This window comes from Vibrio sp. 10N.247.311.12, assembly GCF_041467515.1.
Lineage (GTDB): Bacteria > Pseudomonadota > Gammaproteobacteria > Enterobacterales > Vibrionaceae > Vibrio > Vibrio crassostreae_C.
On sequence record NZ_JBFSUV010000041.1, the window covers coordinates 1 to 50,856 of the forward strand.

Genomic DNA, 50,856 nt, shown 5'->3' on the forward strand with positions numbered 1-50,856 from the left:
AAATGGGTGATCGGATAATCCCGAAATGACTGATCGGAATGCTCCGAAATATGCAATGATCGCTGTACAGCTGATTGCAATTAAAGTTTTTTTCATCTTTGCCTCTGATAAATATAGGAATCAATTAGTTATGCCATTTTATATGAATTCAGTTGCTTTCGCACCATAAACCAATTCTTCCCATTAGCGCTCAACAATTACTTTGTTATACCTGTAGTTATTCATTAAATACTAATTTAGAAAAGTCACTGACACGGAATTGTCCAGAAACGTTTTTAAAATTGATCAAACTCTATTGTCCTCCGACAACAATGGCTAGATATAGAGCGAGCATAGGGTCAGATAGAGTTTAAAAGTAGGTAGTGGTTAGGGGGGAGTTGGTGATCTTAATTACACATCCCTGTGTAACGTATTTTGAATGTCAGCTGGCTTTAAAGAGCTTCATAAATTGACTAAAGCGTGGAATCAGGTTTTGCACAGTCGGCGCATCTGGAATCTCATTTACAAAAATCATAAAGCGCTGTGCTTTACTTTTATCACCTTGAGCAGTCCCTGCTAGTATTGCTTGAGCTAAAATTACATGCTCAGCGGTAACGTCCTTATTCGAAAATTCGTGAATCAACATAGAAAATCCTAATAAGTATAAATACGGATATAATAATACAATATATTGATGTTTATATCGATAGCTTATGGCATTCATCAATGTCAGATTTGTGTAAAAACAATACTGGACAGTGAGCTTAGTGACTTTCCATACTTATGCTAATTCGTGATTTGCTAATACTTGGTTCTTCGAAACTCATTTATGTCCAGAAGCTTCGTAGGATGAATTTTTACCTTTGGCACTTCCTATCTCGAAAGTTCCTTAAACGTTTCATTAGGTATGGCACGAGTAATACAACTAGCTAATGTGAAAAACAGGCACATTACTCACCAAACAGCGATAAAAAAAATTCGTTTCCAACTTTTGAAATAGACCCAGTAAAGCGCAGTGTTATTTTTTGTTATTGTGGATCTACATGCCCAGAACAAGTATAGGACTGACCATCAACACCACGAATTGCGATCTGGTAGTTCAGCGCCAATCCATTACCAACGATGTCTGACAGGCCCTCAGTTTCTGGATTGTTCATACGATCGTGGTACATCTGACAAACGTGTTCTTCACCATGCCATTTTGATTGCACCTCTTCGATTCCATCAGCCTCGATGTCTACGCGAGCAACTCCATTTGTGCGCTTTGCTGCTTTGCTGCTTTGGTCGTGATGATCGTCGTCGTCATTGATGTATAACGGATACCATCGATTTTCGAACTGGCTTCGGTAAGTTGGTCGTGGTCTGCGTGTGTGATAATTGGGTCAGACACGAAGGCGTTCGCAGCCTTTACCTTTAAGCTGGTACAGCCAGTAATTGTCATCAGTGCAAGTGTGATAGCTGTTACACCAATGGTTTTGATTGAGGTCATTTCATTGTCCTGTTAGTCATTCTGTCTGGGATTTACTATAAACAATAAAACACTGTATTATTATTTCAAACTATGAATGGTAACTTACCGATAATGGAAAGCCGCGACTAGGATTGGTTACTTGTTTAAGACTGCTCTAAGTCTAACTTTTCACGTGGTTGGTCGTGAATGTCCTTGGGGGTTCGTGCCATAAAGAGCTATGTTAGATCTGGCTTATCCATAAGCTTTGTTAATTTAGAAAAAGCGCAACTCAATTTTATCCAAATCCAGTTCAACACGACCCAAAAACAAAAAGGGATTGGTATCTCTACCAATCCCTTCACTACTCATTTATAAAGTAACGGCTCTTATTCTCTACAAACTCTCAATGGCTTTCTGTACCGCAGGGCCAATCTGACGCTTGCGAGAAGTTACACCTTCTAGCGTCAACATGTCGCTTGTTGGTTCAGCGTTGAAAGCCGATTTAATCACTTGATAGTCGCTTTCATCCACCCACAATAAGTTAGCTTCTTTGTTCTTAGTGTCTGTGATAGAGAAGAAAAGATGATCTAAGCCGTTCTCTTCTTTGTAAGTCTTCATTGCTGCTAGAAGCTCATCTTTACGGTCAATCAGTTGTTGAGCCGTTAGCGTTTCAGCAACGCCGATACCTACCTGTTTGCCACCGTATTTAAAGTTTTTGTAATCCAGCGTCAAAATGGTTTCAGAAGAAAGATGACTGAGATCCGACTTAGCAATCAGCATCTGTTGGCCGAAATCTTCGATATCTGAAATACCTGCAACTTTTGCAAGTTTCTCTGCGTACTCACGATCATGCTCAGTTGTGGTTGATGATTGAAATACCACAGTATCAGAAAGGATTGCGCCTAAACCGACACAAGCAAGGTGCTTAGGTAGGGTCACATCCAACTTTTCAGCGTTGTCAGCAAGAATAGTGGCAGCCGATCCCCAGCCTCGAATATCCATCTCGACAATTTGTGGTGTATTAATCGGTGAGCCACCAATTGCATGATGATCAACCACAGCAACAATAGATGCTTGGTCGATAGTTGGCGCTAGCTGAGTGACTTGGTTGAAATCCACCAGCCCTACTCGGTATGAAGAGTAATCTGTCTCTACGCGTGGTGATTCAGCATTGCAGTAATTCAAGATGAAGGTGGATTCTGGATTAATCGGCTCTGGTACTGTCGCTGTACCGCCATAGATATGAGCCGCGAGCATCGCAGACATTACCGTGTCGCTGTCTGGGCTTAGGTGCCCTGTCCATACGAGATCTTCACTGTTTTCATTGGCAGATTGTTGAAGACTGAAAGCATAGCTTGCTGAGCTAAAAGACATAATTAGGGCTGCAACGACAGGGGTTAGCTTCACGGGTATTTCCTTATTTGAATTCGATATAGAAGCCCATAAGCTAAACACCAAAAATTTCAGAACCGTGTCACCAATATTTCAGTTTTACTTCAGTAAGTAACTAAATGTAATTGCCCTTAGGCTTTCACTGTTAATCACACCAAAGCTCAACTTGGATTAGGTTAGCTTTTCATTATTTCACAATGAATTTCAATGAACCCTAATGATAAGAAAGCTAAGACACTGATTTATTGACCACATAACATCATCAACCCACATACTGAAAATAAGATAATCTTATTAAAAATGGATTATCGAAAGGCACAAAAAAGGCTGCAAAAGCAGCCTTATCGAGTAAGCATAAATATGCTATTCAATCATCGAGATCGAGGTTTTTTTCCTCCCCTTCCCGTTGCTGGTAAGGGATCGTAGATGTCAACCAAGGGAAGGTTATGAGGGGATTCTAGTGCTTGTATCGAAAGGTGTCACTGTCATCAATGATCTCAATTTTGACTTTTACTACGCCTTTCTTAACGTCACCAATTTGAGAAAATGCTTTGTGGGAAAGGTCAATCACTCGGCCTTTTACATAAGGGCCTCGATCATTAATTTTCACATCAACAGACTTGTTATTAGTTGTATTGGTCACCCTCACGATAGTGCCGAATGGCAAGGTTTTATGAGCCGCAGTATTCGCATTCATATTATACGTCTCACCGCTTGCTGTGAGCCTTCCATGGAACTTATCGCCATACCAAGAAGCCACTCCCACAAGCGCATGTGAATTGGCATAGCCCTTTGTTTTTGAAGTATCGACGGCCGCATGTGACGAGCATCCGGCAAGCAAAGTAATAAGAAAAGCGGCAAAGATAAGGTTTAGTTTTTTCATGCTATTTCAGTAGATCTTCTTCATGTAATGTTTATCTATTTTCATTGTAGTGCGGTTCAGCAGTATTGAACTGAGTATTGTGAGTTCTCAGCGAGGGCTATCACCAGTGTGATTGCGCAATGTTTTCATGAAGCACGCTCGCTTCAGTCATATTCATGAAAGGTTTTATCTTCAAAACGTCAACTTTAACAACGTCTTAAATCTGTATGTTTCTTAATCACTTCATGTAGATAAGTCACTCAGCCAAACATCCAAATACAAAAAAGGATTGGTATCTCTACCAATCCTCTCTATGGGATGTTTCGTTTTTCTGACTATGGTAGGTAGATAACGCAATTGTCCGTAATCAGTCACCTACGCTTCTTCTCGGCTGTATAAGTTACGCTTTACTGGTTTGTACCGAACTTGCCACAGGCTTAGCTTTAGTTTCAGGCACCAAAGACATCAACCCGGTAATCACAAGCGCGGCAATACCAGACATGGTTACAGGTGAGCCAAATATGCTTTGCACTAGCTTGGGCGCTTCTTTCAATAAATCCGGCACTAGCATCACCCCAAGCCCTAAGCCTAGTGAGATGGCAATCGTCATAATTCTGCGGCGATCCAGTTTTTCATTGGCGATGATTTTGATGCCCGCCGCAGCAACCGTACCGAACATCACTAATGTCGCCCCGCCCAATACTGGCTTTGGAATCGTCATTAAAACCGCACCTAAGATGGGAAATAACCCTAACAGAAAAAGAATCGCGGCAATGAAGTAGCCGATGTAGCGACTCGCGATCCCCGTAAAATGGATCACACCGTTGTTCTGGCTGAAAGTCGTGTTCGGAAAAGTATTGAATACCGCTGCGATGAGCGAGTTCACACCGTCACCCAGCACGCCAGCCTTGAGTCGATTGATGTATTTTGGCCCCTTAAACTGGCTGCCCTGAGAACATACTGTTGGCGGTAAGGTCACCCGTGGTTTCAATAACGGTAATCAAGTAAATAAAAGCGATAGGCAGGAAGGCTTGCCAATCAAAAGCGAAGCCATATTTAAATGGAACTGGAATGCTCAATAACGGTTGAGATGCAAAAGAAACCATGGGTGCTTTGCCCATCAGAATAGCAACGCCCCACCCTACAACCAATCCGACTAAAATCGACGACAGCCTTACCATGGTGTTGTTGCTTAGGTTAAGTGCCACTATGGTTCCGAGCACAATCGCACCCAACATCAGGTTGCTTCCAGAACCAAAATCTTCTGCACCAACACCACCAGCGATATCAGTGACGCCAACTTTAATCAAAGAGACACCAATCGTCGTGATAACGATGCCGGTCACAACGGGCGTGATCACTACTTTGAGTTTTTCGATAAAGCGCGATAGGACGATTTCGACAAATGCACCAAAGAAGCAGACACCAAAAATGGTGGCGAGCATTTCATCCGGCCCACCGCCATTTGCTTTAACAAGAAAACCCGCACCTAACACAGAACCTAAGAACGCAAAGCTGGTCCCTTGGACACAGATCATCCCTGCGCCAACTGGCCCTATTTTTCTAGCTTGTATAAAAGTGCCAACCCCAGACACCATCAGTGCCATGCTGATCAAATAAGGGATGTGTTCACCCAACCCTAAAACACCGCCAATAATGAGCGTGGGTGTGATAATTCCAACAAAGCTGGCTAATACATGCTGCAGCGCCGCGTAACTGGCTGCTTTGACTGATGGTCGATCGTCTAATCCGTAGATCAATTCACTGTTCTGTTCCATGTGACTTCCTTTATGTATTTTTTATTGTATACAATTTACATAAAGGCAATAGAGCAACATATATGCCAATGGTTTAACATCATATTTATCAATCAGTTAAGTTTTTGCTCAAGTTAATGCTGCACTAAAGAGCAACATTGTCGGTTTGTTTTAGTGCAACGAAGAGCACAAAGCACTCATTTGACTTGGTTTATCCGTAACCTTCCACTCAATATCGCAGGCACAAAAAAAAGATTGGTATCTCTACCAATCCTCTTTAGGGGGTGTTTCGGTTTTCTACCTTATGACAGGTAGATAACACTATTACTCGTAGTCAGTCGCGTAAGTGTCTTCGTATGTGTGCGAGTAGAATTCGAACAGGTTGCCAAACGGGTCTTCTAGGTAAACCATTTGTGCTTGTTTTAGTTCGTCTTCTGGGTGGTAACGCATGATGTCCATACGGACCTTACCGCCAAACTCTTCAACACGTTTAATCGCTGAATGAAACTGCTCTTTTGGAAGCTGTAGACAGAAGTGGAAGATACCTAGACGTGAGAAATCAACTTCGTGACGCTCTTGGCGCTCTTTCATTTCGAACAGCTCAACACCGATACCATCAGATGTTACTAGGTGTGCAATGTTGAAGCCTTTAAAGCCTTCACCGAACACAGCGATACACATACGGCCGATTGCTGATTCGCGCTCTTCCATTACTTTGGTGTTGTTCATTACGATTCTTAGACCCAGCGCTTTCGTGTAAAACTCAACTGCTTTGTCCATATCGCCAACCATGATGCCTACGTGATTCATTTTCATAACTTGCTCCAAATTCGTTTTAAATTCTGTGCTTTTCGAAGTCTAGCTTCGGTGTTTCGTTTCGATGGAGAGAGTATAGGTACATGCGTTAATTAACTGAAATTATCATAATTTATATTAATGATAATTTTTTGTTATTTACAGTTTGATATAACAACTCAACTCACGCAAAGAAACCATACCGAACCCTACCTACATAGACACATAGATACACACACCAATAGAGATAAGCCCAATGTAGAGAACAACCTAAAGAGCATAGCTACTTAAATTGGGAGTTGTTGATGTTTGATGGCTTTTGTTAATCGTTTTTGTTGATAGCTTTTACCGATAGTCTTTTCCTTTCGAAGATAGGATTCGCCTATTGAATCTATAGAAATGTCCGATTTCACTAATTTTCGGTGGCAATGCAATATATCTACATCGACGCGGGATAGCGTTAAACACTACAAATTAGAAAGAGAGTCAAATCATGATCAACACAGAAATCAAACCATTCAACGCAACAGCATTTAAAAACGGCGAATTCGTAGAAATCACTGAGCAAGACGTTAAAGGCAAGTGGGCTGTATTCTTCTTCTACCCAGCAGACTTCACATTTGTATGTCCAACTGAGCTAGTTGACCTACAAGACAAATACGCAGAGCTTCAATCTCGCGGCGTAGAAGTTTACTCAGTATCAACTGACACTCACTTCTCTCACAAAGCATGGCACGATACTTCTGACAAAATCGGCACTATCGAATACTTCATGGTAGGCGACCAAACAGGCAACATCACAAATAACTTCAACGTTATGCGTGAAGGTCAAGGCCTTGCAGACCGTGCAACGTTCCTAATCGACCCTGAAGGCGTTATCCAAGCAATGGAAATCACAGCTGAAGGCATCGGCCGTGACGCAGAAGACCTACTACGCAAGGTTAAAGCAGCACAATACGTAGCCGCTAACCCAGGTGAAGTTTGCCCAGCTAAATGGAAAGAAGGCGAAGAGACTCTAGCTCCATCTCTAGACCTAGTAGGCAAGATTTAATCTAAGCCTAGCTAACAAGAATAGCTAAACGGTTCTACAGGCGCGCTTCGGCCCCCCTCCTAAAGGGCAGTCGCGCGCCACCCTTTCAAACCATCAACACCACAATATTTGCCGACTTGCGCCCCTTTTTATTTTCCTTTTTCAGCAAGAAGGTATTGGTCAATACCAAGACACAGAATTTAAGAGCAGGCACGATTATGTTAGATCAAGCAATGAAGCAGCAGCTAAAAGCATACCTAGAAAACCTAAAAACCAATGTTCAGTTAGTGCTTAGCCTGGATGGCAGCGACACCGCGAACAAACTTCAAGATCTGGCGAATGACATCTCGTCTTTAACCGATAAAATTGAAGTGACTCGCGATGACAGCGCAAGCACTCGCAGCCCTATCATGCAGGTCGTGAACCAAGAGAAATGCACCGCGATCGGTTTTGCCGGTTTGCCAATGGGTCACGAATTTACGTCACTGGTTCTAGCACTGCTTCATAGTGGTGGTCACCCTATCAAGCTTGAAGCGGACGTAATCGAGCAAATTAAAGAACTCGGTCAAGAGCTTAATGTAGAGATTTTTATCTCGCTCTCATGCCAAAACTGTCCAGAAGTGGTTCAAGCCTTCAATATGATGTCGGCGATTAATCCTATGGTTAAGACAACGATGATCGACGGCGCAGCATTCCAAGATGAAGTGAAGTCTCGCGACATCATGGCAGTACCAAGTGTATTCGTTAATGGTGAGCTATTTGGTCAAGGCCGTATGTCACTGGCTGAAATCCTTAACAAGGTTGATTCAGGCGCAGCGGAAAAGAAAGCAGCAAACCTAAACCAACAAGCACCGTTTGATGTATTGGTTGTCGGCGGCGGCCCTGCAGGTTCTTCAGCGGCAATTTATGCTGCACGTAAAGGCATTCGTACTGGTGTGGTTGCTGACCGATTCGGCGGCCAAGTGATGGACACCATGGCGATTGAGAACTTTATCTCAGTAAAAGCGACAACTGGCCCTAAATTAGTGGCAAGCCTTGAAGAGCACGTAAAAGAGTACGGTGTTGAAGTGATGACTGAGCAGCGCGCTGCAAACATCATTGCAGCAGAAGACACTGAAGACGGCTACATCCACGTTGAGCTAGAGAGCGGCGCAACACTACGAGCTCGCACGGTTATCACAAGTACCGGTGCTCGCTGGCGTGAAATGAACGTTCCGGGTGAGCAAGAGTACCGCAATAAAGGCGTCGCTTACTGCCCACACTGTGACGGTCCTTTATTCAAAGGTAAGAAAACAGCGGTTATTGGTGGCGGTAACTCAGGTATTGAAGCGGCTATCGACCTAGCAGGTATCGTGGAACACGTAACTGTGCTTGAGTTTGCGAACACACTGCGCGCTGACCAAGTACTTATCGACAAAGCGAACGCAACGCCAAACATCGAAATCATCAAGATGGCACAAACAACGCAAGTGATTGGTGATGGCAACCGTGTAACCGGTCTGGAATACAAAGACCGCAACACCGATGAACTTAAACAGATTGAACTCGCAGGTATCTTTGTTCAAATCGGCCTGATGCCAAACAGCGAATGGTTGAAGGGTTCGAAAGTTGAGCTCTCACCACGCGGTGAAATTGAAATTAACGCTCATGGCGCAACATCTATGAAAGGTGTGTTCGCAGCGGGTGACGTGACAACCGTACCTTACAAACAGATCATCATTGCGATGGGTGAAGGTGCGAAAGCAAGCTTAGGTGCATTTGACCACCTAATTCGTAACTCAGCTCCAGTTAAAGAGGCAGAAACCGCTTAATCTTTACACTGAAAAGCTTAAAGCTTTTAACTCAAGTTCCTTAAATATTTGTTAACTTAATTCTTTACTGTTAACGACTTAGTCGACATTTAGACGCCACTCCTATGGATTTAGGAGTGGTTTTTTTCTTTGTGATTTACGCCGGTTGATAAAGCATAAAGGCAACCACCATCGCTAAGCTTCCGCCCAAGCAACGGTTCACAAACATCATCTGTTTTGGTGATTGCAGTAGCTTTTTAAGCATGGTGCCGCAATACGCCCACACCAACATGCACGGTACACCGGTAATCACCATACCCGCGATAATGGTCACGACTTGAATCAAGTAATCTGCATTCGGAGTGATGAACTGCGAAAACACGGTTAATGACGCTATCCAACCTTTAGGATTTAACACCTGCACCAACACACCCGACACAAAGCCTGAACGATTGTCGGTGGTGCTTTCTTCGATTTGCATATTCGCAATCGACCACGCCATGAACAGCAAATAAGCCGCACCCGCGTATTTCAAAATGCTGTATAGCTCTGGGTAAAGGGTAAATAGGCTCACCAAACCGACACTAGAACCCGCCAGTACGATGATGATGCCAACAGCGTTCCCAGAGATAAAAGGTAAAGTCGCAGCAAATCCATAACGACTTGAAATCCCAAGTAATGCGATATTGCCTGCCCCAGGGGTAATTGCAATTGATGTTGAAAATAGCAAGAACGCCAGCATTAATTGAGAGCTCATTTCCTCTCACTCCTAATAAGTAAAGTATTTATAGGGAGAGAGTTTACAGATTCGACTAGGAATTAAATTGCTATATAGGCTAATATTAATCCAAATTTGAGCAAGAATTTTCCAAAATAGCCATGAAACAGAAAGAATCCACCAAAGAAGTATTGGATGACACAGATATCGCCATCTTAGAGCATATCCAGCAAGACGGACGCATGAGCAACAGCAAGCTCGCAGAGAAAGTCAACCTCAGCGAAACCCCATGCTGGCGTCGTTGGAAACGCATGGAGGAAACTGGCTATATCGATGGTTACGCCGCTAAGCTGAATCGTAAGAAATTAGGCTTTCATGTGGCTGGTTTTACTCTTGTGACCTTGGGTAACCATGAAGTTGAAAACACAGAACCATTCGAAGAATTTGTCGCGGTAACCGATTGGATTCCTATGTGTCACTGCATTGCAGGCGGCGCCGATTACATGGTGCAAGTGTTGGCCAAAGATTTGGAAGAGTACTTTGAGCGTATTAGCTCGATCAGACGAGTCAAAGGCGTGAGTGCGATTCAGTCGAACATCTCAGTAAAAGAGTTGAAAAACAGCTATCGATTACCGCTTTCAGATTAGCTCCCTAAAACACATAAAACACATAAAACAAAAAGCCCAGCCGCGATAGATTTCTAAAGTCTAAGGCTCTGGGCTTAACGTTATTATTTACTGGGTTAACTGGCTTAGCTATTCACAAGGATGAGCTAGATGGATCAAGGCTAAACCACCGAGTGATGTTTCACGATATTTCTTGTTCATGTCTTTACCGGTTTGGTACATGGTTGCGATGACCTTATCGAGTGAGATCAAAGACTTGCTGTTTCGCTTCAATGCCATGCGAGATGCATTAATTGCCTTCATCGCACCCATCGCATTTCGCTCGATACACGGCACTTGAACCAAGCCGCCAATTGGGTCACAAGTCATACCCAATGAGTGTTCCATCGCGATTTCCGCCGCAATACAGATCTGCTCATTGCTGCCACCGCGTAGTGCCGTTAATCCCGCAGCCGCCATAGAGGATGATACGCCTACCTCACCTTGGCATCCTACTTCCGCACCAGAGATCGAAGCGTTAGTTTTGTACAGAATACCAATCGCGCCCGATACCGCTAAGAAATCTTTTAACTGCTTAGTATCCAACTCTTTAATGAAGCGATGGTAGTACATCAACACAGCAGGAATAACGCCCGCCGCACCATTGGTTGGTGATGTTACCACTTGGCCACCAGCCGCATTTTCTTCGCTAACCGCAAACGCAAACAAGTTAATCCAATCCATGATTTCCATTGGGTCGTTTTCAACCGCCGCATTCGCTTCTAACTTTTTCAGTAGGTTAGGCGCACGACGAGTTACGTTCAAACCACCATCAAGAATGCCTTCGGTTTCAAAGCCACGCTCCATACAACGACTCATCACTCGCCAGATTTGATCCGCTTTCTCTGAAATAATGTCAGCGCCTTCGAACTCCGCTTCATTTTTTAGAATCATACCACCGAGGCTCATCCCACTATTGTCAGCTTGTTGAAGCATTTCATCGGCGTTTTTGAACGGGAAAGGAACTTCTACCGCTTGGGTTTGAGTACCATTTTGCAGTTCATCAGCAGTTGCGATAAAACCGCCGCCAATCGAATAATAAGTTTCATCGACAATCACGTTGCCACTCTGGTCAAACGCAGTAATCATCATGCCATTTTCATGCAGAGGCAGATTGTCTTTGTGGAACAACATGTCGGTTTCGTAGTTGAAGGCAATGTGCTTGGTGCCCGCTAAATCCATCTCACCACTGTCTACGGCATGACGCATTGCTTGGTTTGCGCTGGTGATTTTGATGGTGTCTGGTTTATTGCCGAGTAGCCCCAATATTGTAGCTCTGTCGGTGTGGTGACCTATGCCAGTCAATGACAAAGAACCGTATAAATCCACCTGAATACGCGTCACTTCTGCGATTTTATCAGCGATTAATTGTGTGAAATGGAAACCCGCAATCATTGGGCCGTTGGTGTGAGAGCTCGATGGCCCAACACCAATTTTGTAGATATCAAAGATCGATAACATAGATATACCAGTAAAAAATCGGTCAATTAAGAAAGAGCGGCATAAAGCCAATCAGGGATAACAGTACAAGCAGCAATCGTCACAACAGCGAACACCAACAAGCCATAATGACTCGCGGTAGGCTTTGCAAACAAATGCTTTTGCTTTTCTATAAATTCATTTTGTTGCTCGGTTACCTCTCCCCAGAAGCGGCTCACAACAACACCTAACACTAAGAAAACCACAGTGCCAATCAAGGCAAACCAAGGCCAAGCTATTCCGCTGTATTTGGCGATGAATACGACGGCCACACTGCCAATACTGCCCGCAATTACGCCTTTCTCGTTTGCTTGTTTGAAGAACAAACCCAAGATGAAAGAGCCAAGGCGAATACCAACAAAAATAGAGGTTAAGCTCGCAATCGTTTTAAGCACTGATTCATTAGAAACAGCCAGTAACGCAGGCACAACAACCGACGCTGCAGCAACCAGGCTCATTTTTCTAGCCACTGATTCATAGTGCGCGTCAGAGGCTTGCTTACGGAAGAAGCGCTTATAAAAATCGAACGTTGCGACCGTCGCCATAGAGTTATAAGTGGAATCCAATGTCGACATTGCCGCTGCCGAAAGTGCTGAGATCACCAAACCAACAATGATTGGGTTGGTATGGTTAAACACAAAATCGAGAATCACTTCGTTGCTGTTTTCAAAACTGCTGTCTTGATAAAAGACACTTAACAGCACCCCCATCACAGCAAAGAACAGATAAACAAAAAATGCGCCGTAGCCACAAAGCAACATCGATTTTTGCGCTGTTTTAACACACTTAGTCGCCAATGTTCTTTGAATAATCAGTTGGTTAGTGCCATACACACTCAGGTGCAAGAAGCTCACAGCCACTACGCCGGCCCACAATGTGGTATCGACGCCTAAGTCAAAATCGAGATTGATGATATTCAAATGTTCAGGAGACAACATCTCGCCCGCATCGATTTTCATCAGCAATAAAACAAAGATCGCAATGCTGCCGATAATCAACACTGCTGACTGAAGCATGTCAGTCCAGATTACAGTCGAGATACCACCCGCATAGGTATACAACGCAGTAAATACGCTGATGTAGATGATCGCCTCAGAGATACTCACTGGCAGCACTTGCACTAAGATCAGGGCTACCGCATACAGAATAACCCCTGCCGAAATACACTGAACCACAATGAACACGATGGAATTGATCGTGCGAGCAACAACGCCAAAGCGGTACTCTAGGTATTCGTAAATCGAGGTTAGGCCGAGCTTGTAAAACACCGGAACAAAGAAAAGCACAGTGAAAAAGATCACTATTGGATAGTTCAAATGTACGCTCATCGCTTCCATGCCTGAGCTATAAACCCAGCCCGGCATGCCAACGAACGTCATTGCGCTGATGTAGGTTGCAAGAATCGACACACCTGCCGTAAACCAACCAAACTGTTTTCCACCAGTCGAAAAGTCGCCACCGACGCTATAGCGCCTATTAACTAAGTAGCTGATAAACAAAGTAGTTAGCACATAAAGAGCAATAACCACAAAACTTGAGTACGTAACCATTTTTAGATTCCGTTTATTGTATGTCGCAATTAATTCGCTGCCAATAGTACTCAAAAATGGATGTTTTCCCTCAAAAACCCACAATAAGTGTGACTATTATCACTAAGATAGACGATTAAACACTCAAACCACCCCACAAAGCACAAAAACCCAGTTAAATGAGATCAAGATCACTAAAATGCACAAAATGGGTACGCACTCATTTTAAAATTGACTTTGATCACGGATCTAATAACCACAAAAATTCTATTATCTCTCCCGAAATGAAGACGGTGTGATGAAGCTAAATAATCAACACACAATAATTAAAACCAAAACCACCCTATATAAAATAAAGGTTTATCGGTCATGACCATTAAAAAACACATGAGCGAAGTTCCTATGATTCAAAGGGTAGCCGCATATCTAGCAATTCTAGTAGGTTACTTTTTTTATTGTTATAACTTTGTAATTATTGACTACGTACGCCCATACATTGTGGAAGAATATGCTGGTATTAGCCTTTCTGATACCGCTCAGTTCTACACTTGGCAGTCGGTTGGTGCTCTGATTGGTGCTCTGAGCTGTGCATGGTTCGCAACCAAGTTCGGCAAGAAGTCCACACTAATAGCAATTACGGCATTAAACGGTGGTGCAACCATCATCAACATGATGTTTACCGACTACGCCACTTGGGCTGCAATGCGTTTCATCATTGGACTATCTTTAGGTGGTTACTTCACTGTAGCTGTATCTTTGATGATTGGCCTATTTACACCAACGGTTCGCGGTAAGTTGACTGCTTTTGCTTCTTCAATGTTCTCTGTTGCTTTAGTGGCAATGGGCGCTTACGCAGCCTTCATTACAAGTGTTGATGCACCTTGGCAGAGCCTAATGTGGGTAGGTGGTATTCCACCGCTTGTAGCAGCAGCGTTAATGATCTTTGTATTACCAAGCGACAAAACTGTGATCGCCTACGGTGAAGAAGATCAACAAACAACAACCAATACAGCTGGGGAAGTAACCGAAGCTAAAAAAGGTTCTTGGGGTGAGATGTTAAGCAAGCCTTACCGCAAAATTACGATTACTTGTTTACTTCTTTCTGGTCTTAACTTCTACGGATTCCAATTCTTCGGTGGCTTTGTAACTACCTACCTGAAAGATGTTCGTATGTTTGATGGTGCAACCATCGGTTTGATCTTCTCTATCTCAGCATTTGGTTCACTCTTCGGTGCTTGGTTCTGGGGATGGGCAGCCGATAAGTACGGTCGTAAGATCAACGCGTTCGGCTTCATCCTCGCAGGTATCATGGTTTCTATCTTCTTTGTCGCACCTGGCGACATGATGATTGGCGGCCTAAACATGCTGGCTCTTCTGGGTCTTATCTACAACTTCGGCCTGTCTGCTTCTGCAGTATGGGGCGGTTACTTCTCTGAATTGTTCCCAGCACGCTTGCGTAGCTATGGTGCAGCTTTATTCCATGGCGGTCGTATTATCGGCATGTGGGCACCAATGGTTCTTATCTTCATCCAAGAGCGTACCGACCTACAAACAGCAATGTGGGGCTCACCAATCGTATGGATTATCGCCGGCCTACTATGGCTAACACTGCCTGAAACTCTAAAAGGTGGCGTCTTCGATAAGAGCAAAAAAGCTGAAGCAGCAAAAGCTTAATTCGACACTCATACGCTGAAGTTCAAATACGAAAAGTTTAAAGCCGGCTGATAAATCAGCCGGTAACAAAATCCAAATCGAGTCCTGTTCCGAATGTTGACTCGACAACACAAAGAGAAATTATTATGTCTAAATATCAAGAAGCGAAACGCATTGTTCGTGAATACTTCGATGCAATGGAAAACGCAACTCACGAGAACGTTGCTGAAGTTTTAAAAGCACACACTTCTGAAGATTACTTGTGGCGCGGTGTTTACCCATTCCGTGAGCAAGAAGGCGCACAAGCAGCAGCTGACGTATTCTGGGCACCAATGATGAAGTCAATGACTCGCATGCAGCGTCGTCAAGACATCTTCATCGGTGGTAACAACGAAGTTAACCCAGATGAGATTTGGGTAATGAGCATGGGTCACTTCATGGGTCTATTCGACGCTGAATACCTAGGTATGCGCCCAACTGGCAAGATCATGAACGTTCGCTACGCAGAATTTAACTGTGTTGTTGATGGCAAAATCACTAAGACAGGCCTGTTTCTAGACCTACTAGGCATGATGGATCAAGCGGGTTGCTACCCACTTCCACCATCAACTGGTAAGCACTTCGTATACCCTGGCCCACGTAACCACGACGGTCTGCTATTCGAAGACGCAGCTCCAGAAGAAGGTGTTGCGACACTGGCTCTAGTAAACAAAATGGTTGATGACCTGTCTGCTCTTAACGACAGCGGCGCAATGGGTTGCCCACCAGAAGTACTCGCGAAGAGCTGGTCAAAAGACATGATTTGGTACGGCCCATGTGGTATCGGCGCGTCTTACACTATTCCTCGTTACCAACAACAGCACCAACTTCCTTTCCGTAATAACCTGAAAGACAAGAAGTTCAACGGCCACGTTTGTCGTTTCGCTGAAGGTAACTTCTCTTGTTTCTTCGGTTGGCCAAACCTATCAAACACACCAACAGGTGGCTTCCTAGGTATGACTGGCGGCGAAGTGCGTGCAAACATGCAAGTGGTTGACGTTTACTACCGCGACGGTGACAAACTGTCTGAGAACTGGGTTCTTATCGACCTTCCTTACTGGCTACAACAGCAAGGTCTAGATGTGTTCGAACGCACTTCAAGCATCATGAACCCAACGCTGTAATCGATACGCTTTAATCCAAAAGATTGAAACGAAATAGTGGCAACCTAAATAGACATCTGATTTAGGTTGCCACGCTTACTGGGGGACCCTTCTCGCTCCTAGTAAGTGCTCCAACCAATTCATTATTGCTCCACTAATAACTGAATCTACTAGTGCCTCATGGATGGGGTACACCCTGCCAAACCATTACCAATATAACGGGCTTGAAAGCACGGTGGCTTTCTACGGCCTGAATAAAGAGAATTACAATGAAAAAGTCGATTCTTTCAGCAGTGATCCTGACAGCACTTACCTCAGGTTCTGCTTTTGCTGCACACACTTTTACCAATGACGCGGGCGATAGCCTTACTTTAGACGGTCGTTTCGACGTTCGTTACCAAGATAAGGGCGGCGACCACAACGGTGAGTGGAACAGCGGTAGCTCTCGTTTCGGCCTTAAAGGTCAAATGGGGCTCGATAACGGCTGGACTGGCTTTGGCCATGCTGAATGGGGTTACAACTCAGGTGCTAACGGCGACAATATTTACGACCGACTTCTATACGCAGGCGTAGAGCACGACAAATACGGCAAGATCGCAGCAGGTACTAAGCAGTGGTCTACTTTTTATGACGTCGCATGGTACACCGACTTAGGTCGTGTCTTCGGTACTCGCGGCTCAGGTGTTTACAACCTTTCTGACTGGGGTATTGCATCTGGTACAGGTCGAGCAGAAAACTCCATTACTTACCGTAACTCAATCAACGACCAAGTAAGCTACGGCTTCACTTACCAAACGACACGTGAAGAAGTGGCACTAGCGAGTAATGCGACAGCTTCATTGAAAAACGGAATGGGTGCGTCAATCACTTACAAACCGGTTGATGGCGTAACACTAGGTGCAGCTTACCACCAAAATGAAATTGCAGACCTAGACTCAGGTGTGGTTGGCGTAGAAAATGGCGACAACATGCGCATCATGCTATTGGGTGCGAACTACAGCAACGGCGGCTTCTACGCAGGTGCCACTTTCCATGTTGGCGAAAACTGGGAAGCTGTAAGCCAAGGCGGTACGGATGTAATGTTCGATACCCTAGGTGGTGAAATCTACACGTACTACCACTTCGACAATGGCCTACGCCCTACGTTGAACTACAACTACATGGAAGATCGTGATGACCAAACAGATGGCTATGAGCGTAACCTGCTTATCCCTGGTGTTGAATACCACTTCCAGAAGAACAAATTCCTAGTTTGGACTGAATACCAATTCGACCTAGGTAAAGATCAGCTCGTTGGCAATAAATTCGAAAACAGAGATGACCAATTCGCTGCAGGTATTCGTTACTACTTCTAACGCCCAGTTAGTCGATTCATAAATTCTTTAAACAAAGCTCTGCTCTTACGCAGAGCTTTTTTGGGTCATACCCAGAATAATATTCAACACTCTCTATTAACCCTTATTTTTCATCCAATCATGGCATATTGTATTTTTGAGTACGTACCTAATTATGTTACTCTATGCACAATCAATTTGGTTCAAAAGTATGGTCTATGAGCTCTCCAAAACACTCCACGGCGTCAAAGCCAACCGTCACCTCTAAAGATGTCGCTAAACTTGCTGGCGTTTCTCAATCAACTGTATCTCGTGTATTTGTCCCGGGCAGTTCAGTGTCTGAAAAGACCAAGCAAAAAGTGTTCGATGCAGCAAAATCGTTGAACTATCGTCCCAATGCCTTTGCCCGCAGTCTGACGACAAATGAGTCCAAATTGATTGGCTTAGTTTTCCCAGATGCCGACTACCCTATCCACATGAAAACTCTGCAGCTTATCTCTACTGAGCTACAAAAGCAGGGTTACTCTGCGGTATTGATTCCTTGGCAAGTGGATGGAAACGACAACCACTCGATTCCTAATATCTTCCAATACCGAGTTGATGGCGTAATTGCTGCTTCGGCGACCTTTAATAAGTCGCTTTATGAAGAGTGTGAAGAGTTCAACATCCCCATTGTTCAGTATGCTCGTGTAGTTGAGGGGACTAAGAGTAGCCATGTAATAAGTGACAACTACGCCGCAGGCCAAGTCGCCGCTCAACATTTACATAGCGTAGGAACAAAGTCAGCGGTTTACCTGACAGGTAACGTGCCAACCTACACCAACGGCGAGCGTGAATCGGGCTTTTGCTCAGAATTCGAAGATCTAACAGGCAAGCAAGCTCGTGTTATTGAAGCTGACTATGACTACCTTGATGCTCTAGATACCATTCGGACTCTGTTTTCAGAACCCACACATCCTCAAGCGATTTTCTGTGCGACAGATAACCTCGCGATGGCAGTAATGGATGTGGCGCGCTTAGAATTTAACCTGCGTATTCCAGAAGATCTTCAAGTGATTGGTTTTGACGATATCCCACAGACTCAATGGTTGAACTACCAACTCACTACCTTCAAGCAAGATTTCAGACGCCTTGCACGTGAATCAGTGAAAATTGTCGTTAGCCAGATTCAAGAGCAAGACACAAGCTTAGTTAAGCTGATGGTGCCAGTGAAGTTCATTGAACGAAACACGACGCTAAAACAGAACCAACGTTAAGACGCTTTCAAACAAAAATCCCGCTCAGTGTGAGCGGGATTTTTTATGATATTTAACTAGTTACCTACACCACCGGTCTTCTCTGCCGGAGAGTCAGGCGTCACTGGAGGCCACTCTTGGAAGGTTGCTAGATGTTGTTGGACAGCCGCTTGTGCCGGGCCAAATGCCCACATTTTTTGTCCCATCCATTTTAGGTACATGCCCGACTCTTCCGCCGCTCGCTCGTATGGGTCACGACGTAAGTTAAACAGCAATGGTGCGTTTAGCTCTTCTTTAGGGCCACTCCAACCGTGGTTTTGCACGATGAAATGCGCCTTCCAATCACCAACACGAACCGCTTGCAGCTTGTCTCGTTCGTAGTAGTAGATCTCTTTACGGTTTGACTCGCCTTTCTCGGTCAGCATATCCACTTGGTTGTAACCATCAAGGTGCGCTTTAAAGCCATCGTGACCTTTCAGCAGTTTTTCTTTTAGATCCGTTGGACCACCAGCCGCAGCGACAAGAGTGGGTAACCAATCCATACCATCAAAGATGCCATTGCCTACAGTACCCGCTGGGATTTTACCCGGCCAGCTAACCAATGCAGGGGCTCTTACGCCACCTTCCCAAGTTGTGCCTTTCTCACCGTGATAAGGTGTCATACCGCCATCTGGCCAAGTCATGATCTCTGGGCCGTTATCGGCGGTGAAAATGATGATGGTGTTGTCAGCAATACCGAGTTCTTCCATCTTCGCCATCATCTCACCGACGTGATCATCAAGATCTTTCATGACCACTTCTTGGAGTCCCCAACCGTTTTGACCGAGCATCGCTTCGTATTCAGGTGACAGGTGCGTCCAAACGTGACCGCGTGATGGACAGTACCAAGTGAAAAATGGCTTATCCGCTTCAACCGCCCTTTCGATGAAGTTGATCGCGTGCTTATTTACTTCATCATCTAGTGTGCGCATACGCTCGATAGTTAGCGCGCCATCGTCTTCAATGGTTTGTCCGCCTTTGCCATCGGATTTCGCGTAAATCACATTGCGAGGCGCAAAAGCATCCAACGAACCGTCTTTTGGCCAGTCTGGATCTTCGGTGTATTCCATCGCATTCAGGTGATACAACCAGCCCCAATACTCATCGAAGCCGTGCATTGTCGGCAAGAATTCATCTCGATCACCAAGGTGGTTTTTACCAAACTGCCCCGTGACATAACCCATGGTTTTAAGAACCTCAGGAAGCGTTGGCGTGTCGGCACTTAAACCAACTGGGCCACCCGGTAACCCAACTGAGTGCATGCCTGTTCGAACAGGAAGTTGACCCGTTAAGAATGCGGAACGCCCCGCCGTACAAGAGGGTTGAGCGTAATAATCAGTCAGTAACATGCCCTTTTCAGCAATACTATCGATGTTTGGTGTTTCACTACTCATCACACCATTGTGATAAGCACTCAGGTTTGAGATCCCAATATCATCCGTGAAGATAACAAAAATATTCGGTTGCTCTTGTGCTGACCATGCCGATAGCGAAAAGCTACTCAACACACTCATCACAACAAGGTGGAAAATCCTTTTCATAGAATGTCCTTATACTGTTTCAGATTGCTCGTTATGAATCATTTTTAAACCGACTAAGCCAAAGCCCAGTTCCAAGATCAGATAGACGAAAAGTAGCCAATGCGGCATGCCATCCACCACCAAACTGATGACTCGTCCGGCAGCCAAACCCAACATGAATACCACCAAACTATAGAGCGCTGGCAGTCGATACTTTTTGAACAGTGCGCCAAACACCCAAAACAACGCCAGAGCCAAATAAAGCCCCATCACTGCACGAAAGATATGAGTCACATTAATGGGGCTAGCATCGATCCCAAAAAGGTAATCAAGAGAGACAACTGGCGCATAGCCATAAGACAGCGCAATAGGTGTTAGTCCCACAACAGCGACTAACAAGAAAATACTTTGTGGCTTCATACCCTTACTCTCAAAATTTGGCTCTTTAAAAAAAACATAGTCTACAATCAGGGATATACAAGTTGCATATAAGCAAAGTAAATCAAAGATCCACTCATTCACTAAGACGCAGTTTCACATCGAATATAGGGATATCAATATGGCTAAATGGCGTTACCTACTCGCATCAGCATTGGCTGCCAGTTCAACCGTAAATGCTCAGGAAGCAAACGAACAAGCGGATACAAAAAAGTGGCAACATAGCTTCGAAATTTACGCGCTCGCACTCAATATCCGCGGAGACAGTACCATTGGTGATTTGTCTGCTGATGTCGATGTGGATCCTGCATTCATCATGGATCATCTTGATATGACCGCAATGGTGCGTTTAGAGGGTATCTATGACAATCAGTGGGGCTATTACATTGACTACAGCTTCATGAAGTTAAGCGGAAAAACGAACTCAGTTTTAGGTAGCAACCTAGAGGTATTGAAAGGCAATCTTGATATCCGACAAGGTGTTTTAGATGTGAAGGGGTTTAAGCGCTACCAATACGACTTTGGCTCGATTGATTATCTGTTTGGGCTTCGTTGGTGGGATAACGACATTGATGCCAAGCTTTACGGTTCAGGTGGTAAGCTAAGTACAGACCGATCACTCGATGAAGATTGGGTTGACTACCAAATAGGTGTGAGATGGATAACGCAGATCAATAAGGATTGGAAATTTCACGCAGCTATTGATGCGGGGCTTGGCAGTGACACCAACTTTACTTCATCTCTGCTAACTGGCGTGCGATACCACATAAACAGTTGGTCTGACTTAAATGTTGCCTACAAATCGACCTGGGTTGATTACGAAAACAAGGGCACCTTTGAATACGATACCGCATCGCAAGGGTTCCTGATTGGTTGGGCTGCTCATTTCTAGTCAAACAATAAGAGGTAAGCCTGATATCGTTAGGCTTACCTGACAATGTCAATCTTTCAAGAGTTAATGCCGGTTTTAACTAACGAACAAGCAAAACTACCCATCAACGACCTAGTTATTCACAGTGTTTGGAACTACGCACTCTTTCTTCATGATAGTTAAGCCGGCCTCGAGAGTTTCTGTCCAAGCTTGTTCGACGCTTTCATCGTAGTGAGGGTCATATTTTTTAACTGTATTGAGTAACGAATTGAACCACTCGTTGAGCTCAATCTCGGAAATATCCAGCCCTAGGTCTTTATGCCTTTTACCCAATTTCTTTACTGAGTTACGCACGCTTGGTAGACCAGCAGAGTTATAGATAAGAATGATCGAGGCTTTAAGCATCTTGGTTTGTTGCTCTAACCCTATATTTTCAAAACGTTCTGAAAACCTTGGGTTATGCTCGCAAAAATCAGCCAAAAACGTTTCGAGAAATTCTTGGTCAATCCGGCAGCGCTCAAAACTTTCATAAAACAGTTCGTTCGGTTTCATCTAGCCAGTCCTTTGCAAAATTTTGAGTTATCGGGAAGCTAACAAGTCCAGAGCCGCAACTTAGCCAACTCCGAACCATCAATATGATCTAAGTATACGCCACTGTGGCATAAAATGAACGATGGCATAACGTAAACTACGGCATAAAGTGCGTTGCACAAATCTTGTTTCCATCAGGATCTCGCAAATAAGCCATGTACAAGCGACGCTCGTCAGAACCTCTCGCTCCGGGGCCATTTTCAATGCTGGTACCGCCATTTTCGACGCCAACTCGATGCCACTCATCTACAACTTCAGGAGAAGACGCAAGAAAACCCACCGTCATACCGTTGCCGTGAGTCGCAGGCTGACCATCAATCGGCTTCGTTAAGCCCAACACACCCGTTTGGCTAACGTAAACACAGCGCCCTTTGGGATCAACAGAGCCTTCGCTATAACCAAGCACTTTCATGATTGGGTCATAAAAAGCCTTCGCGCGTTCAATATCATCGGTACCGAGAAAAACATGGCTGAACATAACTAACCTCTTCTTTTATTGAAAGAACCATCTAAACTAGACCTATAATTCGTGTTTGTCTAGGCACGCTATTCGGTCACAACTGTTGCTTAACCCATTGAGCAAACACCTGAAACTTAGTTCGCTGTTCCATGCCTTTCGGGAACTCAGTTAGTCTGTTCAACAATTCGTTGTGCGCCCTGCCCTTGGTCATGCAAGATATCATCAGGATTTAGCAAGTTGCACTTTTGCATACTCAAGCATCCGCAACCGATACAGCCGGTTAAGTTCTCTTGTAGCGATTTAATCTGCGCCATTTTACTGTCGAGTTGCCCCTGCCACTTCTTAGCAACGCGCTCCCAATCTCGCTTAGTCGCGGTATGGTTCATCGGCAGTGTCGATAATTCTTTGGTGATCTCTTCCAGCGTGAAGCCTATCGACTGCGCGACTTGGATCAACGCAATTCGTCTCAACATCGCCGACTGATAACGGCGCTGATTTCCGTTAGTACGAATCGAAGCAATCAACCCCTTGGTTTCGTAAAAACGTAACGCCGAAGGAGCCACGCCACTGCGCTCAGCCAACTGGCCTATGGTGAGGTATACGATGTTTCTCATTACGACACTATCCTTGAGATCATAAATATTTAAAGCTTACTTTAACTTTATAGTAGCGACCTATTGTTACCTTAACCAATTAATGTCCTTAAACTTTGACAACGGGCGCAATGAAAAGCAATCGTGAACATGGCTGCTTTGTTTTATTGTGGTGTTCTCGCTCTCTAAATCTGACTCATGATCGATTTCAGGCTCTCGGCCATTTCGGCATTGATGATCTCACCCGTTTCTACATTAAAGTTGTCGTAGAAACTTGGCACCGACATCGACCCCTTCACATCTGCATCAAAGTAAGGTGCCGAATTTACCGCAGACGACAACACAGAGTTTGCGCCGCCTGGGCCTGGTGATGTGGAGAGCATCACAACAGGTTTGCCTTGGTACACTTTCATGTCGATTCGTGATGTCCAATCAAACACATTCTTAAAGGCTGCGGTGTATGAGCCGTTATACTCTGCAAAAGAGATGACCACAGCATCTGCTTCGCCAATCTTGCTAAAAAAGCGTTGAGCGTGTTGATGAACACCTGAATCTTGCTCTCTTTTCTCGCTGTAAATTGGCATCTCGAAATCATTAAGGTCGAGCACCTCGACTTGCGCGCCTTCGACTAAACCTGCGGTGTACGCTGCAAGTTGTTGATTAATTGATGTTGTACTGTTGGTCGCGCCAATCGCTAATACTTTCATTGTTGATCCTTGTTCATTTTTCTCACCTTTTTGCACTCATGACTTCAATTACGGAGCTCAAAATTCATAACTGAAGATTCGTAACGTCTGTTTGATAACATCAAAACCTGCACTAGGCGACAAGGTGATAGATTGTGTTTTTAGATTGGGGATGATGATAAAACCTCAAGTTAACTTGAGGTAAAGCGATATTTTCAAAATATAGGAAATAGTTTAAAAACACTTATAAAGCAGTTGATTATGAAAAGTTTAACATAGGTTGGCATTACACAGGAAAAAGTCAGCACACCCAAAATATATTGAGTGTGCTTTATCGAAGTATTATTTACTTAAAGTGATTTAATGGACAGACACCAGAGTAAGCGACACCGGATAGCTCGGCCATTTCGCGATTCCATGTTGCCAAATCATGAGGGTTAAATTGATTCAAATGATCATGCCCACATGCCCTCGCCATCACTTGCATTAATTCTGTCGAGGCTTCAAAGAAGTTCTTAAGCTGGTTCGATGCTTTCTCGACATTCAAACGCTGACGTAAATCGGCTTTTTGAGTTGCAATACCAGCAGGGCAATTATTGGTGTTACACATTCTCGCCGCCACACAACCTATCGACTGCATGGCACTGTTTGAGATAGCGACACCATCAGCACCAAGCGCCATCGCTTTTACGAAATCCATCGGCACGCGCAAGCCGCCCGTGATGATCAATGTGACTCTGTCACTGACCCCTTGTTTATCGAGATACGCTCTAGCGCGAGCGAGTGCTGGAATAGTGGGAACACTGATATGGTCACGGAACATTTCTGGCGCCGCCCCTGTACCGCCACCACGCCCATCTAAGATGATGTAATCGGCACTGGCATCAAGCGCGAACTGAATGTCTTCTTCGATGTGATTGGCACTTAACTTAAAGCCAATCGGGATACCGCCTGTCACCTCTCGAACACGGTCGGCGAACTTTTTAAAATCCTCGACCGTGTTAAGGTCGACAAAGGTGGGTGGAGAAATCGCTGCCGTGCCCGCTTCAATGCCACGCACCTCCGCGATCTTGCCTATGTTCTTCGCGCCCGGTAAGTGCCCGCCCGTTCCGGTTTTGGCACCCTGCCCGCCTTTAAAGTGGAAGGCTTGAACGTTTTTGAGCTTAGCTTCATCGTAACCAAACTGAGCACTGGCTAATTCATAAAAGTAGCGAGAGTTCGCCGCTTGCTCTTCGGGTAACATACCGCCCTCACCGGAGCAGATACCCGTCCCTGCGAGTTCGGCACCTTTCGCCAATGAGACTTTTGCTTCTTCAGATAGCGAGCCAAAACTCATATCAGACACAAACAAAGAGATGTCCAATTTGAGTGGCTTCTTCGCTTTGGGGCCAATAATCAGTTCAGTTCCAACGGGCACATTCTCCAGCAAAGGCTTGGTGGCCATTTGCGCGACCATCACTTGAATATCGTCCCAGTGAGGCAATAGATGTCTTGGAACGCCCATGGAGGTCATTGGCCCATGATGTCCAACCTTGGATAAACCATCACGCGCCAGTTGATGAATAAACTCGACGGTAGGTTCTTCTTTGGTTGCGCTCGCAGCTGGCGACAAATCTGGCGCAGCCGCTTGAATGTGAACCTCCGGGCCTTCTTGCCCAACTTGTTCCGCTGTGAACTGTTTATGAGTGCCATCGCAGAAAGGAAGGTTGTTGGAATACTTACAGCGACAAAGGTAGGCGTCTCCGCTCTCTTCGGCGACAAAGCTTTTCGGTTTGAACCCCGTACCAGCATGAGAACCGTCACAAAACGGTTGGTTTTTCGACTTCCCACAGGTACAGAAGTAATACTTCTCTCCCTTCGTCAGCTCTACTTTAACGGGTTTGTTATCCGCAATTACTGGACTCTTCATAGTTCGCTCACCTTTTCTTTCTTATGATTTGATGACTGAAGCGATGACTTGCTCACAAGAGTAAAGTAAAGGTGAGATACCCAGCGAATTCAATAAATGAGACTGATAGACAAGGTGAGTAAACCGACTAAAAACAGTCATGACCGACTGAGCTCAAACAAAAATGGCTACCTAGTAGGCAGCCATTATGGGTGAGAGCTTAGTCAAAACTAATGCACTGAGGGTTAATCAAACAATTCGATAACCAATTTATTGTCTTTAATCACTAGATTGGGTTCCGATGACTTAATCAACGACTCTTGAACCTTGTTGCTGTCGAGTTTGTAAACCGGAGACTGGGACAAAGCAAAACCTATCATCGATACAGCTGGTTTGAGTAGTGTCTCTATTTCAGGCGAAAGCTGTTTGCCTTTTTCTTCAAAGCGCTCTAGTCGCAGCGACTTTAGATACACCTCGCCACTCTCCTTGTCGTATTCGGGAATCGCGCTGAACTCTAAGTCTAAATCCAACCCCATATTAGGCATATTGAACACTTGAACTTTTGCATTGGTATTCGCCAACACGGACACGCGTTGTGCATCGGCTCGACCAATTTGCACTTCTAGATCATCCACAGCCACTTGTGCGTACATCACACTTTGTACACCAACCTCTTGTTCTAGCATCACTGAGTCTTCAAGGTACTTCGTCATTTCTTGCTCGGTAATGCTGTAGCTAACACAACCACTGAGCATCAGGGCTGTCACAGCTATAATCAAACGGTTCATTAACTTTGTTGTCATTGGAGATAGGCTCTTATTTTTTAAATGCATGGAACGGATGTTACCTCGAGATGATACTGTAAATTGGTTGTCACAATAACAGTGTCGGATAACTGGGCAGAATGATCCACCTAAATGGTGATGTCGTATCAATGAGAATTGACGAAAATAGTAAGGAAAACAATGACTGCATTAACGATATTTTACGATGGAACCTGTCCACTTTGTGCAAAAGAGATGGCAGCACTGACTAAGTCTGATTCCAAAGATCAGATCCAGACCGTCGATATCTACAGTGAAGCGTTTTCAAACTACCCGCAAATAGATGCCGAGGCAGCCAATACAATCTTGCATGCACTGGACGAAAACGGAAAGCTGCTGCTCGGTTTAGACGTGACTTACCAAGCGTGGAAGCTAGTAGGAAAGGGTTGGCTGTATGCCCCGTTACGTTGGGCGATTTTTAAGCCAATGGCAGATTGGTGTTATCTACGGTTTGCCAAAAATCGATATAAGATTTCGTTTTGGCTAACCGGAAAATCACGTTGCAACGGTAACAGCTGCACAAAATAGTGTTGAGTTAAGACATGCCGCTGGCGACTTTGTAGTAAACGATGCCAAATAGGGCTGCGAACACCAATACCGTAACGGCCACTTTCAACCAAATAAATTTCATGCTTTGTCCTTTTAATTCTGTTTACTGTTCCACGCGACAAGTTAGCACAACAAAACATACGGTTGTGTAATGATTGATAGAACTTTGTAGTCATACCAATCACAGTAGGTAAGTGTCAAGAAATAGCGCAGGAAAAAAGCTTGAGAACAAGGCGGCTCTTTTCGACAAGAAGTTTAGATAAGTAGTTATTCTACAATCAAAAAATCTAACGACTTTATCGAGATTTTTAACAAGCTAGGGTGAACAGTTATTTACTACGATTGGTATCAACCCTGATTCCCAGAGAGAACCTTTATGTCGGCAAAAGAGAGAAACCTTCCCACACATCGAATTTCTAGATTCAGTAAGTTCGCTTCGTTGGCGACAAGAGTCGCGGGTAACGTGCTAACGGAAGGCACCAAACAAATTGCACAAGGCAACAGGCCCAAAGCAAAAGACTTACTGTTAACGCCACAAAACATTGCTCGCCTGACCGATCAACTCGCACACCTGCGCGGTGCGGCTATGAAGTTAGGACAGATGCTATCAATGGATGCGGGTGATATCTTAGAACCAGAGTTAGCCGACATTCTCTCTCGCCTGCGCTCCGATGCCGATCCACTGCCAACAAAACAGCTCAATCAAGTGTTAGAAAGCTCGCTCGGGAACCATTGGAAAACCGAATTCCTGTCCTTCAATTTTAAACCGATCGCCAGTGCATCTATCGGACAAGTTCACCAAGCCTATAGTGATGCTGGGGACAAACTCGCCGTCAAAGTCCAATACCCAGGCATTCGAAAAAGCATCGACAGTGATGTGGACAACGTCGGCACACTGCTCAACATTGTTGGCTTGATACCAAAGTCGGTCGACTACAAAGGCTTGTTAGAAGAGGCAAAAAAACAGCTCCATGATGAAGCGGACTACGCTCGAGAGGCTGGCTATGCAACTCGTTATCACAATGCATTAAAAGAGCACTCTCACTTCGTCGTACCTAAGATTCATCCGCAAGTCTCTTCAGAATCCGTGCTCGCCATGGACTTCATCGAAGGCGTCTCTATAGAACAGATAGAAAGTTACGACCAAGACACCCGTGACTTTGTGATGCACAGCTTGCTTGAGCTTCTATTCAGAGAGTTGTTCGACTTTAAGATGGTGCAAACCGATCCCAATTTCGCCAACTACCTTTACGTTGAAAACACCCGACAAATTGGCTTGTTAGATTTCGGAGCAACACGTGAATACAGTGACCGCTTCAGCGAGGGTTATCGCTTGGCCTTTTCCTCTGTCATTAACAACGATGAGCAAGTGCTCAACCGAGCTTTAGAGCAAATAGGATTCTTTAGCGAGACAATTCTTCCCGAACAACGCCAAGCGATTCTAAATCTAGTGAAGATGGCCTGTGAGCCGATGTTAGTTGACGAAGAGTACGACTTCAAAGCCAGTGGATTGGCACAAAGGCTTCGTGAAGCAGGCACCATTTTGAGCATGGAACAAGAGTATTGGCATACGCCGCCCGCCGATGCGCTGTTCCTGCACCGAAAAATTGGTGGCATGTATCTATTGGCGGCTCGCCTTGGTGCAAAAGTGAATATCAGTCGCTTGGTCGCTCCATATCTTATCTCAGAGAGCAAAAGCACAACTAAAAGCGCGAGTTAATGAGACAGTAAATAATACGCAAAGTGATCATTTCATCGTGCTCAAGAGTAATAACCATTACGCCAACTAAAATGAGCCAACCCTATGAAATGTTCACTACTTTGCTCAACCGCACTGATTACAAGCCTCACGAGTTCCATCGCCTTTGCAGCGAGATGTCCCGAAATACTTAATGGCAAACAGCGCTTGTTAAACTCAACCGAAGAAATCGCCTTGTGCGATGAGTTTCAAGGCAAAACTCTATTGGTGGTAAATACAGCGAGCCAATGTGGCTTCACTCCGCAGTTTGAGCAACTCGAGCAACTTCATCAAACCTACAAAGACCAAGGCTTCACGGTTATCGGTTTCCCAAGTAATGATTTTCGCCAAGACAAGGGAAGCGAAGAGAAGACGGCAAAGGTTTGTTACCTAGACTATGGCGTGACCTTCCCAATGATGGCGCGAGCTTCACTGTCTGGTAGCAACGCCAACCCCGTGTTTACAGAGATACAACAGCAAGCGGGCGTAACGCCTAAATGGAACTTTTACAAATTCTTGATCAGTAAAGAAGGTAAAGTCGTCGCCACCTTCCCTAGCTCCACATCTCCAGTGAGTGCCACGCTCAAAAACGCGATTGAGCAGCAGTTATGAAGGCGGATTACATGGCAACAACTCAAACCCGTAACACCATGGCCAAACTGGGGTACATGGGGTTAATTCCGTTTTTATTCGGTCTTCTCCTTTCGCTCACCGACAGCCAATTTATGGGGATAAGCGGTGAAACGCTGTTCATCACCTACAGCGTGGCAATTTTGAGTTTTCTTTCAGGGATCTTGTGGGCAAATGGCATCGAAAACTTTGAAAGCCAATCAAGTAACAAAGCACTGCTAATAAGCAACGCGATTGTGCTCATCGCTTGGCTGGCAGTATTGCTTGGCGAACAAAAAGAGCTAGTGACAACTCTGATTCTCATCTTTGGTTATATTGCGGTTTGGCGAGCTGAAAGGACGATGAGAGAAGAGAACCAGAGCCAAGGTCCTGATGGCTACTTTGATATGAGGACTCGGCTGACCTCTAGTGTCGTGTTAATGCACGGTATCGTGATGCTAACCTAGAGCTACGAGATTGTCTTTGAAGTGTGAGCCTTTGATTTAGTTAAGCGCCTTTGTTAAAAACCGTTAGCAACAATCTAGATGATGAGCTTCATCACTAACCTCGGCTCATCATCACCAAAGTAGTTGTCTTCTTGCTTGATGGTAACGAACCCCATCGATGCATAAAGCGCACGAGCCGATGTGTTATTTGGGTCTACAGTGAGCAAAAGCCTAGCATCTCGAGGCAACTGCTCAACCGCCTGTTGCATCAGTTTCCGGCCAACTCCCATGCCACGATAATTCTGGTCTACAGCCAATGATAGGACCCAAAACTCATTCTGCTTGTCTGTGGTTGTCGTTAAGGCATAGCCAGCAATCTTTGAGTCTTGCTTAGCAACCAATAAACCTTTTCCCCAGCAATCAAAGGCCTGACGAAAGAAAAACAGCGGATAGGCGTGAGCGCCAAACAAAGCATGTTCAAGCTGGTAGATATCAGCCAGTTCTTGTTTTTCCGCACAAACAACATTCATAGATAGACCTCATTTAAACCGAACCTCAAGTTTAAACATGCAAACTCAAAGGTGCTATTAACAATATATCAACAGCCTAAAGGCTTACGAACTACCTTAACGAAGATGCCACTTAACTAACGCCTGAGGAGTAGATTAGGTTACTTATGTTTTACTGTCGAATAACCAACAAATTTGCGCCAGATAACGCAAGAAAAACCGAGCACGCTTTGTTGAAACGTTTTGCCATTTGTGGCTTAGAGAACCAGTTTCTGAGGTATAAGCCAAATGCCGCGTAGATCGATATCGCGAGCATTTCTAACACTAGAAAGGTGCTACCTAAAACAAAGAATTGAGTATTTACGTTCGCTGAAACATCGACAAATTGAGGAAGGAATGCAGTGAAAATGAGTATCGCTTTTGGATTGCTAGCAGCGAGTGCAAATTCTTGTTTAAACAGACCAAACCAATTCTTATTTCGTTCGATATCCACGACCGGACTGGCGTGTGAGCGCCATAGGTTGAACGCGATCCACAACAGATACATCGCGCCAAATAGTTTGATCAGGAAAAACAGCGTTTCAGAAGTATAAAGCACAACCGCTAAGCCAGATGCAGCCAAAGCAATCATGCCAGAAAAAGCGAGGATTCTTCCTAGGCCTGCGACAAAGGCGGCCTGAAATCCGTAACAACGGGCGTTGTTCATTGATAACAAATTGTTTGGGCCCGGAGTCATGTTGAGCGCAAAACAAGCGGGGATAAACAGCAGTAACTTCCAGATTTCCATTGGTGCTTCCTAATTGCCAAATGCCGTGATTATAAAATCCTTAAACAAGGTCTTATCGTTTATAACAGCATTTCATATCTTTTGTAACTGCATAAAAAATAAGCACCAAATCTATACAGTAAATTTTCAATCAGTTCTCAAAAAACTGTTCGTACTCGGGTGTCGCTAGATTTTCGGCGACACCAATCTCACCGACGAAATAGATAGCGCTCGCAATTGTATCTATCGTTGGGTTTGATTCTCGCTCTGGGAAGTCGCCAACAGCAGGAACAGATTTTGGCGCAGACACCGAACTACAAACAAGGCTATTACATACCCTGTTTTAATTTTCTAAGGAGATAGCTTCAGGAACGTCAAAGTGCTGAGTGAGTACGTCGTGGTTAGACAATTCAGACGAAGCGTACGATAAGGTTGAGAATAGAGCTGAGAGCACAATCCACTTGTTCATGTATCTTTCCATTGATGGCATTCATTGAATTTATAAATACTATCGAATCTCACACATTATGAACAGTGTTTTATTTTAATTTGCGTGAGACTGCTTACCCAGCATCAACTTGTCGAGCAGAGCTTGCGGGACAACGATCACTGAGTATTTAACAAAGGCCACCAGCGCGATTACACCAACAGCCGATCCAAGAATAAAGTCATGGACATCAACCAACACCAATCCCAGAAGTTGATCACTCGCTATCGCTACTAATGCGATGCTAACTGCGGTTACCCACTTGCTGTGTTCATAAGGTAATTGTTCCATCGCTTGGCTTACAACATACAGAAGCATGAGCCGCACAACATAAGTTGCACAAAGAACCGCGACAACACCCCACACGCCATAAATAGGCGTCACTGTGAAATAACCAATGGCCGCCAAGACCGCACATCCACCTTGAATCCACATTTGAGATTGACTCGAATCGCCACTGAAACAACCAAGGTTAAGATAATCACCTGCATTTTTGATAACGCTAATCGCAAGCAGCGCAACAACAATGGCCCCCGCGTAATGATAACTGCTCGGTAAAATGAGAGAAATAAATCCGGGTACCGTTAGAATCATCAACGAACCTAAAACAATGGCGAGGTTCACTCCGACTAACGCCCTATCGGCACACATCTTACTGCCACCCGGCTGTTGAAGCATCGCCACACGGTTTGGAAACCACCAAAGCGCGTAAGGCTGCAACAACAGACCAAGAATCAACGCGAACTTTCCGCTAACCGCATAAATCGCGAGTTCTTCGACACCGACGAAGCTTGCCATTACCCAGCGGTCGAGCCCCATGATCATATACATTGATGCACCGCCAACCAGAACGGGCAGTCCGAATTTTAAGATCTTCGCCGAGTATTTGAAGCAACCAAAAGATCCCATCTCTTGCCATTGATAACGCACTAAACAAACCATTAGCAACACACTGGATACCGCAGCTGAAATCAACACGCCATCTATACCGTATCCAGCCTCAAGCAAAACAAAAGTCATGATGGCTTGAACACCGGCTTTCAACACATTGAGCATGCAAAAACGTTTCGCCATCGCGTTCATACGCATCAGCGTTAGCGGGATAGAAATCGCCCCATCGAGCATGGTAGGAATAAGCAGAAGCAGTATCTGGTAAGGCTGGAATTCAACTGGCAACATTAAGATTAACAACGGCATACTGAGGGCAATCAAGGCGCCCCCAAGCACGCACACCAGCACGCTCAATGTGAAGCAGTTCGAGACGAGCTTTTGCTTTTCATCACCTTCGGCGACACCCACATAACGATACATGGCATCGACAATACCGAAGCTGAACAATATCGTCCCAATGTCTGCCAGCAAGACAATGGCTTCTAAGGAACCATACTCTGCCAACGTCATATTGTGCGTAATGTACGGGATCATCACCAATGAAATCCCTTTCATCATTAATATACCGATGGCGTAGTAAGCCGACTGCTTTAAAGAACCCATAGTCGTCACCTTTTCCTTACCAAGCTGGCTTTAGGAAACTTTTACAGTCTCCAATTAGGTGTCGCAATGTGCGTTTTTGAGGTGACATGACCAAAGAACGGAAACTGTAGGCAATAGCCTGTCTATTCTGTTGTAAACCTCGATAATAGTCAGCATAACCTTCCAGTATTCTCGCCTTTGCGATTTTGAAGCTAGAAGTGGGTAGATTCCATCGTTGACTGTCATTTTGGTAATGTTGAAGAATAGTCTCTATAGACTGCAAATTTCTCAATTTAAGACTTTCAGTTTGGGTAACAGAGCTCGCTCTCATCAAGTAGCCAACCTGCACCGAGTTCAACACACCGATCTGATGGTTTTCACTCATTCGAAGCCACAGTTCCCAATCTTCCCCATACTTGATGTCAGCATTGAAACTGTCTGTTTGAGAAAACACATCCGCTTTCACCATGACCGTTGATGTTCCAATCACGTTATTTTCTATGATGAACTCCAACGGGTTCTCGATATTGATGAACAGCTCATCTTGATCTTGAAACTGCGACCAGTAACTAAAGCAGTCGACTATTACTTGGTAATCTTCAGTAAGATGCTCGTAGTTAGTAAAGCTCATCGCGAGATCAGGGTAACGTTGATGAAATTCGAGTTGGCGCTCAATTTTTTCAGGAAACCAGAAATCGTCTGCGTCTAAAAAAGCGATGTATTCACCGGTCGCCTTTTCAATCCCTAGGTTTCTCGCTTGAGGCGCACCAACACCCAATGTGGACAACGTAATAATGCGTTCATCGTCTATAGAAGCAAGATACGTCGACGTTCCATCGTTACTGTTATCGTCAATGACAATCAGCTCAACATCTTGATGAGTCTGCTTTAGTACACTGCCAATCGCTTTCGGCAGGTAATCCAAACAATTGTAGGTAGGAATAACAACACTTACTTTAGCCATAATGACGCCCTCAGATTTATACGTTATATGGCTGACGTTGCATGTTCTATGCCGAGAGTGTCTTGCTATGAAATCACATCTAGATCAGCCACCTACGCGTCCATTCTCAAAATGACGACCAAACACAGATGTTCAAAAAAACTGCAACTCCAATTTGATTATCAATTTGAGAAAACGAGCTACCTCTTAAGGGGTAACCTTCGAAAAGCAATCAGAAAGCCCTCCAAAGCTACGATTCGATCTTGGTTCGTATCTTGCTTTATTGGTTATTACCTTGGCTTGATAGCTTTAGTCATATGGATTTGAGGAGTAAGGAATGAAGAAAGTAGCATTTGTGGCGCCAACCTACCCAGTACTCAGTGAGACCTTCATTCAAACAGAAGTCGACTCTGTGAAAGCGTGTGGGCACGATGTTTGTGTAATGACGTTCAAAATTGAAAACAGTGAAAAACAGTTCGACTACGACATTGTCGAAATAGGTAAAAATGTTCGGATGGGTAAAGTCGCTAGCATTAACTGGATAGGTTTCATCAAGGCTGTCTCATTTATTTCTAAGCAAACCAGCATGCCGAAAAAGTCACTGTTCGCTTATGGGTTTAAATTAGCGCTGCAACTCGCGGAAAACGACGTCGAACACGTACATGCGCATTTCTGTCAGCACACCACAGCTCACGCCATCGTCGCGGCAAAGCTGCTGAATATCACCTGTTCGTTCGTTGCTCATGGTCATGATGTTTACGAGTTCGCTTATGACATTGAACATAAAATCTCATCGAGTGATTTTGTGGTTGCAGTGTGTAAAGACATGCTTGCTGACTTCAATACCATGGCGAAAGGAAACATTAAACTCTTGCATTGCGGAGTTAATACCAAACAATTCCAACTCAACCCAAAAATCGAAACGAAGCAACTTCGCTTTGTTTTCCTTGGCCGATTAGTGGAGCAAAAAGGTATCCACCATCTTATTGATGCATTGGCGCCGATTGCCGAACCTCTCGACATTCATCTCGATATCGTCGGTACTGGCGATTTAGAGCAACAATTAAAATTGCAGGTCAAAGAAAATGGGCTCACTCGAAACGTGACCTTTCTTGGCGCTAAGCCTCATGAATGGGTGAAAGAGAAACTATCGAATTATGACAGCCTAATCGCGCCCTTCTGTTTTTCCGAAACCGGATGTGTGGATACAGGGCCTCTGGTTTTAAAAGAAGCGATGGCTGTGGGAACGCCAGTCATTACCACCAACATCATGGGATGCAAAGAGATCGTCTCACCAGAGACAGGTTTTGTGGTTAGCGAAAAAAACGTGGAAGAATTAAGAGAAGCGATTGAGCGTTTCGCGCAGCTGAGCAGTAACGATAAAACATCGATGAGTTTAAAGGCACGTGAGAGAGTGAAAGACAGTTTTAATTCGATCAAACAAGCTCAGCAATTATCTCGTTGGATAGAGAACCCTGCTCAATAAGGATGAACTCAGGCAGTAAGCATCGCAAGGGCTGCTGCGTCTCACAAGAACGACTATGCACCATAAGAAAACGGAGCACCACAAAAACAAAAGAGCGCTACATCAATTTGAAATGTAACGCTCAACTTAGCACTGCCCAATGATCGCGACTTATGCTTTCAGTAGCTTTTCATTAAGAAGCCTAACTAGCCTGCTCGCAGTGCCAAAATAGACTCAATATCGTCGATGTCACGATATTGAGCGAGTTGTTGCTCTTTCGATGAAATAGCCACAATCGACATTCTATCGGCCAATTCGTTACCTTCAATACCAACGTGTCCGTTCACATGGTAGATGGTAATTTTTGAAGCCAGCTCTTGGTAGAGCGCATACGCCGGCTTAATAATATCGAGGTTTTTGATCTCGCCGCCCGACTTAGTCCAGCCCTTTTTCTCCCAACCCGTTGCCCACTTAGTAATACAATCTATCGAGTACTTAGAGTCACAATAGATCGCTACAGACAGACCCGCGTTTAGCTTCTCTTTTGCGAGCAAAAACGCCTGTTTAAGGCCATGCAACTCAGCGGTATTATTGGTACCAACAGGTTGATACAAGCCATACCACAATTCGGTTAATTGGTTGTTTTGGTATACCGCTAACCCCGTCCCTGCTTCACCAGGGTTTGGTTCACACGCACCATCGGTAAAGATCTTTATATCAAAAGGCATATCTGTGATTTGCTGCTCCGAAAGAGGCGGCACCTTAGCTTTCGTCGCCTTACCCGCAGAGTTTGGCTTTGTCGCTGTAGAACCTGACGCAGACGACGTTTTACCACCGAAAGCAGACTCAGCCTCGCCTAGTGTTGGGAACGATTTATATCTCGCACCAGCAAAGCCATCGACTTGAGACTTACAGTCATTCCAAGTGGTAAAAATACCCGGTGTACGACCTTTCCAAACCACATAATATTTCTTAGCCAAACTAACTCCTTACCAAAACCTAAACACACAAACAGTGAATCAGTACATTAGATGCCACCACGCTATACGTTGCAAGGTCTATCACTCTAAAACAGGTCTAAAAAAGCTGCGTTCATAACTCACGATGCAATCAACTTCGTCTGCAAATTCAAACGCTTTAATACACTCAGCATCGTTCAACGATTTAATCCGATACTCTTCATAGGCAGCCAAACTTTCAAAGGTAAACAGCGCCAAGGCAATATTGTTCGCCCCTTCCGACGGTAAGAAATAACCATTGTGTTGGCCCCCGAATTTAGCGACCAGAGGAATCCACATTTTTGCGTATGCCTCAAACTCATTTACCTTTTTAGGATCAATCACATATCGAACATAACAAGTAATCATATTTATACAGCCCTTAAATAATAGGAGAAACACAAAGCCTAAGTTGACATTGAAGTTGAAGCTCACGAGAAAAGGTAATCAACCACGACAAGGTTATAGAACAAAAACACCGCCATGCTGACGCCGATCGTTAGCAGCACATTGCCTGTTTTCCAAATCAACAGACCTGTGACCACCGCGCCTATCAAGTATGGGTTTTCAAGGCTTGGCCAAAATGTTTGTTCTGGTGCAAATACAATTGGCCCCCAAATCGCAGTCAGCACCGCTGGGCTTGAATAGCGCAATAGGCGCCTTGCGGTTTGATTGAGTCGAAGCGGGATTGCAGGCTCAAGAAACAAATACCGGCTAAAGAAAACAATCGCAGTCATGAGTAATATCGTTAACCAAATCATCTCTATTTACCCTCCGCGATTGGCTTATTGCTATTGTTTCGTTCTTGAAATGACTCGCTGAAAAAGCCCGCTAACATGCCAGCAATCGCTGCAATCATCAGCCCGCCTTCAACATTGTTGACCGACATCGCGACCGAAGTGACCAATGAAACAACCACACACACCACGACGGGTAGAGTTCGGATGAATGGAAAAACTAACGCAATAAAGGTCGCTGCCACCGCGAAGTCGAGACCGATTTCATTGAGTGACGGGATTTGGCTTCCCGCGACAATGCCAACAAAGCTCGCGATATTCCAAACAAGGTAAAAACCTCCACCTACACCCGCGGCATACCAACGATTAAACTCTTGCTGAGACTGCCCACTACAAATCGCAAACAGCTCGTCGGTGAGCCAAAATCCGAGTAATAGACGCCAACGCGCAGGAAGATGACTGATTTTGTCTCGCATCGATACGCTATACAGAAAGTGCCTTGAAGTGATGAACAGTGTGGTCAACAACATGGTCCCTAAACCAATACCCGCTTTGAACATACCCGCTGCGACAAGTTGCGCTGAGCCAGCAAATAAAATAGCCGACATCGCTTGAGCTTGAAGCTGATTCAACCCAGCATCTATCGCATATGAGCCCGCTAGAATTCCCCAAGGGATAACCGCAATGCTCAAGGGCATTCCCGCTAAAACGCCCTTCCATAACTGTGTTCGTCTATCCATTGTTTCATTATCCATATAATTCTTTTCTCTCCCACATTAGCTATTCAATGTAAGAAGAGTGGAGTCGGTTCGATTGTACAAACTTGCTCGATTTCACAAACGAATTAAGGTGTCCGATTTAGAGCATTTTGATGTATTGCCCCGGCGTGTAGCCATTGGCCTTTTTGAAGTGTCGATGAAAATGGCTTTGGTCGTGAAAACCGCACTCTTGCGCGGTATCTGAAATGGTATGCCCTTGTTTCAATAACTTACGGGAAAGCCTTAATCGAGATTGGATCTGATACGCATGCGGCGGAAGGCCAAACTCTTTCTGAAAAGAGCGTACCAAATGAAACGGGCTTAAAGCCGCCAGTTTAGAGAGTTCTTCTAGAGACACATCGGCTTGTGGAAAGTCATCTAAGAACTCTTTCACTAAGACAAGTTGCCGCTGAGTTTTCCCATCGAGTTGAGGGTTAAGCGGCGATTTTCCATGTCGGCTAATCAGCTTAACCAACATCCCATACATCAAGGTCTCTCTTAACAGGCGATTGTCGGATTCATCAATCGTGTTGAAGACCAACCTCAATTGATTGGCGAGCTCTGGGTCTTCAACAACGGCTCTTGGGAAATAAGGCGCGCCGTAATTGGGTAGGTTAAGCTCTTGAGTGATCTTAGCAAGTTGCTCTGGGAGTGGATACATGGCTCGATACGCCCAACCGCCTTCAGTGGCAGAGTGACCGCTATGAACTTCGTCGGCATTGACCAAAATAATCGCATCTTGTGGCGCAATATGATGTCCGCCCGTTCGATAGAAACGCTGAGCGCCCTGCTCGATGACTCCCAGCGTGTAGCCCTCGTGGCTATGGCGTGAGAAGTTCTGCTTTTCATATTCAGCATTAAGAATTTCAAGGCCGCCGAGCTCTTCCGTTATCTTATATTCGGCCTTTTCTTTAGAACGTTTCTTGTTCTCCATAACAATTCCCAAGCCTGTTGATTATCGAGCGACTTATCAGTCTACTCTATAGTCTCTTTCAGCTTTTGTACAAAATTGCGCTTTTGTTTGTTAATACTGTTTTTGTCGTTGGCTTCATAACGCTCTCTAACTGGGAGGAAAGTCTTGGTCTATAACTAGTTGGCGAATAATTGACAATAATTTAATTATACATGCCAATACTGTCTTCAAATCATCGGCAATAGACCTGATACACCATGAAAAATACGCTAATCCTTTTCTTTTTCCTGAGCCTTACAGGCTGTACGCACAATCAATCCAAAGCACTGAGCATGAACTCCTCGTCGGTTAATACATACCCACAATCGATGTCGAACCTGCAACTGTGCGACACCTTGTATTACGGGCGCTCAAGTAACCAGACACTCGCAGCAATTGGCAGTGAATTCAATCGAAGAGGATTATCCAAGAGTTGGTGCGATACCGAAACCAACAAGCTTTATCTAACAAAGACAATTGATTGGGTAACTGACCAAGTAGAAGACAAAGAAGATTCAGACGAAGAAGCGTCTGCGGTTGTGTTGCCAGCGAATTAGAACGGGTTAGCAATGTTGTTTGCTTATTAGCCGAGCTACCTAGTCAGGACTAGCCGAACTTACTTTATTGTTCAGGCACATCATTGATATGTTGTGACACACGAACTAGCTTACTGGTTTTAAAACCCATGCTCTGCGCCCGTTCAATCAGCGAGTCTAAGTCTTGTTTGGTGAACTCTGCAGTGCGATACAAGATCTGTAAGGTATTTTTGGTAGGACCCACCAACAAAGCCTGAGTGTAATCTTCATTCAAGAAAATTACCTTTCTCTGCTTCTCATAAGGGCTATTCGCTTCGACTGAAAACCACGCTTCGGTTTGAGAGCCCTTAAATGTTGCGGCTTGTTCTTTGGTCTTCCACTCATTCTTTTTCGCGTTGTAGCCTCGAGTTGTCAGCTTAAGATTACCGTCAGATTCAAATAAAAAGCTAAACGACAAAGAACCGAGCTTTGATTGCAATGGATGCGGGATAAAACAAGCGGAATACCATGTACCAGCGAAGCGTTCGGCATCAAAGTCAGAGGCGGGGATTTTAGACGTAGGTTTACTGCCACGAAACGTAAACAACAGCTTAATCATTAGCATCGCTAATATTTTGTATGTCATGTCACTTACTCTTTATTCGATTGTTATTAGACCCACACCTTCGATCGCATAATCAGTCGACGAATTGGTCTGTTTTTACAAGCTTAGCCAACAAGGTCTGTAACTGCTTGGATTCGTCTTCACTCAACGCACTCTGAAACTGCTCGCTGATACTATCGACCATAGGCTCACAATATTCGGCAAGCTTCTTGCCCTCTTCCGTTAAAGAAAGAAGTTTTACCTTCTTGTTCGTTTCACTCTTGCTGGCCTCAATAAGGTTCAGCTTAATCGCGTTATCAACCAAACGCTTGGTCACAGAGCGATTTCGAAGCAAGTAATTGGTTAACTCTTGCTGAGTGATTTTGCCATGCTTATCTAACACTCGAAGCGCACCAAACATCTCTAGAGAAATGCCCGAAGTGGTGCCCATCTCAGCGGTGACTTGAGCTCGAAACTGTTTGTAAGCAAAGCCCATTAAGAACATAGGATTGCTGTCGAGTGCATCAATTCCGGTGATGGATAATGCTGGTTGATTTTCCATATATAATTCCTTGGCAGACCACTAATAATACCAACACGATGGACATTAACTCTGCACGAAAGTAGGTATCTTGCAAACCAAGATCGGTTGCTGAAACATAGAGTTGCAATGGTAGCATAGTTCCTAACATCGCTTCAGTATGCATACCTCGCACGCCACCACGACTGCCGCTGATCCAAATTGCTATCATGGTCACCAAGCTTGTTAGTCCAATGATATACACCCAATTATAGGAGTGTTGCCCCGCTAACAAGGTTACGAAGACCAACGCCAATGCACAACCACCAACGTGGGCTTGTAAACAGTTTTTCACCACCATTTGATAGTTCATGCGTTCACTTTGCGCAGCCGCAATAATCACAGGCATCATACAGAACGTCGCGGCAATCAAATCGACCATCATCAAAAATGCTAAACCAACTCCAAGCATGACCACATATATCACTCGCTGCTGGTACGTCACAGGAACACTTTGCATTGGCAGCGGCGACATCGCTTTGGGCGGCTTTAAGAACAGCATCACAAATCTCACCACAACCATGGTCGTCACCATGCTCACAGCTATATCGCGAACCCAGTCCGTCATCGGCATTGGGCCATGTTGTGCAAACACAATCACCAAAAACCAATTGAGCAATGGGATGTAGATTTTCCCAAGTTTGGCAGGCGTGTCGGCCCACCTTCTTGCTAAATCAAATACCCATAAACTGATCCCCCAAACCACTGCCGGGTGTGAGGCAAATAACTGATCGACAAGCAGAGCCACACAAGCGACACCCAAGATAGGGAGAAACGCTTTGAGCATACCTCTCACTGAGTAGTCGTTAATCTTGGTCGCCGCCATTACCGGATAAAGAGCGAGGTACGCCGCAACACCTAGCTGTAGCCAAAGTTGAGCCAACATACCCAAAGACACGATAGCGCTGATCCAAGCTACTTCAGACCAGTTAATCGGGCCTCGAACTTCGTTATTCATAATCTGCCTCTTAGGTCGTAAATCGTTATTTCGTCAGTGGGTAGTCAGTTAGTCGATGATTGAAGAGCACAGTTAAACTAGGTAACGAATGCGAGCTAGCACTTCCATCCATGCACTTCCGATCACATCCCAAAACGTCGCTTCAGGCACCACCATCACGCTCACTTTAGAGCCTGAGAACAATGAGTGATCAAGTGACGGCAACGTTACTTGTGTACGCACTTTTTGTTGGTCTCGAATCCAGCGATCATCATTCACGACTTTCGCGAGGCCGCTGTTGTCGCTGCTCGCATCATAGATAGCCAGTTCACGACCTTGAATATTTCCCTCAAACACCTCACCAGGCATTGCATCAAACACCAAACGAACGGTTGTTCCCGCAGTCAGATTTGCACTGCCCTTTTCGTTGAAGTCTGCGTTAATCCAAGCATGCTGGCGATCAACCAAAAACAAAACGGGGCTGCCAGCGCCAACATAGGTTCCTGAGTTAAGGTTGAGATTGCTGATTACGCCATCAACAGGCGCGACGATTGTCGTTTTGCCCAAATCCAATTGCGCCAGTTCAACGCGAGTTCGAGCAACAGCCAAAGCACCGTTGTCGCTGCTTTTCTCAAGCTCAGCTTTTATCTGCTCAATATCGGCTTGCGCAGCTTCGACGGCTTGCTGTCTTACAATCGTGTCCGATCGGCTATCGTCTAGCGTTTCTTGGCTAACAAGTTTTCTCGAAATCAATTGCTGGTTACGCTTCAATTTTCTCTCGGCATTCAGAGCTTCGTGTTGGCGCTGACGTAACGTCGCTTCCGCGCCATGCAAGTGCTGCTTGTTTGCTTCATAGCTTTGCTCTGCTTCAACCAAAGCCGCTTCAGCCTGAGTTAACGCCAATTCAAAACGAGTTGGATCTAAGCGAACTAGCAGTTCCCCTTTTTTTACATCCTGACCATTCTTAACAGCCAACTCCACCACTGGCGCCGACACTTCTGCAGCAATACGGCTGGTTGGAATGTGCAATTGAGCTTGAGTTGTGAACGGCGCAAGGTTGTCACTTGCCACCAAGAAAAGAGCAAACAAGGCACTGGTGCCAAGTGTTAGATAGAGCATCCATTGATACGCTTTATTAGCCATAATGTTTCACCTGCAACAAAATAATGCGCTCATTGTATTGATTTTTGTTTCAGATGCAACATAAATCAAAGGTGAGTATCTTAAAGATCTTGCGAGAAGTACAGCAAGCTACTGTTTATGAAAGATATAAATAGAAATTTAGATAAGAAAAAGTCGTGTAGTTAGTTTGGGAAGCAAGAGTTCCAGAAGTTATCTAATGCCTTTGCTCACAATGATATGCATTAACATTGATATTCTTTAACATTTGATTAACCAACTTATCCATTAAAACTATAAGGAAATAAAAATGAAGTGGATATTTGTTGTATTCGTCAGTGTTTTCTCAGTATTTACTTACGCAAAAGATTGGAAGCAAATCCGATTTACGGTGGAAGGAGCATACCCACCATTCAGCTGGACAACGCAAGATGGTGAATTAGAGGGGTTTGAAGTCGATTTAGCCAACGCCTTGTGTGTCGAATTAGAAGTAAAATGTATCATCTCAAAAACTGACTGGGACGGGATTATCCCTTCGCTTTTAAGCCGTAAAAACGATGCAATTATAGCGGCTATGACAATTACCGAAGAACGTGAAAAGAAAGTTAACTTCACGATGCCTTACGCTAAAGTTCCCACTCGTTTTGTCATGGAAAAAGGGCGTGAAATCAATATGGATGACGGCAGCTTAAATGAACTAACAATTGGAGTTCAGCGCGCTACCATTGGTGACAAATACCTTTCCGAGATCTACCCAAATGTAGATATCAAGCGTTATGGATCATTCGACGAAGCCTTTACCGATTTACTCAACGGGCGCCTAGATAGCGTGTTTGGTGGTTCTATGGGACTCAATACGGGCTTTCTTGAAACGGAGCAAGGTAAGGACTACCACTTTACGGGTCCTAAATTTACAGAAGAAAAATGGTTCGGGCGTGGTATTGGTGTCGCGGTACGAAAACAAGATAATGAACTCAAAGATCTTATTGATGACGGTATCCAGCGCTTGATCGACAATGGTCAGCATCAAAAAATCGCAAGTAAGTATTTTTCATACAGCATTTACGAATAGTTTGGTATGCAGTGTGGACTAAACTAATTGCGAACTGTGTTCACTTTAGAAAGCATCAGATAGCAAAAAGCCGCTCATAAAGAGCGGCTTTTTTAAGGTGATGCTTGCAACATAAGCCTTCATAACGCGAACCAACTATCAAAGAGTTAAAATACTATTTGCAACATAAGTTCGCATAACATTGCATCGAAAGTCTGCATATTTACAAAACTACTAAAATTCAACGTAGTAAATCTACTACGCTCCAATTAATCCTCTAGACAGAATCGCTTGGTGATCACAAGAGATGAGGTAATGCGCTGAGAAGCTTCTGTCGGGTGGACGACACTTGTTACCAAGTGCCGCCTCCCTAAGAACCCAGCGTGCAACTTTCACTGCACTAGGCTCAAGCCTCCACAAAGGTATCGTTTGATACCCAGCAACTTATAAAGCAGTGAGAGTAGGCTCATTCCAAGAGTTGCGTGCCAGTCTTTTCGATTTTCTCCTAGCCAAGTATTCTTGGTATTGAGGGTCGAATGGGTTAGCCGCACTTCGGATTTTCACATGCCTCTCAATCGGCACCTTGGCTATTTGGAAGAGATTGAACTGGCAATCCATATCCATAATCTTCTGCCAACCGTGAAATTGCCATTGGCCTTTTCGGTTGATGAAGTATTTAAGGGCCACCCAACTCTTAGATTTTGTCGGGTGGCGCCTTACTGCCCAGTGCCATAATGCATAAAATAGCTTGTGCCTAACATATCCGAATACCTGTTTAGCAACGCAATGACGGTAATAGTTAGCCCAACCCCGTAGTTTCGGATTTATCAGTTTGATAAGATCGTTCACAGGGATAGTTGCGTGCTTTTTAATGAGTTCACGTAGGTTACTCAGGAACAGCAGTGTGTTGGTTTTGCTCGGTTTAATGAGCAATTTCCCTTTGTACTTTCTATGATTGAATCCTAGAAAGTCAAAGCCATTCTCGATGTGTGTAACGTGCGTTTTCTCTTCGGATAGTTTTAAGCCTCTTTCCGCTAAGAAATCAACGATCAGCGGTTTGATATCGTTCTCAAGCACTTCCTTTGAAGCACAAGTGACGACGAAATCATCGGCGTATCCAATAAAGTTGGCTCTAGCACCCTTGTTGAGTGCAATAGACTTTATGCGCTTCTCAAGCCCAGCAAGAGTCATTAACATCAAAGTTGGGGATATAATCCCCCCCTGTGGTGTACCCTCGTCGGTATGATAAAACAGCCCTTTGTCCATAAAGCCAGACTTTAACCATTGCTCTAGCATTCGTTTATCAACAGCGATGTTATCCATACCATTGATGTCCGATCTTGTCGAAACAGGCCTTTATATCGCCTTCAAGAACCCATTTAGCGGACTTCTTTAGAGCCAAACATTTGAAGCACTGATCGACAGCGTCAGCCGTGCTGCGGTTGGGTCTAAATCCATAGCTATTTGGATCAGCTAGCGTCTCCGATATAGGCTCTAGTGCCGTGAGGTAAAGCGCTTGTTGCGCTCTATCGATCATACACGGGATGCCCAATGGTCGAAGTTTGCCATTCTTTTTAGGGATATAGATACGCTTGAGTGGTTTGGCTTGATATGCCTTTCTACTCAATTGATTGACTGCTTTCATGCGGCGTGTATCTGTGTTCCAGATAACACCGTCTATTCCTGGCGTTTTACTGCCTCTGTTTTGAGATACTCGTTTAACAGCAAGAAGTTTTGCTGAGCGAGAATGAGTCAGTAGCCACTGCAAGGCTTTCACTTTGCCGTGTTTACCTTCTCGAGTTGCCTTTGCGATACGCATCTGAAGCTTTAATACATGCGCCTCAACAGTTTTCCAGTCAATTGACTGCCATTGAGCGCTGTCAGGAGAGGCACTAATCTCTTTTGAAATCATCATTTGCATTTCTCCTTGAATAAAGTTCTTCAGATTCTCTCGCAACGGGAGACCAGTCGGAAGTAGGCTCACTTTCGTAACCAGACATGAGTCTGTATCTGCATCGTTACAATGCAGCTTTCGCTTTTTCCAACCTCCTATACCTGCATCACTATCGGCCACATAGGCTTTCCCATAAGGAGTGATACAGGCTTACCCTGTTCCGTATGTTACGTAAAATGTCAACTTAGATGCCCACTATAGTGCGGAGAGTACAATGATCACGAAAGGATATTGTCCAACTCCTTTCCGACTCTCATTGCCATTTTGGCCACAGCGTATTAACCACTTCCGCTGCTTCATCGTATAACGCACCTTGGATGGATTCACATACGTTCATCATATTGACTACCTAGCACTTACCCGAATTGTGGTTTTCAGGAGGAACGTCCTCTCACGATTTTGTTCCCACTCAGCCCAACGGCCAAGTTTCGTTACATTGTCCGAGCCGCTGCTTTATTCAGGCTCGTAGGTTCATCTGGTGATACAGACAGTTCACTCTTAAAGCGGTGAACAACGCTTCCATACGACTTCAGGTCGCACGGACAATAACAAGTTAGGAGCAGTCATAAACTGCAGTCTCATTCGAAGCGATTAAAAAAGCACTTCTAAACGAGATGTTAGAAGTGCTAATTATTGAGTAAATTTAATAAACTTCTTATACCCAGACTTGATCAAATACTCGGTACATGTTGCCACCTAAGAACTTGCTGCAGTCTTCTTCTGAGTATCCATTTTCAAGCATGGTATCAATTAGAGCTGCAACAATTTGATATGGTGCTGGGGTAGGAAACCCTTTTGCTCCTACAGCGGCACTATAGCCACCATCAGGGAATACGTTCTGCCCCATTGGTGTTTGAATAATAGACGCTGTAAAATTGATGTTCGGGATATAGTCTGAACCGAAGCCAACGTGGTCTATACCGACTAAGTTGACCATATAATCAATATGTCGAAATAATTGTTCAGTCGTCAATATATCTGGGTTAGATGTATCCATAAAGGCAGCCACCATATTTATTGAGCAAACCCCACCGGTTGCCGCAACACCTTTAATCACAGCGTCAGAAAGGCTTCTCTGATAATCGGCAATGGCTTTCGCACCTGAATGCGAAGAAATGACAGGTTGGCTACTGCGTTCAATCGCATCTAAGGAGGTTCGTTCGCCAGTATGGCTTACATCAACAGGCATACCGTATCGGTTATAAGCGTCGACAAGTTTTTTTCCATATTCAGTTAGACCACGGTTCTCAATTTCGAAGCAGCCATCACCCACATCATTACGTTGATTATATGCCAATAAACAGTAACCATAGCCCATCTCACGCCATAGTCCTACGCGATCAACATCACCACCAAATATTTGAGTACCTTGGTGAGTGAAGTAAATACCCAATTTGTTTTGTTTTACCGCTTCATCAATATCTTTGGTAGTGCGGATCATCATATAGTCGTCTGGGCGTTCTTTCATTTTGCTTAGGTAGAACTGAGCGCCTTTCATAATGCCTTCAACCGAGGCATCTAACGAGTCTGCGGAAGGACATGCTGCTAGTACCTTGAATCCAGCGGCTTTGCACTTGTCCATTTCATCATGGAATTCTGGTGCTTCAGGTGAAGACCATTGAGAGGGCCAAAGACCGGAAAAAAGGCTGTCAATAGCCATAGAATCTCGAACAATTTTTTTTGCACGTTCAGATGCAGGATATTTGTGTGTTCGTTGAGGGATTTTTGAATAATCTTTTATTTCAAATTCTGGTAATTTTGGTGCACCTGACTTTGTCGCTTTATCATTACTTGGTTCGATTTCAGATTTGTTGTCCATATTTGAAATTTTCCTTAACAGTGTTAGCTTCTATAAAATATAAATATGTTGGAAGTTTGGAAGTAAAGATAGGTACGGATTTATATCAAACGGAGTGTTAAGCCCTTTGTACGCACCTTTTTATGCACCTTTTTTATAAATAAACTACGCCCAATGACATGATAAAAACGTGATTTATGTCGAATATTTTTGGCAAATCTATCTAAATGTTACCTCAATTAGAAAATTCATTTAAAAGTATTATATGTGACACTTTAAGAAATTATCGAAGAGGTGAGATAAAAAAGCGATACCTGAGTATCGCTTTCTATAGTCTGATTTATCATTGATTAGGTGAATTAACGTCGAATGGCTTCGCCTGCTTTAACGTCTGTATCTAGTTGTGTGTTGTTGACAACGATTTTGCCGTTAACCAATAACCAATGTACGCCTACGGCTGGGTGGTTAGGATCTTGGTAGGTGCCCACATCAGCGATAGTTTCTGGGTCGAATACCACGATATCTGCGTCCATATTAGTTTGGATTCGTCCTTTATTTTTCATTTGAGGGACAAAATCTTCTATTAATTGAGCTGGCATCAGTGTCATTTTACGTAGTGCTTCCGTCATCGTTAACAAGCCGCGCTCACGAACATAGACTCTGAGTACTTTAGCAAAGGTGCCATTTGATCTAGGATGAGAGAATAGATCTTTTGGTAATGGCCACTCGTCACCTGCATAATTTTCAATGTGGCCGTCTTCGTCCATATGCATCCAGAACATTTCGTCAGATTCAATCAACACATTAGGATTTAGAATCGAAGCGTCTAATAGAGCAAGATCTTTAGGGTTTTGCTCGTCTAGGAAGTGCCAGACAATAAAGGTACCAGGTTTATTTTCTTGGTAGTCTTTCAACTGTTCTTCTGTCATACGTTCTTTACCTAGCTGAAAGTTTTCAGCGGTTGAACCCATACGTTCCCGCCAGCCTTCACCAGAAAACATGGCTGCGCCAACGACAGTACTTGCTGCGCCCCAAGGGTAAGCGCCCACAGTAACATTGATTCCTTGTTCTTGAGCCTTATTGACCATAGGTAAGATGGTTTCGATATCTTTTAATGAAGTACTGTTAATATGACAAAAGTGCATATGAGCGCCAGTGATAGCGGCATTGCCCACTAATTCTTTAACGGCTTCAAACGAGCTTTGTGGCTCGGCATTGCTGGCATAGCGAACGTGAGTATAGGTTGCTACGTCTCTTTCTGCGGCTAATTCAGCCAATGCATAATATTCTTTTTGACCATGGCCCGGTGCATAGCCAGCGTTAATCCCGATACCTAGGCCACCTTCATCAAGGCCTTGCTCAATCAGCTTGATGATTTTACTTTCTTGCTCAGGTGTTGCTATATCCATCTTCCAATCATTACGTGATTGAGCTTTTTGGAAATAGCCAACGGTCGCTTCGGGTTCCGTCTCACTAAATGTAGCAATACGAGCGTAAGTCCAACCAGCTGCTGCACCATAGTTTAATGGTAAGCCTTTTTCAGCTTGTCCTGCATACCAGTCACTGATAGGTAGAACACCAGATTCGAGTTCCAGCATAGTGGTAACGCCTTGCATCGCCTGCATTCTGTAGTCACCAATGTTTTGACCATGAGCGTGGACGTCGATGAATCCAGGGGCAACAACTTTACCTGTAGCGTCAATAGTTTTATCCCCAGAAATACTATCGGTCGTTATTGCTGTGATCTTATTATCTTTGATCCCGACATTAGCAACAGAATCGAAATTTGTTTCAGGGTCGATAACTCTGCCGTTCAAAATTACAACATCATAATTAGCGGCGATAACAAGTGGTGACATAAGGCCAAAGCCGACGATCGTAGCCTTTTTAATGAATGATTCTAGTGGTTTCATAATTTTATCCCGTGTGTGTGAGATGAACTATAAGTGTTACGTGTCAAAAATCTTAGACCAATAATTTCACGCTATCTACCTGATCCTCATCTTTGCTCATTGATAAGACAAATCTAACGTGACAAGAGAAAGTGACTCAAAAACAATCACTTTTACGCTCATCTCACCCACAGCTATTGACTTTGCCGCTCCAGAGCTGCCCTTCTCTATAAAGGCAACTTTGACAAAATAATCCTTCATAGCTAAACGTTTATGTACCAACGTTTTCGTCAGGGAAAAAATGCCAAACCTTAAATTACGAAGTTTAAGCGCGATATTCTTCTTTGCTGTCACTCTTCCCATCGTAGTGTTAGCCGACGAGGGGCAAGATGTAGAGGAGGTAGCTAAAGAGCTAGCCAACCCAAACACAACGCTTGGCTCGATGTCCTTTAACTTGGATTGGACGAACTATCAAGGCGACTTAAATTCAGCGAACAGTCAGAACGGGTATCGCTTGAGCTTTCAACCTGTTCTCCCTGTGCCAATTGCAGAGCGAACCAACTTATTTATCAGACCAAATATACCTTTAATATTTGACCAACCCTATTACAAGGGCGATAGATTTGAAAATTCAGATGCAGGTCTCGGTGATATCGGCTTTGATGTGGCCGTTGGTCATACCTTTGAGAGCGGCATGATTGTCGTGGGGGGGATAGTGGGTACACTGCCCACCGCAACAAGCGATGAACTGGGTAACGATCAATTCTTACTCGGTCCAGAGTTTGCCTTAGCCTACGTACAAAGCTGGGGGGTTATCGGGGCGTTAATTACCCATCAATGGAACGCTGGCGGAAGCAATGACGCCGACGCGAGTATTACTGGTGGACAGTACTTCTATACCGCGAATCTAGACGATGGATGGCAAATTCAAGCGCAACCAACTTGGAGCTATAATCACGAAGCGAGCAGTGGAAATAAATTGTCATTCCCTATTGGTATTGGGTTCGCTAAGACGACTCTCATTGGTGGCAAACCCATCAAGTTTGGTCTTCAATACTGGAACTACATTGAAAGCCCTGACGCGTTTGGGATAGAGCATCAACTTCGACTGGTCATCACACCTGTTGTTGCTCTTCCTTGGTGATAACAGGTCGCAGGATAAAATTAGAGTAAGCGTGCCATGAACACCGCATTCTAATCCTTCAGCACGAAGAATAAGATCATCTCTCCAACCCAAAGGAGAGTTGAAATGGCAA

48 protein-coding genes and 3 pseudogenes are annotated in these 50,856 nt (G+C 44.4%); 16 read left to right on the forward strand and 35 right to left on the reverse strand.

The genetic code is table 11. From position 1 onward, the window contains the following. Nucleotides 1-421: 421 nt before the first annotated feature. From AB6E30_RS17040 to AB6E30_RS17070, 7 genes and pseudogenes are all read right to left on the reverse strand, one after another. On the reverse strand, nt 422-625 hold the full coding sequence (locus AB6E30_RS17040) for a pyrophosphatase (protein ID WP_102420170.1): 204 nt from the start codon (nt 623-625) through the stop codon (nt 422-424). 382 nt (nt 626-1,007) lie between these two features. Beyond that, nucleotides 1,008-1,190, reverse strand: coding sequence for a hypothetical protein (locus tag AB6E30_RS17045; protein ID WP_017065682.1), 183 nt, complete (start codon nt 1,188-1,190; stop codon nt 1,008-1,010). 26 nt (nt 1,191-1,216) lie between these two features. Then, complete coding sequence (locus AB6E30_RS17050; RefSeq protein WP_240700385.1) at nt 1,217-1,468, reverse strand: hypothetical protein; 252 nt, start codon at nt 1,466-1,468, stop codon at nt 1,217-1,219. Between the two features lie 354 nt (nt 1,469-1,822). Beyond that, nucleotides 1,823-2,836: a manganese-dependent inorganic pyrophosphatase gene (locus AB6E30_RS17055; protein WP_372104547.1), complete on the reverse strand. Its 1,014-nt coding sequence runs from the start codon at nt 2,834-2,836 to the stop codon at nt 1,823-1,825. Between the two features lie 442 nt (nt 2,837-3,278). Next, complete coding sequence (locus AB6E30_RS17060; RefSeq protein ID WP_372104550.1) at nt 3,279-3,704, reverse strand: septal ring lytic transglycosylase RlpA family protein; 426 nt, start codon at nt 3,702-3,704, stop codon at nt 3,279-3,281. 379 nt (nt 3,705-4,083) lie between these two features. Further along, nucleotides 4,084-5,461: pseudogene (locus AB6E30_RS17065) on the reverse strand (uracil-xanthine permease family protein). A 303-nt stretch (nt 5,462-5,764) separates the two neighbouring features. Next, the gene (locus AB6E30_RS17070; protein ID WP_029224669.1) at nt 5,765-6,256 is read right to left on the reverse strand and encodes a VOC family protein; all 492 of its coding nucleotides are present in this window, start codon (nt 6,254-6,256) and stop codon (nt 5,765-5,767) included. Nucleotides 6,257-6,728: 472 nt separating this feature from the next. Here AB6E30_RS17070 and ahpC point away from each other — a divergent pair, with 472 nt between their 5' ends. Beyond that, the gene (gene ahpC, locus AB6E30_RS17075; RefSeq protein ID WP_016798107.1) at nt 6,729-7,286 is read left to right on the forward strand and encodes an alkyl hydroperoxide reductase subunit C; all 558 of its coding nucleotides are present in this window, start codon (nt 6,729-6,731) and stop codon (nt 7,284-7,286) included. A gap of 197 nt (nt 7,287-7,483) precedes the next feature. Beyond that, entirely contained in the window at nt 7,484-9,076 is a 1,593-nt protein-coding gene (gene ahpF, locus AB6E30_RS17080) for an alkyl hydroperoxide reductase subunit F (RefSeq protein WP_137001291.1), read from the forward strand. Nucleotides 9,077-9,212: 136 nt separating this feature from the next. Here ahpF and AB6E30_RS17085 read toward each other — a convergent pair whose 3' ends face one another. Further along, entirely contained in the window at nt 9,213-9,812 is a 600-nt protein-coding gene (locus tag AB6E30_RS17085; protein WP_017071831.1) for a LysE family translocator, read from the reverse strand. Between the two features lie 122 nt (nt 9,813-9,934). Here AB6E30_RS17085 and AB6E30_RS17090 point away from each other — a divergent pair, with 122 nt between their 5' ends. Continuing rightward, complete coding sequence (locus AB6E30_RS17090) at nt 9,935-10,420, forward strand: Lrp/AsnC family transcriptional regulator (protein WP_017065258.1); 486 nt, start codon at nt 9,935-9,937, stop codon at nt 10,418-10,420. A 108-nt stretch (nt 10,421-10,528) separates the two neighbouring features. Here the strand turns inward: AB6E30_RS17090 and AB6E30_RS17095 are convergent, their stop codons facing one another. Next, nucleotides 10,529-11,899 carry an L-serine ammonia-lyase gene (locus AB6E30_RS17095; RefSeq protein WP_017065257.1) on the reverse strand — a complete coding sequence of 457 codons (1,371 nt, stop codon included), beginning with the start codon at nt 11,897-11,899 and terminating at the stop codon, nt 10,529-10,531. 26 nt (nt 11,900-11,925) lie between these two features. After that, a complete protein-coding gene (locus tag AB6E30_RS17100; protein WP_372104553.1) occupies nt 11,926-13,467 on the reverse strand; it encodes a sodium:solute symporter family transporter in 1,542 nt (513 codons plus the stop codon). Between the two features lie 348 nt (nt 13,468-13,815). Between AB6E30_RS17100 and AB6E30_RS17105 the strand changes: the two genes are divergently transcribed. The 4 genes from AB6E30_RS17105 (at nt 13,816) to AB6E30_RS17120 (ending at nt 18,831) form a co-directional block, all read left to right on the forward strand. Further along, nucleotides 13,816-15,120 carry an MFS transporter gene (locus AB6E30_RS17105; RefSeq protein WP_017065255.1) on the forward strand — a complete coding sequence of 435 codons (1,305 nt, stop codon included), beginning with the start codon at nt 13,816-13,818 and terminating at the stop codon, nt 15,118-15,120. Nucleotides 15,121-15,245: 125 nt separating this feature from the next. Then, nucleotides 15,246-16,262: a nuclear transport factor 2 family protein gene (locus AB6E30_RS17110; RefSeq protein ID WP_017065254.1), complete on the forward strand. Its 1,017-nt coding sequence runs from the start codon at nt 15,246-15,248 to the stop codon at nt 16,260-16,262. Between the two features lie 248 nt (nt 16,263-16,510). After that, nucleotides 16,511-17,596, forward strand: coding sequence for a porin (locus AB6E30_RS17115; RefSeq protein WP_017065839.1), 1,086 nt, complete (start codon nt 16,511-16,513; stop codon nt 17,594-17,596). 197 nt (nt 17,597-17,793) lie between these two features. Continuing rightward, a complete protein-coding gene (locus AB6E30_RS17120) occupies nt 17,794-18,831 on the forward strand; it encodes a LacI family DNA-binding transcriptional regulator (protein WP_017065252.1) in 1,038 nt (345 codons plus the stop codon). A gap of 56 nt (nt 18,832-18,887) precedes the next feature. Here the strand turns inward: AB6E30_RS17120 and AB6E30_RS17125 are convergent, their stop codons facing one another. Both AB6E30_RS17125 and AB6E30_RS17130 read right to left on the reverse strand, forming a co-directional pair. Further along, the gene (locus AB6E30_RS17125; protein WP_372104556.1) at nt 18,888-20,390 is read right to left on the reverse strand and encodes an arylsulfatase; all 1,503 of its coding nucleotides are present in this window, start codon (nt 20,388-20,390) and stop codon (nt 18,888-18,890) included. A gap of 9 nt (nt 20,391-20,399) precedes the next feature. After that, nucleotides 20,400-20,789 (reverse strand): DUF4345 domain-containing protein, encoded by a 390-nt coding sequence (locus tag AB6E30_RS17130; RefSeq protein ID WP_017631181.1) that lies wholly within the window; start codon nt 20,787-20,789, stop codon nt 20,400-20,402. 139 nt (nt 20,790-20,928) lie between these two features. Here AB6E30_RS17130 and AB6E30_RS17135 point away from each other — a divergent pair, with 139 nt between their 5' ends. Next, entirely contained in the window at nt 20,929-21,699 is a 771-nt protein-coding gene (locus tag AB6E30_RS17135; protein ID WP_372104558.1) for a hypothetical protein, read from the forward strand. Between the two features lie 111 nt (nt 21,700-21,810). Here the strand turns inward: AB6E30_RS17135 and AB6E30_RS17140 are convergent, their stop codons facing one another. The 6 genes from AB6E30_RS17140 to AB6E30_RS17165 all read right to left on the reverse strand — a co-directional run bounded on the left by AB6E30_RS17140 (nt 21,811) and on the right by AB6E30_RS17165 (nt 26,699). Beyond that, nucleotides 21,811-22,230, reverse strand: a complete 420-nt coding sequence (locus AB6E30_RS17140; RefSeq protein ID WP_017071826.1) for a globin — start codon at nt 22,228-22,230, stop codon at nt 21,811-21,813. A 136-nt stretch (nt 22,231-22,366) separates the two neighbouring features. Continuing rightward, complete coding sequence (locus AB6E30_RS17145; protein ID WP_017062185.1) at nt 22,367-22,747, reverse strand: VOC family protein; 381 nt, start codon at nt 22,745-22,747, stop codon at nt 22,367-22,369. 146 nt (nt 22,748-22,893) lie between these two features. Continuing rightward, complete coding sequence (gene soxR, locus AB6E30_RS17150; RefSeq protein ID WP_136982849.1) at nt 22,894-23,343, reverse strand: redox-sensitive transcriptional activator SoxR; 450 nt, start codon at nt 23,341-23,343, stop codon at nt 22,894-22,896. 164 nt (nt 23,344-23,507) lie between these two features. Further along, a complete protein-coding gene (locus AB6E30_RS17155) occupies nt 23,508-24,029 on the reverse strand; it encodes an NADPH-dependent FMN reductase (protein WP_017062187.1) in 522 nt (173 codons plus the stop codon). Between the two features lie 325 nt (nt 24,030-24,354). Next, nucleotides 24,355-25,917: a glutamate synthase-related protein gene (locus AB6E30_RS17160; RefSeq protein WP_229648046.1), complete on the reverse strand. Its 1,563-nt coding sequence runs from the start codon at nt 25,915-25,917 to the stop codon at nt 24,355-24,357. A 224-nt stretch (nt 25,918-26,141) separates the two neighbouring features. Beyond that, a complete protein-coding gene (locus AB6E30_RS17165) occupies nt 26,142-26,699 on the reverse strand; it encodes a DUF1439 domain-containing protein (protein ID WP_017065247.1) in 558 nt (185 codons plus the stop codon). Nucleotides 26,700-26,861: 162 nt separating this feature from the next. Between AB6E30_RS17165 and AB6E30_RS17170 the strand changes: the two genes are divergently transcribed. The 4 genes from AB6E30_RS17170 (at nt 26,862) to AB6E30_RS17185 (ending at nt 30,083) form a co-directional block, all read left to right on the forward strand. Next, the gene (locus tag AB6E30_RS17170; protein WP_017062190.1) at nt 26,862-27,248 is read left to right on the forward strand and encodes a thiol-disulfide oxidoreductase DCC family protein; all 387 of its coding nucleotides are present in this window, start codon (nt 26,862-26,864) and stop codon (nt 27,246-27,248) included. A gap of 397 nt (nt 27,249-27,645) precedes the next feature. Further along, nucleotides 27,646-28,989: an ABC1 kinase family protein gene (locus tag AB6E30_RS17175; protein ID WP_372072974.1), complete on the forward strand. Its 1,344-nt coding sequence runs from the start codon at nt 27,646-27,648 to the stop codon at nt 28,987-28,989. Between the two features lie 84 nt (nt 28,990-29,073). After that, entirely contained in the window at nt 29,074-29,619 is a 546-nt protein-coding gene (locus tag AB6E30_RS17180) for a glutathione peroxidase (protein ID WP_372104561.1), read from the forward strand. After that, complete coding sequence (locus AB6E30_RS17185) at nt 29,616-30,083, forward strand: DUF3429 domain-containing protein (protein ID WP_017062213.1); 468 nt, start codon at nt 29,616-29,618, stop codon at nt 30,081-30,083. The genes AB6E30_RS17180 and AB6E30_RS17185 overlap by 4 nt, the downstream gene beginning before the upstream one ends. Before the next feature lie 74 nt (nt 30,084-30,157). Here AB6E30_RS17185 and AB6E30_RS17190 read toward each other — a convergent pair whose 3' ends face one another. From AB6E30_RS17190 to AB6E30_RS17210, 5 genes and pseudogenes are all read right to left on the reverse strand, one after another. Beyond that, nucleotides 30,158-30,592, reverse strand: a complete 435-nt coding sequence (locus AB6E30_RS17190) for an N-acetyltransferase (protein ID WP_017062214.1) — start codon at nt 30,590-30,592, stop codon at nt 30,158-30,160. Between the two features lie 151 nt (nt 30,593-30,743). Further along, nucleotides 30,744-31,358, reverse strand: coding sequence for a LysE family translocator (locus AB6E30_RS17195; RefSeq protein WP_372104563.1), 615 nt, complete (start codon nt 31,356-31,358; stop codon nt 30,744-30,746). A 130-nt stretch (nt 31,359-31,488) separates the two neighbouring features. Next, nucleotides 31,489-31,806: pseudogene (locus tag AB6E30_RS17200) on the reverse strand (hypothetical protein). 75 nt (nt 31,807-31,881) lie between these two features. Then, nucleotides 31,882-33,318: a lipopolysaccharide biosynthesis protein gene (locus tag AB6E30_RS17205; protein WP_017067059.1), complete on the reverse strand. Its 1,437-nt coding sequence runs from the start codon at nt 33,316-33,318 to the stop codon at nt 31,882-31,884. A gap of 16 nt (nt 33,319-33,334) precedes the next feature. Beyond that, the gene (locus tag AB6E30_RS17210; protein ID WP_017062218.1) at nt 33,335-34,261 is read right to left on the reverse strand and encodes a glycosyltransferase; all 927 of its coding nucleotides are present in this window, start codon (nt 34,259-34,261) and stop codon (nt 33,335-33,337) included. A 316-nt stretch (nt 34,262-34,577) separates the two neighbouring features. On the opposite strand from AB6E30_RS17210, the gene AB6E30_RS17215 reads away from it, so the two are divergent. Then, on the forward strand, nt 34,578-35,726 hold the full coding sequence (locus AB6E30_RS17215) for a glycosyltransferase family 4 protein (protein WP_372104566.1): 1,149 nt from the start codon (nt 34,578-34,580) through the stop codon (nt 35,724-35,726). A gap of 185 nt (nt 35,727-35,911) precedes the next feature. Here AB6E30_RS17215 and AB6E30_RS17220 read toward each other — a convergent pair whose 3' ends face one another. The 5 genes from AB6E30_RS17220 to AB6E30_RS17240 all read right to left on the reverse strand — a co-directional run bounded on the left by AB6E30_RS17220 (nt 35,912) and on the right by AB6E30_RS17240 (nt 39,132). Then, a complete protein-coding gene (locus AB6E30_RS17220) occupies nt 35,912-36,685 on the reverse strand; it encodes a viroplasmin family protein (RefSeq protein ID WP_372104569.1) in 774 nt (257 codons plus the stop codon). 81 nt (nt 36,686-36,766) lie between these two features. After that, nucleotides 36,767-37,072 carry an NIPSNAP family protein gene (locus AB6E30_RS17225; RefSeq protein WP_017070270.1) on the reverse strand — a complete coding sequence of 102 codons (306 nt, stop codon included), beginning with the start codon at nt 37,070-37,072 and terminating at the stop codon, nt 36,767-36,769. 62 nt (nt 37,073-37,134) lie between these two features. Next, nucleotides 37,135-37,464, reverse strand: coding sequence for an AzlD domain-containing protein (locus tag AB6E30_RS17230; protein ID WP_372104572.1), 330 nt, complete (start codon nt 37,462-37,464; stop codon nt 37,135-37,137). 2 nt (nt 37,465-37,466) lie between these two features. Continuing rightward, on the reverse strand, nt 37,467-38,195 hold the full coding sequence (locus AB6E30_RS17235; protein ID WP_372104575.1) for an AzlC family ABC transporter permease: 729 nt from the start codon (nt 38,193-38,195) through the stop codon (nt 37,467-37,469). A gap of 103 nt (nt 38,196-38,298) precedes the next feature. Then, the gene (locus AB6E30_RS17240; protein WP_055320095.1) at nt 38,299-39,132 is read right to left on the reverse strand and encodes an AraC family transcriptional regulator; all 834 of its coding nucleotides are present in this window, start codon (nt 39,130-39,132) and stop codon (nt 38,299-38,301) included. 236 nt (nt 39,133-39,368) lie between these two features. Between AB6E30_RS17240 and AB6E30_RS17245 the strand changes: the two genes are divergently transcribed. Further along, nucleotides 39,369-39,707 carry a hypothetical protein gene (locus AB6E30_RS17245; RefSeq protein ID WP_372104578.1) on the forward strand — a complete coding sequence of 113 codons (339 nt, stop codon included), beginning with the start codon at nt 39,369-39,371 and terminating at the stop codon, nt 39,705-39,707. Nucleotides 39,708-39,771: 64 nt separating this feature from the next. Here AB6E30_RS17245 and AB6E30_RS17250 read toward each other — a convergent pair whose 3' ends face one another. The 4 genes from AB6E30_RS17250 to AB6E30_RS17265 all read right to left on the reverse strand — a co-directional run bounded on the left by AB6E30_RS17250 (nt 39,772) and on the right by AB6E30_RS17265 (nt 42,929). Continuing rightward, nucleotides 39,772-40,311: a lipocalin family protein gene (locus AB6E30_RS17250; protein WP_017062226.1), complete on the reverse strand. Its 540-nt coding sequence runs from the start codon at nt 40,309-40,311 to the stop codon at nt 39,772-39,774. Nucleotides 40,312-40,363: 52 nt separating this feature from the next. Continuing rightward, nucleotides 40,364-40,831, reverse strand: coding sequence for a MarR family winged helix-turn-helix transcriptional regulator (locus AB6E30_RS17255; protein ID WP_017062227.1), 468 nt, complete (start codon nt 40,829-40,831; stop codon nt 40,364-40,366). Then, the gene (locus AB6E30_RS17260) at nt 40,794-41,807 is read right to left on the reverse strand and encodes a DUF2955 domain-containing protein (RefSeq protein ID WP_017070267.1); all 1,014 of its coding nucleotides are present in this window, start codon (nt 41,805-41,807) and stop codon (nt 40,794-40,796) included. Before AB6E30_RS17260 ends, AB6E30_RS17255 begins: the two co-directional genes overlap by 38 nt. A gap of 72 nt (nt 41,808-41,879) precedes the next feature. Next, entirely contained in the window at nt 41,880-42,929 is a 1,050-nt protein-coding gene (locus AB6E30_RS17265) for an HlyD family secretion protein (protein WP_372104581.1), read from the reverse strand. A 286-nt stretch (nt 42,930-43,215) separates the two neighbouring features. Here AB6E30_RS17265 and AB6E30_RS17270 point away from each other — a divergent pair, with 286 nt between their 5' ends. After that, nucleotides 43,216-43,977, forward strand: a complete 762-nt coding sequence (locus tag AB6E30_RS17270) for a transporter substrate-binding domain-containing protein (protein WP_017070266.1) — start codon at nt 43,216-43,218, stop codon at nt 43,975-43,977. A 423-nt stretch (nt 43,978-44,400) separates the two neighbouring features. Here AB6E30_RS17270 and ltrA read toward each other — a convergent pair. The 3 genes and pseudogenes from ltrA to AB6E30_RS17285 form a co-directional block, all read right to left on the reverse strand. Next, nucleotides 44,401-45,871: pseudogene (ltrA, locus tag AB6E30_RS17275) on the reverse strand (group II intron reverse transcriptase/maturase). Nucleotides 45,872-46,565: 694 nt separating this feature from the next. After that, on the reverse strand, nt 46,566-47,729 hold the full coding sequence (locus AB6E30_RS17280; protein ID WP_017029485.1) for a dipeptidase: 1,164 nt from the start codon (nt 47,727-47,729) through the stop codon (nt 46,566-46,568). A 338-nt stretch (nt 47,730-48,067) separates the two neighbouring features. Continuing rightward, the gene (locus AB6E30_RS17285) at nt 48,068-49,621 is read right to left on the reverse strand and encodes an amidohydrolase family protein (protein WP_017062426.1); all 1,554 of its coding nucleotides are present in this window, start codon (nt 49,619-49,621) and stop codon (nt 48,068-48,070) included. A gap of 280 nt (nt 49,622-49,901) precedes the next feature. On the opposite strand from AB6E30_RS17285, the gene AB6E30_RS17290 reads away from it, so the two are divergent. Continuing rightward, a complete protein-coding gene (locus AB6E30_RS17290; RefSeq protein ID WP_017062424.1) occupies nt 49,902-50,744 on the forward strand; it encodes a hypothetical protein in 843 nt (280 codons plus the stop codon). The last annotated feature ends 112 nt before the right edge of the window (nt 50,745-50,856 follow it).

Coding starts and splice junctions, on each gene's coding strand:
- soxR (WP_136982849.1), bottom strand. CDS start 23,343: ATGAGAAACATCGTATACCTCACCATAGGCCAGTTGGCTGAGCGCAGT.
- AB6E30_RS17285 (WP_017062426.1), bottom strand. CDS start 49,621: ATGAAACCACTAGAATCATTCATTAAAAAGGCTACGATCGTCGGCTTT.
- AB6E30_RS17270 (WP_017070266.1), top strand. CDS start 43,216: ATGAAGTGGATATTTGTTGTATTCGTCAGTGTTTTCTCAGTATTTACT.
- AB6E30_RS17260 (WP_017070267.1), bottom strand. CDS start 41,807: ATGAATAACGAAGTTCGAGGCCCGATTAACTGGTCTGAAGTAGCTTGG.
- AB6E30_RS17265 (WP_372104581.1), bottom strand. CDS start 42,929: ATGGCTAATAAAGCGTATCAATGGATGCTCTATCTAACACTTGGCACC.
- AB6E30_RS17050 (WP_240700385.1), bottom strand. CDS start 1,468: ATGACCTCAATCAAAACCATTGGTGTAACAGCTATCACACTTGCACTG.
- AB6E30_RS17255 (WP_017062227.1), bottom strand. CDS start 40,831: ATGGAAAATCAACCAGCATTATCCATCACCGGAATTGATGCACTCGAC.
- AB6E30_RS17085 (WP_017071831.1), bottom strand. CDS start 9,812: ATGAGCTCTCAATTAATGCTGGCGTTCTTGCTATTTTCAACATCAATT.
- AB6E30_RS17225 (WP_017070270.1), bottom strand. CDS start 37,072: ATGATTACTTGTTATGTTCGATATGTGATTGATCCTAAAAAGGTAAAT.
- AB6E30_RS17235 (WP_372104575.1), bottom strand. CDS start 38,195: ATGGATAATGAAACAATGGATAGACGAACACAGTTATGGAAGGGCGTT.
- AB6E30_RS17140 (WP_017071826.1), bottom strand. CDS start 22,230: ATGAAACCGAACGAACTGTTTTATGAAAGTTTTGAGCGCTGCCGGATT.
- AB6E30_RS17145 (WP_017062185.1), bottom strand. CDS start 22,747: ATGTTCAGCCATGTTTTTCTCGGTACCGATGATATTGAACGCGCGAAG.
- AB6E30_RS17100 (WP_372104553.1), bottom strand. CDS start 13,467: ATGGTTACGTACTCAAGTTTTGTGGTTATTGCTCTTTATGTGCTAACT.
- ahpC (WP_016798107.1), top strand. CDS start 6,729: ATGATCAACACAGAAATCAAACCATTCAACGCAACAGCATTTAAAAAC.
- AB6E30_RS17190 (WP_017062214.1), bottom strand. CDS start 30,592: ATGAATGTTGTTTGTGCGGAAAAACAAGAACTGGCTGATATCTACCAG.
- AB6E30_RS17155 (WP_017062187.1), bottom strand. CDS start 24,029: ATGAAAGTATTAGCGATTGGCGCGACCAACAGTACAACATCAATTAAT.
- AB6E30_RS17205 (WP_017067059.1), bottom strand. CDS start 33,318: ATGGGTTCTTTAAAGCAGTCGGCTTACTACGCCATCGGTATATTAATG.
- AB6E30_RS17095 (WP_017065257.1), bottom strand. CDS start 11,899: ATGTTATCGATCTTTGATATCTACAAAATTGGTGTTGGGCCATCGAGC.
- AB6E30_RS17180 (WP_372104561.1), top strand. CDS start 29,074: ATGAAATGTTCACTACTTTGCTCAACCGCACTGATTACAAGCCTCACG.
- AB6E30_RS17090 (WP_017065258.1), top strand. CDS start 9,935: ATGAAACAGAAAGAATCCACCAAAGAAGTATTGGATGACACAGATATC.
- AB6E30_RS17280 (WP_017029485.1), bottom strand. CDS start 47,729: ATGGACAACAAATCTGAAATCGAACCAAGTAATGATAAAGCGACAAAG.
- AB6E30_RS17185 (WP_017062213.1), top strand. CDS start 29,616: ATGAAGGCGGATTACATGGCAACAACTCAAACCCGTAACACCATGGCC.
- AB6E30_RS17240 (WP_055320095.1), bottom strand. CDS start 39,132: ATGGAGAACAAGAAACGTTCTAAAGAAAAGGCCGAATATAAGATAACG.
- AB6E30_RS17165 (WP_017065247.1), bottom strand. CDS start 26,699: ATGACAACAAAGTTAATGAACCGTTTGATTATAGCTGTGACAGCCCTG.
- AB6E30_RS17125 (WP_372104556.1), bottom strand. CDS start 20,390: ATGAAAAGGATTTTCCACCTTGTTGTGATGAGTGTGTTGAGTAGCTTT.
- ahpF (WP_137001291.1), top strand. CDS start 7,484: ATGTTAGATCAAGCAATGAAGCAGCAGCTAAAAGCATACCTAGAAAAC.
- AB6E30_RS17210 (WP_017062218.1), bottom strand. CDS start 34,261: ATGGCTAAAGTAAGTGTTGTTATTCCTACCTACAATTGTTTGGATTAC.
- AB6E30_RS17120 (WP_017065252.1), top strand. CDS start 17,794: ATGAGCTCTCCAAAACACTCCACGGCGTCAAAGCCAACCGTCACCTCT.
- AB6E30_RS17245 (WP_372104578.1), top strand. CDS start 39,369: ATGAAAAATACGCTAATCCTTTTCTTTTTCCTGAGCCTTACAGGCTGT.
- AB6E30_RS17250 (WP_017062226.1), bottom strand. CDS start 40,311: ATGACATACAAAATATTAGCGATGCTAATGATTAAGCTGTTGTTTACG.
- AB6E30_RS17070 (WP_029224669.1), bottom strand. CDS start 6,256: ATGAAAATGAATCACGTAGGCATCATGGTTGGCGATATGGACAAAGCA.
- AB6E30_RS17135 (WP_372104558.1), top strand. CDS start 20,929: ATGGCTAAATGGCGTTACCTACTCGCATCAGCATTGGCTGCCAGTTCA.
- AB6E30_RS17040 (WP_102420170.1), bottom strand. CDS start 625: ATGTTGATTCACGAATTTTCGAATAAGGACGTTACCGCTGAGCATGTA.
- AB6E30_RS17130 (WP_017631181.1), bottom strand. CDS start 20,789: ATGAAGCCACAAAGTATTTTCTTGTTAGTCGCTGTTGTGGGACTAACA.
- AB6E30_RS17290 (WP_017062424.1), top strand. CDS start 49,902: ATGCCAAACCTTAAATTACGAAGTTTAAGCGCGATATTCTTCTTTGCT.
- AB6E30_RS17175 (WP_372072974.1), top strand. CDS start 27,646: ATGTCGGCAAAAGAGAGAAACCTTCCCACACATCGAATTTCTAGATTC.
- AB6E30_RS17230 (WP_372104572.1), bottom strand. CDS start 37,464: ATGATTTGGTTAACGATATTACTCATGACTGCGATTGTTTTCTTTAGC.
- AB6E30_RS17105 (WP_017065255.1), top strand. CDS start 13,816: ATGACCATTAAAAAACACATGAGCGAAGTTCCTATGATTCAAAGGGTA.
- AB6E30_RS17110 (WP_017065254.1), top strand. CDS start 15,246: ATGTCTAAATATCAAGAAGCGAAACGCATTGTTCGTGAATACTTCGAT.
- AB6E30_RS17170 (WP_017062190.1), top strand. CDS start 26,862: ATGACTGCATTAACGATATTTTACGATGGAACCTGTCCACTTTGTGCA.
- AB6E30_RS17215 (WP_372104566.1), top strand. CDS start 34,578: ATGAAGAAAGTAGCATTTGTGGCGCCAACCTACCCAGTACTCAGTGAG.
- AB6E30_RS17195 (WP_372104563.1), bottom strand. CDS start 31,358: ATGGAAATCTGGAAGTTACTGCTGTTTATCCCCGCTTGTTTTGCGCTC.
- AB6E30_RS17115 (WP_017065839.1), top strand. CDS start 16,511: ATGAAAAAGTCGATTCTTTCAGCAGTGATCCTGACAGCACTTACCTCA.
- AB6E30_RS17060 (WP_372104550.1), bottom strand. CDS start 3,704: ATGAAAAAACTAAACCTTATCTTTGCCGCTTTTCTTATTACTTTGCTT.
- AB6E30_RS17160 (WP_229648046.1), bottom strand. CDS start 25,917: ATGAAGAGTCCAGTAATTGCGGATAACAAACCCGTTAAAGTAGAGCTG.